The following is a 56,964-nucleotide window of genomic DNA, read 5'->3' as shown; positions in this document are numbered from 1 at the left end:
GTTGCCTGCATTGTTTTCCATCATGTCGCGTTATCCTCCTTCAATGATTCAAATGATCCAGTTTTGTGACGAATGGGTCTTCCGGATCATTCGTCGTCGAAGTCAACATCCACATCGGCGCCGGCATCCTCCGGCGCGTCCTCAAACTCGAAGCCGGACTCCTCGAACTCGGCGTCCTCCGCGACATTGCGGTGCCGGTCATCATCGGCGTCCATCCGGGAGAGGTTAAAGGTATCCAGCGCGTCCTCATCCTCCTTGAGGTCCACCACGTTTCCGTCCTTATCCAGAACCTGAATGTTCAGGCACAGGGACTGCAGCTCCTTGAGCAGCACGCGGAAGGACTCAGGCACACCGGGCGTCGGCACGTTATGGCCCTTGACAATGGACTCATAGGTGCGGACACGGCCGGTAACATCGTCGGACTTCACCGTCAGAATCTCCTGCAGGGTGTAAGCGGCGCCGTAAGCCTCCAGGGCCCAAACTTCCATCTCGCCGAAGCGCTGGCCGCCGAACTGGGCCTTGCCGCCCAGAGGCTGCTGCGTGACGAGGGAGTACGGGCCGGTGGAACGGGCGTGAATCTTATCATCCACCAGATGATGCAGCTTCAGGAAGTACACATAGCCCACCGTGACCTTGTTATCAAAGGGTTCGCCGGTGCGTCCATCGTACAGTACGCTCTTGCCCTCGGGATCAAGGCCGGCCTTCACCAGCTCCGCCTGAATATCATCATAGGTGGCGCCATCGAAAATAGGCGTGGCCACCTTGTAGCCCAGCGCGTGAGCGGCATAGCCCAGATGGACCTCCAACACCTGACCGATGTTCATACGGGAGGGCACGCCCAGCGGGTTCAGCACGATGTCCAGCGGCGTACCGTCGGGCAGGAAGGGCATATCCTCGGTAGGCAGCACACGGGAGACAACGCCCTTGTTGCCGTGGCGGCCTGCCATCTTATCGCCCACCTGAATCTTGCGGCGCTGCGCGATATACACCCGCACCACCTGATTGACGCCGGGCCCAAGCTCGTCGCCGTTTTCACGGGTAAAGACCTTGGTATCCAGCACGATGCCGCTCTCGCCGTGTGGCACCTTCAGGGAGGTGTCGCGGACCTCGCGGGCCTTTTCGCCGAAGATAGCCCGCAGCAGGCGCTCCTCGGCAGTGAGGTCGGTCTCGCCCTTGGGTGTGACCTTACCCACCAGAATATCGCCGGACTTGACCTCGGCGCCCACGCGGATGATGCCGCGCTCGTCCAGATCCTTCAGCGCGTCCTCGCCCACGTTGGGGATATCGCGGGTGATCTCCTCGGGTCCCAGCTTGGTATCCCGGGAATCCAGCTCAAATTCCTCAATATGAATGGAGGTATACAGGTCCTCCCGCACCAGCCGCTCGTTGAGCAGCACGGCGTCCTCGTAGTTATAGCCTTCCCATGTCATGAAGCCCACGAGGATGTTCTGGCCCAGAGCGATTTCGCCCTGGTCGGTAGCGGGACCGTCCGCCAGAACGGTGGGGTCCTCCCACTCTCCCTTTTCGTTGATGCGCTTGCCGTGGACCCGCTCGCCCACGTCCACGATAGGATGCTGGTTGATGCAGGTGGTGTGGTTGGAACGCAGGAACTTAGTGAGCTTATAATCCTTGGTCACGCCGCTGTCATACTTGACAGTGACATGGCGGGCGTCCACAGAGGTGACCACGCCGTCGCCCTCGGCCAGGACCACGATCTCGGAGTCGATGCAGATCTTGTGCTCCATGCCGGTGCCCACGATGGGTGCGTGGGGCTTGAGCAGAGGCACGGCCTGCCGCTGCATGTTTGCGCCCATCAGCGCACGGTTTGCGTCATCGTTAGGCAGGAAGGGGATCATGGCGGTTGCGATGGAGACCATCATACGGGGAGAAACGTCCACGTAATCGATGCGCTCCCGATCCACCTCCACGATCTCATCGCGGTACCGGGCGGTAACACGGGCATTCACCAGACAGCCGTCCTCGCCGATGGGCTCGGTGGCCTGGGCGACGATGAAGTTGTCCTCCTCGTCGGCGGTCATGTAGGTGGCCTCCATGGCCACCTTGCCGGTCTCCTTATCCACAGCGCGGTAGGGCGCCTCAATAAAGCCGTACTCATTGATGCGGGCATAGGTCGCAAGGTAGGAGATCAGGCCGATATTGGGGCCTTCAGGGGTCTCGATGGGGCACATACGGCCGTAGTGGCTGTAGTGCACATCACGGACCTCCATGTTGGCACGCTCACGGCTCAGACCGCCGGGGCCCAGAGCGGACAGACGCCGCTTATGGGTCAGCTCGGCCAGCGGGTTCGTCTGATCCATGAACTGGCTCAGGGGGCTGGAGCCGAAGAACTCCTTGATGGCCGCGGTAACGGGCCGGATATTGATGAGGCTCTGGGGCGTGACCACATCCAGATCCTGAATGGTCATGCGCTCGCGGATCACGCGCTCCATCCGGGAGAAGCCGATGCGGAACTGGTTTTGCAGCAGCTCGCCCACACAGCGCAGGCGGCGGTTGCCCAGATGGTCGATATCGTCCTTCACGGAGATGCCCCGGGCAAGGCCGTTCATGTAGTTGATGGAGCAGAGAATATCGTCAATGATAATGTGCTTGGGAACCAGATCGTCCTTGTGGAGCTTGATCTGCTCCTTCAGTTCCTCGCCGGAATACTGGCCCAGCAGCTCCTGCAGCACATCGAAGCGCACCCGCTCCTTGATGCCGCACTCGGCGGGGTCAAAGTCCACATAGTGGCTGAGATCGCACATCCGGTTGGACTGCACCCGCAGGGGCTGATCCTCCACCATGATAACGACCTCGGCGACGCCCACGGTATCCAGCAGACGAGCGTCCTCCTTGCTCAGCAGATGGCCGTCCTCAAACAGCAGCTCGCCAGTAGCGGGGTCCGCCACGGGCTGGGCCAGCTTGTAGCCGGTAACGCGCTGCCACAGGGACAGCTTCTTGTTGAACTTGTACCGGCCCACCACGGACAGGTCATACCGCCGGGGGTCGAAGAACAGGTTGTTCATCAGGGTCTCGGAGGCCTCCACCGTGGGGGGCTCGCCGGGACGGAGCTTGCGGTAGATCTCCAGCATGGCGTCCTCATACGTCTTGCAGGGGTCCTTCTCCAGCGTGGCCGCAATACGGGGGTCATCGCTGAAGCGCTCCAGAATTTCGGCGTCGGTCTTCAGGCCCAGCGCCCGGATCAGGCAGGTGATAGGCAGCTTGCGGTTCTTGTCGATACGGACCCAGAACACCTCGTTGGTGTCGGTCTCATACTCCAGCCACGCGCCGCGGTAGGGAATCACCGTGGAGGTCAGCAGGGGCAGATCGGTCTTCAGGTCAATGTCCTTGCCGTAGTACACGCCGGGGGAACGGACGATCTGAGAGACCACCACACGCTCGGCGCCGTTGATGACAAAGGTGCCGGAGTGGGTCATCAGGGGGAAATCGCCCATGAAGATCTCCTGCTCCTTGATCTCCTCCGTCTCCTTGTTCCGCAGCCGGACCGTCACCTTCAGGGGGGCGGCATACGTGGCGTCCCGGGCCTTGCACTCCTCCACATCGTACTTGGGAGGCTCGTCCATGCGGAAGTCAATGAACGTCAGCTCCAGATTGCCCTGATAGTCGGAAATCGCGCCAACGTCCTCAAAAACCTCCTTCAGACCCGTTTTCAGAAACTCCTTGTAGGAGGTCTTCTGAATCTCAAGCAGATTGGGCATGGGCATGACTTCTTCGTGCCGGGCAAAATTCTTTCGGAGGGTTTTGCCGTAGTACTTGTCCTTAGCCATCTTCACATTCACCTTTCTTTTGCCCCGCCGCCATGAGGAACGGCCGGGCGGGTATTCTGTCCGATACACTCGGGTGAGTTGTTAAATTTATTTGAATTGCCTATTGTCATCTGTTGGCGAATGTGCTATCCTATGCTTGTGCTAAGGGAAGGCACATTTTTCGTTCAGATTACATAAGCGATTTATTTTACCATGTAATTCCTTGCCTGTCAAGGGATTTTTCTTTTTATTTTGGAGAAAATACCGCTTATGACATAAAAACCGGCGGTACGCAGAGCTGCGTACCGCCGTTTTTCTTTCCCTATTTACTGATAGAGGTCCTCATCTGCGTAATCGCTGCACTCCCGCTTCGCCATGCGGCGCTCGCGGCAGCGCTCGGCAGCCTCGTAAATATCGCTCCAGCTCCCCACCATCAGGCAGACAAAGGCGCAGAACGCAAGGCCCGCAGCCACGGTTTTCAGCACAAAACGAGCAGTCTTTCCCATATCGTATTCCTCCTTGTCGGATTCTATATTAAATTCGGATACCGATATTATACACGGCTCGTCCCCGCTTTACAATCCCTTTTTCGCCCGCAGCGCCGCATTTTTTTCGTTTCACCGCTTTATCACCCGTTTTTGTTCACAAAAAATTTGCTGGACACTTTATATTTTTCGTGTTAGGCTTGTAACAATTTCCAGAAATCCGCAAATTTCCCCCGCTGGGCGTGCGGCCCGCACCGGGGGTGAAGCAAAAGGAGGCCTCTATGATGAATGAGGTCAAATCCCCGAAAAAGCCTCTGATTTTCTACTATCTGGTCGCCATGCTGCTGGTGATGCTGTTCAACTTCATCGCCATGCCGTGGCTGTCTCAGTACCAGATTCAAGAGGTAGACTACAACACCTTCGTTGACATGACGGAAAAGGGTGAGATCGACAAGGTGGAGATTCAAGAGCAGGATAACCGTATTCTGTTCACCGGCAAGGACGGAAAATCCATCTATAAAACCGCCATGATTTCCACAGACAGTCAACTGGTCCAACGCCTGCTGGATGCCGGCGTTTCCACCACCGGTGAAGAGATCGAGCAGACCTCTCTGCTGGTGCAGATTCTCGGTTGGGTGGCACCGATTCTGATTTTCATTGCGCTGGGCCAGTTTATGTCCCGGAAGCTGATAGAAAAAATGGGCGGCAGCAACTCCATGATGTTCAACATGGGCAAATCCAACGCCAAGGTCTATGTGAAGTCCGCTGAGGGCATCAAGTTTGACGATGTGGCCGGTGAGGACGAGGCCAAGGAAAACCTGACCGAGATCGTCAATTACCTCCATAACCCCAAGCAGTATCAGGAGATCGGCGCCTCCATGCCGAAGGGCGTGCTCCTTGTCGGCCCTCCGGGCACCGGCAAGACCATGCTGGCCAAGGCCGTAGCCGGCGAGGCCAATGTGCCCTTCTTCTCCATGTCCGGCTCCGAATTTGTGGAAATGTTTGTAGGCATGGGCGCCAGCAAGGTCCGTGACCTTTTCAAGCAGGCCAAGGAAAAGGCTCCCTGCATCGTGTTCATCGACGAGATCGACGCCATCGGCAAAAAGCGTGATGGTCAGATGGGCGGCAATGATGAGCGGGAGCAGACGCTGAACCAGCTCTTAACGGAGATGGATGGCTTTGATGGCAACACCGGCGTCATCATTCTGGCCGCCACCAACCGTCCCGAGTCCCTTGACCCCGCCCTGACCCGTCCCGGCCGGTTTGACCGCCGGGTGCCGGTGGAGCTGCCGGATTTGAAGGGCCGGGAGGCCATTTTGAAAGTCCACGCCAGGAAAATCAAGGTAGCGGACGATGTGGACTTCAACAAGGTAGCCCGCATGGCCTCCGGCGCCAGCGGCGCAGAGCTTGCCAACATTGTCAATGAGGCGGCGCTGCGGGCCGTTCGGGACGGGCGGAAGTTTGCCACGCAGTCCGACCTCGAGGAAAGCATTGAGGTGGTCATCGCCGGCTATCAGAAGAAGAACGCCATTCTCACCGACAAGGAAAAATGGACGGTAGCCTATCACGAGATCGGCCACGCCCTTGTGGCCGCCAAGCAGACCAATTCCGCCCCGGTGCAGAAGATCACCATCATCCCCCGCACCTCCGGCGCGCTGGGCTACACCATGCAGGTTGAGGAGGGCAACCACTACCTGATGACCAAGGAGGAAATCGAAAACAAGATCGCCACTCTTACCGGCGGCCGCGCCGCCGAGGAGGTCCGCTTCGGCGTGATTTCCACCGGCGCCTCCAATGACATTGAACAGGCCACGAAGCTGGCCCGGGCCATGGTGACCCGGTACGGCATGAGCGAGGATTTTGACATGGTGGCGCTGGAAACCGTTTCCAACCAGTACCTCGGCGGCGATGCCTCCCTTGCCTGCTCTGCCGAGACCCAGACCCAAATCGACCGCAGGGTGGTAGAGTTGGTCAAGACCGCTCACCAGAAGGCGATTCAAATTCTCATGGAAAACCGGGAGAAGCTGGACGAGCTTTCCCAGTACCTCTACCAGAAGGAGACCATCACCGGCGACGAGTTTATGAAAATTCTCAACGGCTGAGCCGATATGTAAAAAGGAACCCCGGCGTCTGCAAAAAGCAGACGCCGGGGTTTGTACTTTTACTCTACTGCGCGAAGTGTGACTATACAGGTGTCTATACACCTTATGCCTCGCTGCGGAAGCGGGCCAGAAAATCCCGGGTCTCCTGCCGCTGGGGATTGCCGAACACATCGGCGGGGCTCCCCTGCTCGCAGATGACACCCTGATGCATGAACACCACCTGAGAGCTGACATCCCGGGCAAAGGCCATTTCGTGGGTCACCACCAGCATCGTCATGCCCTCCCGGGCCAACGCCTGCATAACGGAGAGCACCTCGCCCACCATTTCCGGGTCCAGAGCGGAGGTAGGCTCATCGAACAGCAGCACCTCCGGGTCCATGGCCAGCGCCCGGGCAATGGCTACCCGCTGCTTCTGTCCGCCGGAGATCTGCCGGGGCTTTGCGTTGATGTAAGGGGCCATGCCGACCTTTTCCAGATACTTCATGGCCTGCTGCCGGGCTTCCTCTTTTCCGCGCTTTAAAACCTTCATCTGCCCCACCATGCAGTTCTGAAGCACCGTCATGTTGTTGAACAGGTTGAAGGACTGGAACACCATGCCTACATGGGAGCGGTACTCCGGGGCGTTGACCCCCCGGCCGGCCACATCCCGTCCGTGATAGAGAATCTCGCCGCTGCTGGGCGTTTCCAGCAGATTGATGCACCGCAGCAGCGTGGACTTACCAGAGCCAGAGGCGCCGATAATGGAAATGACATCGCCCTTTTTGACATTGAAATCAATGTCCCGCAGCACCTCATGGGAGCCGAAGGACTTGCCGAGATGGCGAATTTCCAGAATATTCTCACTCATTTCAGCGTCCCCCTCTCGTGCTGCCGTTGCGGTTCTTCAGGCCGATACGGATACGTTCTCTCTGCTCCTCGCCCTCGTACTCCTTATTCACCTCGTCAAAGGGCGTGCCCCGGTCGGGATGGCTGTAGGTCCCGGCAGCCATCACCAGCTGGTCGCCCTGCGCCAGCTCGTAACTGTCGGAGCCGTCCATGATTCTTTCCAGCAGCCGCAGCAAAACGGAGGCCACCAGCGTCAAAATCAGGTAGCCGATCATCTCAATGGCGGCAGAGGGGAAATACATATTGTTGATACCGACAATGTAGCGGTGAGCTGCAAAGAACTCCGTAAAGCTGATGATGAACATCACGGAGGTATCCTTTACATTGATGATATAGTTGTTGCCGATCTGGGGAATGATGTTGCGGATAGCCTGGGGCATAATGACGTTCACCATGGTCTGCACATGGGTCATGCCGATGGCCTTAGCACCCTCGGTCTGGCCGGGGTCAATAGAGATAATGCCGCCCCGGACGGACTCGGCCATATACGCGCCGGTGTTGACGGACACGATGAGAATGGCTGCGGTCCAGATATTGTCGAACCGCAGGGCATTATCCGTGAAATACGGCAGACCGTAGACAATGAACACCGCCTGCAGCACCATGGGCGTGCCCCGGAACACCTCTACATAGACGCGGATAATGACTCGCACCAGCTTCAGCAGAAAGCGCTTGGGCAGTGGGTCATTCTTCGCATAGGGGATGGTATTCAGCACACCGCACAAAAGGCCGATAAAACAGCCGATGGCCGTGGCCGCCAGTGCCAAAATCAGGGTATTCTTGATGCCGTTCAGGTACATGGGGCGGTATTTTCCCCACAGCAGGGCCATATCCTGTCCCAGCTTCACCAGTTTATCCATGGCAAACTCTCCAAATCATACAGATTGCTCCGTGAGCACAGATTTTTTCGCGCTTTGCGCGAAGCCGCTCCGTTGGGTTCCCTGGCAGCGCGGACGCCGCCGGGTGCCGTTTTAAATAGATGGGGGCCCATCGGGCCCCCATCCGAATTTGCTTAGACCTCGGGCTGGATGGAAATGGCCTCGTCCATCAAGGCATTGAAATCGTCCTCCGTCATGGTGGAGAGCACGGAGTTGATAGCCTCGGTCAGTTCAGTGTTGCCCTTCTGGACAGAGATGCCGATGTTCACGTTCTCGGCCCGCTCCTCCTCAGAGGCGAACTGGAAGTCACCGTCTGTGCCGGAGAAGTTCAAAATCTCCAGATTATCGTCCTTGGCAACAGCGGCCATGGCGGTGGGCATATCGGTGCAGACATAGTCCACAGTGCCGGTCTGGAGCTGCATGATCATCGCGGGAGCGCTGTCGGCAGGCGCCAGCAGATTGGTGTTTTCGATCTGGGGCAGGCAGGAGTCATACCAGATGGTACCGAACTGGGATGTGCAGGTACCGCCGGCCAGATCGGCAATAGAGGTGGCATTGGCGTACTGGCTGTCCTTGGTGGTCAGCACCACGATAGTAGCATAGTAGTAGGGACCAGCCATGTCCACCTCGGCCATCCGCTCGGCAGTCATGGACTGACCGGCGATGTTGGCGTCCATGGAACCGGCCTGAATGGCGGGGCACAGGGAATCCCATGCGGAAGAAACGATCTCCAGCTCCCAGCCGTTGGCCTCGGCGATCTTCTTGGCGATCATCACGTCATAGCCGTTGGCATACGCGCCGGGAACGTTGGAAATGGGGACCGCGCCGTTGGAATCGTCCATCTGCGTCCAGTTATAGGGGGCATAGGCGCACTCCATGCCGACGGTGAACACACCGTCCTCGCCCACGCCGCCGGAAGCGGTGGTATCGGCGGGGATCTCCGTCTCAGCGGGGGTGCTGTCGGCAGAATCGGTGCCGGTGCTGCTGTTGCTGCCGCCGCAGGCGGTGAGGGCCAGCGCCATGGTCAGGGCCAGAATCGCGCTCATCCATCTTCTTCTCATAATTGTCTCCTTCTTGTCCGGCGCTTCTGTTCCCCGCCGGCTGGGAAATGTAAAAAAATGAACCGCTTTGTCAAGCGGTCCATGGAATATACGGAAAACCGGCCCTGAAAAACGGGCCTCTCCGAACAGCCAATGATAGCGCTTCACAAAAAACTTGTGACAGTCCGGCAGATGTTCTCTGCCGACCCAGCACCCGGACAACAGGCATCGTCCAAGCACTTCGGCGGTGGCCCCTTTCCCTTCCCCGGCTGCTCTGGCCTTGCGGGAGGTACTGATGAATACCGCGCCTCTATCAAGCGATTCAATTTTGACTGCATTGTAGCGCGGCTTTTTCGTCTTGTCAACTCTTTTTCCGCATTTTGGATAAATTTGCACACATTGGCATAGGCATTCATATTTTTAGCCGCCATTATCGTGCAAATCGGCGGAAATATCTGTGTTTTCTCCCCCATCAACTGCCCCCTTGTCTTTTTTCGCCGGGAACCTTATAATATCAGTAACTCGAACCACCGCCGCGCCCGCGGCGAAAGGAGCATCCCATGAATGTCATCGTCATCGGCGGCGGCGCCTCCGGCCTCATGGCCGCCCTGACCGCCGCCCGAAACGGCCATGCCGTTACGCTGCTGGAGCGGCAGTCCCGGGTGGGACGCAAGCTGCTCTCCACCGGCAACGGCCGCTGCAACCTTACAAATCTCCACGTTGCCCCGGTACATTACCACGGGCTTTCCCCGGACTTCGTCCGCCCCGCGCTGGACGCCTTTGATACGGAGGCCGCGCTGGCGTTCTTTCACGGGCTGGGGCTTCTGACGGTGGCAGAGGACAGCGGCCGGGTCTACCCCTATTCCGATCAGGCCGGCAGTGTGCTGGACGTTCTGCGCTTTGCTGCCGATGCTGCCGGGGTCATTACCCGCACGGGCTTTGAGGTGGAGCAGCTACGCAGAACAAAGCACGGCTTTGCCGTGTCCTCTGCCGAGGAAACGCTGGCAGCGGACCGGGTCATCGTCTGCTGCGGCGGCATGGCCGGGGGCAAGCTGGGCGGCACCCGCAGCGGGTATCTCCTTTTGCAGTCCATGGGCCACAATATGACAAAGCTCTATCCCGCGCTGGTACAGGTCAAGACCGACACCACCTATGTCAAGGCCCTCAAGGGCGTCCGGGCCACCGGAGAGCTGACCCTCTGCCGGGGCCGGGACACCGTGGCCGAGAGCCGGGGCGAGGTGCAGTTCACGGAGTTTGGCGTCAGCGGCCCCGCCGTATTTGACCTTTCCCGCTCTGCCGCTGTGGAAAAGCCGCCCTTAACGCTCCACATTGACCTCCTGCCCCGGCTGTCCGCGGCGGACACGGAGGCGCTGCTGCGGCAGCGGGCCGCGCTCATGCCGGAGCTGACCACGGAAAATCTGCTGGCCGGAATGCTCCACAACCGCCTTGGGCGCACACTGCTGCGCTACGCCGGCTTTGGACTGACGGAGCCGGTCGCCGCTCTCGGTGCAGCGGAGCGGCAGCGCATTGCGGAGGCCATCCACGATTTTGCCCTGCCTGTTACCGGCGTTCTCGGCTTTGACGGGGCGCAGGTCACGGCCGGAGGCGTCCGCACGGACGAATTTGATCCGGAGACGCTGCAAAGCCGCCTGGTCCCCGGTCTCTACGCCGCCGGCGAGGTCCTTGATATTGACGGGGACTGCGGCGGCTACAACCTCCAATGGGCGTGGTCCAGCGGACATCTGGCCGGACAGCTTCGGCCCTGATCACAGAAAATAATTTTCGGAAGAAACCGTAAGGAGCAGCTATGAAACAGGAATTTATCCAGGTGGGCCGCATCGTCAACGCCCACGGCATCCGGGGTGAGGTGCGGGTGCAGCCCCGGCGGGTCTCCCCCGCGCTTCTCACCCGCTGCAAGACCTTTTACATTGACGGACAGGCCGTTGTCCCCACCGCCAATCATGTCCACAAGGACATGGTGCTGCTGAAGCTCCCCGGCGTGGACGATATGAACGCCGCACTGACCTATAAAGGAAAGCCGCTTTCTATCCGCCGCAGTGACATTACCCTGCCCGACGGGGAGTTCTTTGACGATGAGCTGCTGGGGCTGGAGGTATATGACTGCGACACCGGTGCCCTGCTGGGCACTCTGACAGCGGTAGATGAGTACCCCGCCAGCAAGGTCTACACCGTCAAGGGTGAGCGGGAGATCCTGATTCCCGCCGTGAAGGACGCCTTCATCCGCTCGGTGGATTTGGACGCGGGCCGCATGAACGTCAAGGTCTGGGAGGGAATGTAAATGGAAATGCAGATCGACATTCTCACCCTGTTTCCGGAATCCGTGGACGCCATGCTGAACGTCAGCATTCTGGGCCGGGCGCAGGAGCGGGGCTATATCGCCATCCGCACCCACCAGATCCGGGCCTACACCACCAACAAGCAGATGCAGGTGGACGATTATCCCTACGGCGGGGGCCGTGGTGCCGTGATGCAGGCAGACCCTCTGTTCCGCTGCTGGGAGCACGTTGTCAATACCTACGGCCCCGGCCGGACCATCTTCATGTCCCCCTGCGGCCGGACCTTCACCCAGTCCGTTGCCAGAGAACTGAAGGCCCGATATGACCACCTGATTCTGGTCTGCGGCCACTACGAGGGCATCGACCAGCGCTTTATTGACGAGTGTGTGGATGAGGAACTGTCCATGGGCGATTTTGTGCTCACCGGCGGCGAGATTCCCGCCATGGCGGTGGCGGACGCCGTGTGCCGCATGGTGCCCGGTGTTCTGCCGGACGCCGAGTGCTTTGAAGAGGAATCCCACTGGGCCGGTCTGCTGGAATACCCCCAGTATTCCCGGCCCGCCGTATGGCATGACCGGGCCGTACCGGAGATTCTGCTCTCCGGCGACCACGCCAAGGTGGCGGCGTGGCGGAAAAAGGAGAGCTATAAGCGCACCATGACCCGCCGCCCGGATTTGTTCGCGAATTTTGACGAATCGAAGCTCACCACCAAGGCGGAGCGGAAAATTTTACAGCAGGCAAAGGAGGAATTTGCGGCTGAGACTGTCCGCCGGGAGGAGCCTGACACCGAGGAATAAGTATCTGCACAGAGAAAGGAGCCCATGATGAAAAAGCGTGTACTTCTTACCCTTTGCGGCATTGCGGCACTGGCGGCAGCCATTGTCTGCCTGCCGGTTTCCCGTGAGATCAACACAACTGCCGCCGCCACGGAATACCGGCTGGATGACCCGGCCTACGCCGTGGAGCACACGGTCACCATTCAGGGCCGCGATGCCCGAAATCTGCTGGGCTATGGCCATTTTGAAGGTACGTTCGCTGTCAGTGGCTTTGAGAGCGGGCAGCCCGGCTGGATGATCTATACCGTCTTTTCCAATAAAAAGTCGCTTCGCACCACATACAGCAGCAACCCCAGCGGCGAGCCCTGCACCCGGGACCTTTTCTGTCTGTGGGCCAACCGGGACTGGTCGAGCTTTGCGGGACTGATCATGGAGGTCTCCGACAAGGCAGACAATTCCTCCACCGGAAACTTCGACCCTGACACGGGACGGTTTTTGGTCAGCGGTCCCGCCGACCGGGAGGCCGCCGTCGCCAAAGCGGCGGCGCTGTTCCGGAAGGACCCGTATTGGCACAGTCTCTTTCAACCGCCGAAGTCCTGACAGCTTGATAAAAACGATAAACAGGCCGGACGCTTTGCGTCCGGCCTGCTGCTATGTACCGGGTTTCAATTATTTCTGGAGCACTTTTCCGCGTCGATGGCCAACACCAGCATCAGCACCCGGAGGGCGTCGGCGGGGTTCACCACATCAATGACGTAGGTATCCGTCCAGTGGAACAGCTCCTTGGTAACGGTGGCCACCAGCGCGCCGCAGGGCTCCGTCACCTGATAGTCCCACTCCATGAAGCTGCCCTGCACCTGCCAGCCGTTGCAGTCGATATCAAAGCGCGGCGAAAAGAATGTGAACTCCTTCTGGATGCAGCCGATGCATTGGTCATGCTCATACAGCTCGAACTTCGGCAGGAACGTCAGCACCTTCTGCTGCACGGTGCCGATGTGATTCCCGGCAGCATCCAGAATGTGAAGGCAGTGGCCCCACGCCAGCTTGCCCTCCACAGTATAGACGGTGTTCCCCGCCTCGTCATAAATATCGTAGCTGTCAAACCACGAAAAAAATCTTTGCTTGAACAGCAGCTTCATCTTCTACCTCCTTACAGCAGAATGCCTCCGTCACTGTCATAATGGAACGAAGCGGAAAAATAAGCGGTCATAGCCCGAATCAGGTACGCGGTATCCGCCGCCCCCGCCGTTTCGCAAACGCTGTGCATGGCAAGCTGGGGCAGACCGATGTCCACCGTGGGAACGGAGAAGTGCGCTGTGGAGATATTCCCCAATGTGGAGCCGCCGGGCAGGTCCGCCCGGTTGCTGTAGCGCTGCACGGGAACATCCGCCCGTCGGCAGATGCTCTGAAACACAGCGGCGGACACGGTGTCCGTGGTATAGCGCTGGTTGGCGTTGTACTTGATGACAACGCCACCGCTCAGCACCGGAAACTCCCCCTGATCGGCGTACTCCGGGTGGGCGGGATGAATGGCGTGGGCGTTGTCCGCCGACACCATGAAGCTGTTGGCCACAGCGGCCCTCCATTCCTCCCGGCTCAGGCCGCAGCCATCGGCAATGCGCTCCAGCACATCGGTAAGGAAGGTGGAATCCGCTCCCTGACGGGTGTTGCTGCCCACCTCCTCGTTATTGAACACCGTCAGCACCGGCACGCTCTCCCCCGCCTTTGCCGCCAGAAAGCCCTCCATGCAGGCGAATACGCACTGAAGGTCATCCAGCCGGGGCGATACGATAAACTCGCCGTTCAGGCCTGTCTGCACGGCCCGGACACGGGGATAGAGGAACAGCTCTGTGGACAGCAGATGCTCCTCCCGCACACCCGCCGCCTGCGCGATGAGCCGGCGGAACGCGCCGGTCTCCTTGCCGCAGCCCAGCAGCGGCAGCAGGTCCACCGCCGGGTTCAGCGCCGTGCCCTTGTTCACGGTGCGGTCCATGTGAATAGCCACGGAGGGAATCACCAGCAGGTCCCGGTCGATGTTCACCAGCCGGGTCACAAGGCGCTCCCCCTGCCGGACCATTACCCGGCCCGCCACGGACAGCGGACGGTCCAGCCAGCCCCGCCAGATACCGCCGCCATACGGCTCCACGCTGAGGCGCAGCGTATCGCCGGGAGCGCGCACCTCCGCGTTTTCCCGGAGCTTGAACGTAGGCGAATCGTCATGGGCCGCCGCCAACAGAAAGCCCCGCGGCTTCCCCTCCGGCAACCGGAAGGCCATGAGGGCCGAATCGCCCCGAACCACAACATATAGTGTTCCCCGCTCCAGCCGCCACGGCTCTGATTCTCGCAGCTCCAAGGCTCCGGCCGCCTTGAGTGCCGCGCACACATTGGCCGCGGCGTGATAGCAGGTGGGGCTTTCATCCAAAAAACGAAGCAATTTCTGTGTGGTCTCCATTCTAATAAAGCCTCCCATGGGTTGATACCGGTATTATACCCTGTTTTTCTCTTGGGGTAAAGAGGGCCGCCAAACATTTCATGAAAATTCTGGTGAATCTCACAAATCTGAAAAATGTTATCCCGCCCCTCTTGCACCACCATATATTGTGTGCTATGATGCAATAGCTGCTAAATATATTGAGATGTTTTTACTTCACAGAAGCCTCATGCGCTTGACCGGCCTGTCCGCTCCGGAACGCTGTCCGCGCGTGAATTTTTATGTCTCTGCACAATAATACGGAGGAGAATGACCATGAAAGTTATTAAACGGAACGGTTCTGAGGTGTCCTTTGACATTGCGAAGATCATTGCGGCCATCACAAAGGCCAATGAAAGCGTGGACGAGGCCATTCGGATGACCCCTATGCAAATTCAGCGCATTGCGGAAAGCGTGGAGTTTTCCTGCCTGAAAATGAACCGTTCCCCCTCCGTGGAGGAAATACAAGATTTGGTGGAGTATCAGATCATGGCCCACGGCGCCTTTGAGGTGGCCAAGAACTATGTGACCTACCGCTACACCCGCTCTCTGGTCCGCCGCTCTAACACCACCGACGAGAAGATTCTCTCCCTCATTGAGTGCTGCAACGAGGAGGCCAAGCAGGAAAACGCCAACAAGAACCCGGTGGTGAACTCCACCCAGCGGGACTATATGGCCGGTGAGGTCAGCCGGGACATCACAGAGCGCATTCTGCTGCCCCAGGAGATCGTGGACGCTCACCGGGAGGGCATCATCCACTTCCATGACGCGGATTACTTCGCCCAGCACATGCACAACTGCGACCTTGTGAATCTGGAGGATATGCTGCAAAACGGCACCGTCATCACCGGCACGCTCATTGAGCGGCCCCACAGCTTTGCCACCGCCTGCAACATCGCCACGCAGATCGTGGCGCAGGTGGCCTCCAACCAGTACGGCGGCCAGTCTATTTCCCTGACCCACCTCGCCCCCTTCGTAGAGGTGAGCCGCCAGAAGATTCGCCGGATCGTAGAAACCGAAATGGCCTCCATCGGCGCCGACCCCGGCGAGGAGAAAATTTCCGAGCTGGTGGAGACCCGGCTGCGGGAGGAAATTCGCCGGGGCGTACAGACCATCCAGTATCAGGTGGTCACACTGCTGACTACGAATGGACAAGCCCCCTTCATCACCGTCTTCATGTATCTCAACGAGGCCCGGAACGAGCGGGAAAAGCGTGACCTTGCCATGATTGTTGAGGAAATGCTGCTCCAGCGCTATCAGGGTGTGAAAAATGAGGATGGTGTCTGGGTCACTCCCGCTTTCCCCAAGCTCATTTACGTGCTGGAGGATGACAACATCACCGAGGATTCTCCCTACTGGTACCTCACGGAGCTGGCCGCCAAGTGCACCGCCCGCCGCATGGTGCCGGACTACATCTCCGAAAAGAAGATGCGGGAGCTGAAGGGCGATGTGTATACCTGCATGGGCTGCCGCTCCTTCCTGACGCCGGACCGCTTCACCGACGCCGGTGTGGGCAACATCGCCAACGCCAAGAATTATGAGCCGGGAAAGCACAAATACTATGGCCGCTTCAATCAGGGTGTGGTCACAATCAATCTGCCGGATGTGGCGCTGTCCTCCGGCGGCAATATGGAAAAGTTCTGGAATATTTTTGAAGACCGTCTGGAGCTGTGCCACCGGGCTCTCCAGTGCCGCCACGAGCGGCTCAAGGGCACGCTGTCGGACTCCGCGCCGATTCTCTGGCAATACGGCGCGCTGGCGCGGCTGAAGAAGGGCGAGACCATCGACCGCCTGCTCTATGACGGTTACTCCACGATTTCTCTTGGCTATGCCGGCCTTTACGAGTGCGTGAAGTACATGACGGGCAAGAGCCACACCGACCCCTCCGCCACGCCCTTTGCCCTGTCCATCATGCAGAAGATGAATGACAAATGCACCGAATGGAAAAAGGCCGAAAATATCGACTACTCCCTGTACGGCACGCCGCTGGAATCCACCACCTACAAATTTGCCAAGTGCCTCCAGCGCCGCTTTGGCATCATCCCCGGCATCACGGACAAGGGCTACATCACCAACAGCTACCATGTCCATGTCACTGAGAATATCAACGCCTTTGACAAGCTGAAATTCGAGGCCCAGTTCCAGCACCTCTCCCCCGGCGGTGCCATCAGCTATGTAGAGGTGCCGGATATGCAGAACAACATCCCCGCCGTGCTGGAGGTCATGAAATTCATTTATGACAACATCATCTACGCCGAACTGAACACCAAGAGCGATTACTGTCAGGTCTGCGGCTGGGACGGTGAAATTCAGATCGTTGAAGATAACGGCAAGCTCATCTGGCGCTGCCCCAAGTGCGGCAACACCGATCAGGACAAGATGAATGTGGCCCGCCGCACCTGTGGCTACATCGGCACCCAGTTCTGGAATCAGGGCCGGACGCAGGAAATTCGCGACCGCGTCCTCCATCTGTAAGGAGCGGTCATGTACTACGGTGAAATCAAAAACTGCGACATTGCCAACGGCGAGGGCGTCCGGGTAACGCTGTTCGTTTCCGGCTGCACCAATCACTGCAAAAGCTGCTTTCAGCCCCAGACATGGGACTTCTGCTATGGCCAGCCCTTTACAGAGGAATCGGAGCAGGAGATTCTAAAGCTCCTTGCCCCCTCCTATATCAGTGGGCTCACACTTCTGGGCGGCGAGCCCTTTGAGCCGGAGAACCAGCGGGCGCTGCTGCCCTTTGTGCGCCGCGTCCGGGCACGCTATCCGGAGAAAACCATCTGGGCCTTCTCCGGCTTTACCCTTGAGGAGCTGCGGCAGGAGGGGGCACACCCCCACTGTGAGGTGACGGAGGAGCTGCTTAGCCTGCTGGACGTATTGGTGGACGGACGCTTTGTAGAGGAGCTGAAGGACATTTCTCTGCGCTTTCGCGGCTCCCGCAATCAGCGGTTGATCGACATGAAGCAAACTCTGGCGGCGGGCCATATCGTCCTGCTGCCGGACCTGGACCGGCACGCCGGTCAGCAATAAGGAGGCATTTTCCATGGTCACGATGGCACAGCGCATTGAAGAACTCAGAACGAAAAAAGGTATCAGCCGCCCTGCTCTGGCAGCGGCACTGGGACTGCCCCGGCTGTCTGTAGAAAAATTTGAGACCGGGCGGCAGACACCTACGCAGGAGCAGCAGCAAAAATTAGCCGCCGCCTTCGGCGTTTCCCTTTCCTATCTCCGGGGTGAAACGGATGACCCCACCAGCATGGATAACTGGCTCAGCGGTGCCTTGCCGCAGGAGGAGCCTGTCAGCATCCCCAAGGCGGTCCGGCGGGCCACCGCGGCCGTTGTGGCGCAGTCCGGTGACAATGGTAAAAATGATGGCGGCGCCGTATTCGGCGCGCTGCTGAAAAGTGATTCCTTCAAGGCTCTGGTGCGGGAGACTGTACTGGAGGTTCTGAAATCGCCGGAGGGACAAGCCCTTTTGTCCAAGGCCGCGAAAAAGTAAAGGAAACGCGCCTCTGCCAAATAGCAGAGGCGCGTTTTTATGCAAGTACACCTACAATAAGTAGCTCACAAACTTATAAGGATAAGTACACTCGTCTATTAACACCGGTATGCCCAGAGCCAATGGCTCCGCCCTTTTACCCGCCAAATAAGGTCATTCATACGGGAACAATGGACTTTGCCGCTGCATCGAAGACACCTGTTCCATAAAAGTAATTTTTCAGGTCATAGTGCGTCCTACTATGTGTGTTACTATGTGTCTCAAGCAGCCCATTCTATATCTTTCGGGTAAAATCGTCATATTAAGCGCAAAAAAGGACTGCCGCAATGCGGCAGTCCTTTTCATGAGTCAAAATTACTCGTCGATCTCGATAACAACGCCGGAACCAACGGTACGGCCACCCTCACGGATAGCGAAACGCAGGCCCTTCTCGATAGCGATCGGGGTGATCAGCTCGACCTTCATGTCGACGTTATCGCCGGGCATGCACATCTCGGTGCCCTCGGGCAGAGTGATGACGCCGGTCACGTCGGTGGTACGGAAGTAGAACTGAGGACGATAGTTATTGAAGAAAGGAGTGTGACGGCCACCCTCGTCCTTGGTCAGAACGTAAACCTGGCCAACGAACTTGGTGTGGGGGTGAATGGAACCGGGCTTGGACAGAACCTGACCACGCTCAACACCCTGACGGTCGATACCACGCAGCAGAGCGCCGATGTTATCGCCGGCCTCGGCGTAATCCAGCAGCTTGTGGAACATCTCGATACCGGTAACAACGGTCTTCTTCTTCTCGTCGGACAGGCCCACGATCTCGACTTCCTCGGAGAGCTTCAGCTGGCCACGCTCCACACGGCCGGTAGCAACGGTACCACGGCCGGAGATGGTGAAGACGTCCTCAACGGGCATCAGGAAGGGCATATCGGCCTTACGGTCGGGAGTGGGGATATAATCGTCAACAGCGTCCATCAGCTCCTTGATGCAGGCATACTCGGGAGCGTTGGGATCGGTGGACTCGGAAATCAGGGCGTTCAGAGCGGAGCCCTTGATGATGGGGATATCATCGCCGGGGAAGTTGTAGGTGCTCAGCAGCTCGCGGACTTCCATCTCGACCAGCTCCAGCAGCTCCTCATCGTCAACCTGATCGCACTTGTTCAGGAACACGACCATGGCGGGCACGCCGACCTGACGGGCCAGCAGGATGTGCTCACGGGTCTGAGCCATGGGGCCATCGGTAGCAGCGATAACCAGAATAGCACCGTCCATCTGAGCAGCGCCGGTGATCATGTTCTTGATATAGTCGGCGTGGCCCGGGCAGTCAACGTGAGCATAGTGACGCTTCTCGGTCTCATACTCAACGTGAGCGGTGTTGATGGTAATGCCGCGCTCCTTCTCCTCGGGAGCCTTATCGATGCTGTCATAAGCCTCGAACTCGGCCTTGCCCTGCAGGGACAGCCACTTGGTGATAGCGGCGGTCAGAGTGGTCTTGCCGTGGTCAACATGGCCGATGGTGCCGATGTTAACATGGGGCTTGGTTCTTTCAAATTTCTGCTTAGCCATTTGAAAATCCTCCTAATTCATGTTGATAAAATGGTTGTTGTTAGCGGTGCGTTTCATAGCACCGTTTATTTTACAATACTTTGCAAGGAAAAGCAAGACCTGAATTATTCAGCCTTCTTGCCGCGCTCCTCAACGATCTTGTCGCGAATGCTCTTGGGAATTTCAGCATAGCTGTGAGGCTCCATGGTGTACTGACCACGGCCCTGCGTGTTGGAACGCAGATCGGTGGCGTAACCGAACATATTGGCCAGAGGCACCAGAGCGTCCACCTGCTGTGCGCCGGGACGAGCCTCCTGACCCTGAATCTGGCCGCGGCGAGAGGTCAGATCGCCGATAACGGTGCCCAAATACTCATCGGGCACAATGACGGAGACCTTCATGATGGGCTCCAGCAGAACGGGATCCGCCTTGCGCATAGCCTCCTTGAAGGCCATGGAACCGGCGATCTTAAACGCCATTTCAGAGGAGTCGACCTCGTGATAGGAGCCATCGTACAGCGTGACCTTGACATCCACCACGGGGAAGCCTGCCACCACGCCGGACTGCAGGGCACCCTGAATACCAGCATCGACAGCGGGAATGAACTCCTTGGGGATGGCACCGCCGACAACGGCATTGACAAACTCGTAGCCCTTGCCGGACTCGTTGGGCTCCACAGTGATCTTGACATGGCCGTACTGACCGGAACCACCGCTCTGGCGCTTGTACTTGGTATCCTGATCCACCTTCTTGCGGACAGTCTCCTTGTAAGCGACCTGCGGTGCGCCGACATTGGCCTCCACCTTGAACTCGCGCAGCAGACGGTCAACGATGATCTCCAGATGCAGCTCGCCCATGCCGGCGATGATTGTCTGTCCCGTCTCCTCATCGGTGTAGGTCTTGAACGTGGGGTCCTCCTCAGCCAGCTTCACCAGCGCAAGGCCCATCTTCTCCTGACCGGCCTTGGTCTTGGGCTCGATGGCAACGCGGATAACGGGCTCGGGGAAGTCCATGGACTCCAGAATCACAGGAGCCTTCTCATCGCACAGCGTATCGCCGGTGGTGGTATTCTTCAGGCCCACGGCAGCGGCGATATCGCCGGCCCAGACCTCTTCGATGTCCTCACGGTGATTGGCGTGCATCTGCAGAATACGGCCCATGCGCTCCTTCTGGTTCTTCACGCTGTTGAGCACGGAGGAACCGGTGGTCAGGTGACCGGAGTACACACGGAAGAAGCTCAGACGGCCCACATAGGGGTCAGTCATGATCTTGAAGGCCAGAGCGGAGAACGGCTCATCATCGCTGGGATGACGGTCCTCCTCCTCATCGGTCTTGGGGTTGACGCCCTTGATAGCGGGAACGTCATTGGGTGCGGGCATATAGTCCACGATAGCGTCCAGCAGCTTCTGAACGCCCTTGTTGCGGTAGGAGGTACCGCAGGTGATGGGCACCATCTCGTTGGCGATGGTCGCCTGACGGATGGCCTTGCGGATGCGGTCCTGCGCGATCTCCTTGCCCTCCAGATAGTCCTCCATAATGGAGTCATCGAACATGGAGACAGCGTCCAGGAGCTTTTCGCGGTACTCGTTGGCCAGATCCACCATATCGGCGGGAATGGCCTCAACGCGCATATCCTTGCCCATCTCATCATAATAGATGTCGGCGTCCATCTCCACCAGGTCGATGATACCCTTGAAGGTATCCTCAGCGCCGATAGGCAGCTGGATGGGGACAGCGTTGCACTTGAGACGGTCATGAATCATGTGCAGAACGTTGTAGAAGTCCGCGCCCATGATATCCATCTTGTTGACGTAAATCATGCGGGGGACCTTGTACTCGTCAGCCTGACGCCACACGGTCTCAGACTGGGGCTCCACGCCGCCCTTGGCGCACAGAACGGTCACAGAACCGTCCAGCACGCGCAGGGAACGCTGGACCTCAACGGTGAAGTCCACGTGGCCCGGGGTGTCGATGATGTTGATACGGGTGGAAGGGAACTGATTCTTGGAACCCTTCCAGAAGCAGGTGGTAGCAGCGGACGTAATGGTGATGCCGCGCTCCTGCTCCTGCGCCATCCAGTCCATGGTGGCGGTACCGTCATGGGTCTCACCGATCTTGTAGTTCACGCCGGTGTAGTACAGAATACGCTCGGTCGTGGTGGTCTTACCGGCATCGATGTGTGCCATGATACCGATATTGCGAACGTCTTTCAGCGGTGTTTTTCTCGGCATACTCTACTCCTTGCCTTACCAGCGGAAGTGGGCGAACGCCTTGTTGGCTTCAGCCTGCTTGTGCATTTCCTCGCGCTTCTTCACAGATGCGCCGGTGTTGTTGGCGGCGTCCATCAGCTCACCGGCCAGACGCTCGGCCATGGTACGCTCGCTGCGGGCGCGGGAATACGCGGTCAGCCAGCGCAGAGCCAGAGTCTGCCGACGGGCGGGACGGACCTCCATAGGCACCTGATAGTTGGCGCCGCCGACACGGCGGGCCTTGACCTCCAAGCTGGGCATGACATTCTCCATAGCCTGCTGGAACACCTCAACGGGGTCCTTCTCGGTCTTCTCCTTGATCTGATCGAAAGCAGCGTAAACCACCTTCTGAGCCACGCCCTTCTTGCCGTCCAGCATGACGCTGTTGACGAGCTTCGTCACCAGCACACTGCCGTACATAGGATCGGGCAGAACTTCTCTCTTGGGAACATTACCTCTTCTGGGCACTTTGCTTCCCTCCTTCTTATTATAATAGAAATCATAGGTACTCAGCGGTTTCATAAGCCGCTGTACGGCCTGCCAAAGAGGTAGTTATATATAAAACCTTTTCGGCAAAGCTCAATTTAATGGCAGAACTTACTTCTGCTTGGGACGCTTGGCACCGTACTTGGAACGGCTCTGCATACGGCCCTGAACACCCTGTGCATCCAGAGTACCACGGATAATGTGATAACGAACGCCGGGGAGGTCCTTGACACGGCCGCCGCGGATCATAACAACGGAGTGCTCCTGCAGGGAGTGGCCGACGCCGGGAATGTAAGCGGTGACCTCGTAGCCGTTGGTCAGACGCACACGGGCGATCTTACGCAGTGCGGAGTTCGGCTTCTTGGGGGTCGCAGTTCTCACGGCGGTGCAGACGCCTCTCTTCTGGGGAGAAGGGAGATCGGTGGTCTTGGTCTTCAGCGTGTTCAGACCAAACTGCAGAGCGGGAGAAGTGGACTTGGAAGTCACCTGCTCTCTGCCCTTACGGACCAGCTGGTTAAAAGTAGGCATGGATAGTTCTCCTTTCTTTGAAAATGCGGCCGCTGACAATCGGCAGCCTTTATTTTTTGCGGAACGGCCAAAGCCTATTCCGAAAAAACCGTTATTTTTTCAGTAGGGTCACAACGGACGCGCCCACCGCGATGCCGCACAGACGCCCGAGCTGCGCCATGGTATAGGTCTCGTTGACCGGCAGCGCGCCGCAGCATTGGCGAATGCGGTCCGTCACCGCCGTATCGGCATCGCAGGCTAAGAATATTTCCTCTGCCCGCCCGTCCCGGATCGCTCTGGCGGACTGCTTCACGCCGACTACCCTTTCCCGGGACGCAAGTGCTGTCAACACAGGGGAGACCTCCTGAAAATACATGGCAAAATTCGTGGAATCATAATCCACGCAGTTTGAAATTATAGCATGGGTGTCCAAGCTCGTCAAGCATTTTTCAAAAATAATCTTTGCTTTTTGTGCCTTTCTTCACTTTTCGCAAGTTTCCGGCGTTTTTTCGTCTGTTTTCCGTCATTTTTTCGGAAACCGTCTGTCTCTGTCACTCCTACGCCGTGTTGAAAGCTCTCCCACCCGAAAGCCGCCCGCTTTCTGTGCCCAAGAAAAAGCGGCATGGCAAATGCCATGCCGCTTGAGACTGCCGTAAAAACGGCGCCGCCGCCATTGCGAAATCAGCCCGGAGGCCAAGTCATATCCCGGCCGGACAGCACATGGAAGTGCAGGTGGAACACGCTCTGTCCCGCCTGCTCCCCGATGTTGGACACCACGCGGTAGCTCTCCAGACCCAGCTCCTTCGCCAGCTTGGCAATGACCTCAAAAATGTGGGCCACTACGGCGCTGTTTTCCGCCGTGACAGCGGAAACAGAGGCAATGTGGGCCTTGGGAATCACCAGAAAGTGTACAGGGGCCTGGGGTGCGATGTCATAAAAGGCATAGCACAGATCGTCCTCATAGACCTTGTTGCTGGGAATTTCCCCGGCGCTGATCTTACAAAACAGGCAATCGCTCATATCATTCACTCCTTTCGCAGTTCGTTCTTATTTCGTATGCTCCGGCACCACGGCAAAGGTCACCAGATCCTCCGTCCCATCGTTGATGAGCGTGTGGCTGGAGCCTCTGGGGCAGTAATGACAGGTGCCGGGCGTTACCCGCTCCCACACTCCGTCACAGAGCACCTTGCCCGTGCCGGAGAGGAAATACATGATCTCGCTGCTGGTCTCATGGGTGTGCAGGCCGATGGAAGCCCCCGGTGTCAGGACGCTTCGCATGATTTTATTGTCCGCGTCGGCCACGGACTGTAATTGGGCCTCGCCCTCGCCGCCCTTCATGTGGGGCACAACGGTGCGCGCAAGCTCGTCAAAACGAATCAGCATACGCGCTCCTCTTACAGCTTACCGGCCACGAAATCGTCCACGGCCGCCAGCGCATCGTCCACCTTGCTGGGCTCCGTGCCGCCGCCCATGGCGGAGTCTGGCTTGCCGCCGCCCTTGCCGCCGCAGATGGGCGCAATGGCCTTGATGATATCGCCGGCCTTAATGCCCCGGGCCACGGCGTCCTTGCCGCAGACCGCCAGCAGCGTTACCTTGCCCTCGTTGACAGAGGCCAGAACGCCTACCACACCGGGCTCCTTGTCCCGGAGGAAATCGCCCTGCTTCCGCATGGCGGCAGCGTCCATACCATCCCGCTGAGCGGTGATGACCTTCAGGCCGTCCACATCCTTGGCGGACATCAGGAAGCTCCGGGCCTCGCCCAGAGACGCCTCCTCCTTGAACTTCTCCAGCGCGTGGCGCAGCTCCTTCATTTCATTCATCTGCTGCTCCAGACGGCTCTCCAGCTCGCCGGGGTTCGTCTTGAACATCTGGGCGATGTGGAACAGCACCTGCTGGTTGCGGTTCACGGTGTCCAGCGTCAGCTGGCCCACGGTAGCCTCGATCCGGCGGACGCCGGAGGCAACGGACGCCTCGCTCTTGATGCGGAAGGGACCCACCTTAGCGGTGTTATCCACATGGGTGCCGCCGCAGAATTCCATGGACACGCCGCCCATTTCCACCACGCGGACCACGTCGCTATACTTCTCGCCGAACATGGCCACAGCGCCCTTCTTCTTGGCCTCCTCAATGGGAAGGACCTCCGTCACCACGGGGATGCCCTCCAGAATGGCATCGTTGACGATCTGATCCACCTGCGCAAGCTGCTCCGGGGTAATGGCTTCAAAGTGGGTGAAGTCAAACCGCAGCCGGTCGGGCTCCACCAGAGAGCCGGCCTGATGCACATGGTCGCCCAGCACCTTCTTCAGCGCAGCGTCCAACAGGTGCGTGGCGCTGTGGGCACGACGGACGCCCTTGCGGCGTTCGGTATCGATGGAGGCCGTTACAGTCTCCCCCACCTTGAACTCGCCGGAGACCACCTTGCCGTAGTGCATGAACTTGCCGCCCTTGTTCTTCTGGACGTTATTGACCTCAAATCTGGCATTGCCGCAGGTGATGACGCCGTGGTCGGCCACCTGACCGCCCATTTCAGCGTAGAACGGCGTCTTGTCCAGCACCACAATGCCCTCCACGCCGCTCATCAGCTCCTCGGCCTGCTCGTTTTCCACTACCAGCGCAACGATTTTAGCATCGTCTACGGTATCATGGTCATAGCCCACAAACTCCGTGGAGGGAATGTCCTTGCCGAACTCCACACCGGCCCAGCCCAGATCGCCCAGAGCTTTCCGGGCCTCACGGGCGCGGGTCTTCTGTTCCTGCATCTCCCGGTCGAAAGCGGCGCGGTCCAGCGTCATGCCCTCGTCCTCCACCATCTCCACCGTCAGGTCAATGGGGAAGCCGTAGGTATCGTACAGCTTGAAAGCGTCCGCGCCGGAGAAGGTGGTCTCCCCCTTTTCCTTGTGCTCAGCCAGCAGCTGATCGAAGATTCTCATGCCGCCGTCAATGGTCTTGGCGAAGTTCTCCTCCTCCACCCGGATGACCTTGGTGATATAGGCCTGACGCTCCCGCAGTTCGGGATAGTGGCCCTCGTTTTCGTGAACAACGGTGTCCACCACCTCATACAGGAAGGGCTTGTTGACGCCCAGCAGCTTGCCGTGGCGGGCGGCCCGGCGCAGCAGGCGGCGCAGCACGTAGCCCCGGCCCTCGTTGGAGGGCAGCACACCGTCGCAGATCATGAAGCTGGCGGAACGGATATGGTCGGTGATGACCCGGAGGGATACGTCCTTCTCCTGGCTCTGGCCGTAGCTGGCACCGGTGATCTCCGTAACCTTATTGGTAATGTTCATCACGGTGTCCACATCGAACAGAGAGTTCACATTCTGGCAGACAACAGCCAGACGCTCAAGGCCCATACCGGTATCGATGTTCTTCTGCTTCAGCACAGTGTAGTGGTCATGACCATCGTTGTCAAACTGAGAGAACACCAGATTCCAAACTTCCATATAGCGGTCGCAGTCGCAACCCACAGTGCAGCCGGGCTTGCCGCAGCCGTACTTCTCACCGCGGTCATAGTATATCTCAGAGCAGGGACCGCAGGGGCCGGAGCCATGCTCCCAGAAGTTGTCCTCCTTGCCGAATTTGAAGATACGGTCTTCGGGAATGCCAATATCCTCGTGCCAGATGCGGAAAGCCTCTTCATCAACAGGTGTTGTCTCATTACCTGCAAATACAGAGGGATACAGGCGATTGGGATCCAGTCCCACCCACTCGGGAGAGGTCAGAAATTCCCAAGCCCACCGAATGGCCTCTTTCTTAAAGTAATCTCCAAAGGAGAAGTTGCCCAGCATCTCAAAATAGGTGCCGTGGCGGGCCGTGTGGCCGATGTTTTCAATATCGCCGGTGCGGATGCACTTCTGGCAGGTAGTGACCCGGTGCCGGGGCGGCTCCTGCTCGCCGGTGAAATAGGGCTTCATAGGCGCCATACCGGAGTTGATGAGCAGCAGGCTGGCATCACTCTGGGGAATCAGGGAAAAGCTGGGCAGGCGCAGATGGCCCTTGGTCTCGAAAAAGTGCAGGAACATCTCCCGCAGTTCGTTGAGGCCATAGTACTTGGGTTCAGACATATTCATTTCCTCCATTTTTATGTAAATTTCTTGATTTTTGACTGTAAACCGGATTTCCGGCCGGAATGGAACCGTTGGCAACGTTCCACGGCGGCTTTCTTACCGAAAAATAAAATGCTCCGCCCCGGACATAGGGGCGAAGCATTGCTTCACGGTACCACCCTAATTATCCCCCATCCTTGGGGACATCTTAGCCACCGGTAACGGCGTGACCCGTCCCGCTCACCGCGGGCCGCTCCGAAGCGGCTGCTTCCCGGCGTAGGTAAGGGACTTGCACCAAATCTCCCTCTCGCTGATCCGGTTTCGGAAAGCTGACTTCATCCAAGCGTTTTTAAAGATTGAATACAGAAGTCATTATACCGTTTTTCCGACTGTTGTCAAGGTTTTTCCCCATGTCCTGTCCCGGATTTTGAAGGGGCGGCAGCCCATCCCCGGATTTTCAATCATCTTGAAGCATCCGGAGAAATCTGGTATCCTTTATTATACAGGATAGAATCAACAAAAATCGGAACTGACAGAGGTGTGATAACCATGACCCTATCCACTGTGACTGCGCTGGCAAAGCTGTTCGGGCAATACCTGCTCCAGCCGATCCCCTTCACGCTGACCTTCCTGCTCCCGCTCCTGTTCCGCTTGATCGCCCGCAAATACATCTGGCTCACTCTCCCGTTGATCGCACTGGCGGAGGTACTCCTGAATTGGGACAGCTTTTGCTATTACGAGGCCCGCAGCCTCGCCCTCCTATTCACACTGACGCAGCTTGCGGTCATGGCGGTTTTCGTGTGGATCTTACAGGCCGCCGCCAAAAGCTCCCGGTAAACGCCCCGTTTCTCACAGAGGATAGGGTGAGCCGGTCCACAACAGCCGCACGCCCACCCACGGCAGGAGCGTTTGCAGCGCCGACACACCGGGCATGGGAAATTCCTGCGGCTCCAGCACGCCGCCGCAGGCCAGCGGCAGCGCCCGCTGGACGCACAGCACCGGCTCCGTCAGGCTGGAAAGGGTAATGCTGTCCCGGGGCGAGAGGCCGTAGGTCACCACCGTCCCCGCCGAAAAGCCCGCAAGAGAACAGTCCCCCGGTGCCAGCAGCAATTCGGCCTCCACCCGCTCCCCCGCTAAAATGCGGCAGCCGGTGGGAGTCAGTCCCAGTAAGCGCCAGCGGTGGACGCAGACCGCCCCCATGTCCCGCAGATGCGCCACGCCCTCCGGCAACAGAAATTCCCACCCATCCGGGCAGGCGAAAATGCCTCCATCCATCATACCACCTCACGGATAGTTTGGACCGCGGGAAAAATTTCATGCAGGCACTCGTTTTTTCCGCCGGAATATGCTATCATAGTTCCATTCTGTTCCCGAGGTGAAGCGTGTGCATTTCTGGCAGCATTTGAAAACCGTTCAGCATCACCGGCGTCTGGTGCGGCAATACTGCTTTCGGCTGGGGCTGTACTGGCAGGGCCTGACCCATGACCTGTCCAAATTTTCCCCGGTGGAGTTCTGGGCCGGGGTCAAATATTTTCAGGGCGACCGCAGCCCCAATGACGCTCAGCGCCGGGACATCGGCTACAGTGCCTCGTGGCTGCACCACAAGGGCCGCAACCGCCACCACTTTGAATACTGGACGGATTACGGCATGAACGGCGAGGGAATCGTCGGCGTGGAAATGCCAAAAAAATACGTGGCGGAGATGTTCTGCGACCGGCTGGCCGCAAGCAAGGTCTACCGGGGCAAGGACTTCCGGCAGGGAGACCCCTATGACTTTTTCCTGTACGGCAAGCAGAAGCGGCTGCTTATGCACCCCGCCACCTCGGCGCTGCTGGAAAAAATTCTCCTTGTTCTCCGGGACGAGGGGGAGGACGCCGCCTTTGACTATGTGCGGCGGGAGGTCCTCGGGAAGTGGGTACATTTTTAGTTTCAAAGTTATGTAAATTCCATTGATGTGCGGCTCCGCATATTCCATTTTCATTGATACTACAAGTGAAATTAAAGGATGAAAAGCACCGGCGCTCCCTGCGGAGTGTCGGTGCTTTATGTAAATCGCTTTCGTTTTGCGCGGACATTTTCGGAAATACTGCCGCTCCGGGGCGGCCCGCGTCTGCTGAAAGCGCTGCGGCGCAAGGGCTGGGGCGCGTTTCCCGCAATTCGGCAGCTCTCACCGGCCCAGATAAAACAGATTCCCGTCGGAGATGAAATTTGCCGTGCTGTAAAGCACTGCGGCAGTTTTGATGCTGTGCTGCGCCATATATTCCGCCACAGAAGCGTGGTAGTACCGCAGGTCGATGAGGTGCACCTGCGCGAACCGCTGGGCCAGAAACGGCGCCAAGGAGTCGGAATAGGAATCCCGAATCAGCAAAATCTTGCTTCCATCCCGGATATCCGGGTTTTCAATGACACACAGGGGCTGGTTTCCGCCCAAAAACGAGCTGTATTGATCCTTGTGCTCTAAATAGCTGCGGTCATACAGCTCCCCCGGCTCCGCCCTGCCGGATTTCCATGTGGTGACATTCAGGTAATAGTCCGGCACCCAATATTCTATGGTATCCGGCATCAGCCAATGGATGCCGGAGGTGGAGTACAGCGTACCGTTGAAATCCGTGCTGGCAGTCTCCGGGCGAAAGCTGCTCTCCTCCAACGGGTCTCTCCCCAAGGCTTCCAGCAGGGCATTGGCCCCATAAAAGGCCCCCCGGGTGGTCCAGTGGTGGTCCGTGCGGTAATAGATAGGTTCCGCCGCGTGCTCCGACAGCGCCCCCAGCATATCCACCGTTGGAAGTCCCGTTTCCTCCGCCGCCCTTTGGAGCAGCACCGGCTGGTCAAGGCTGGGCGCGCCTGCCGGCAGCTTGTCCCGCCAAACCTCCGCCGCCGTGGGAATCAGTCCCAGCAGCACCTGACCGCCTGTCAATTCGGCGAATTTTTTTACCGCCGCCAGATTTTGCTCCACCTGCGCCGCCTCCGGCTCCTCCACCTTAGCGATGAGCGTATCGCCGCAGAGATAGACACCGTTAAATTCTCGCTTCCCCAGCAGCAGCTCACACCGGGCCTTCAGTCCCGTCCAGTCGTCCCGCAGGGGGAACTGGTCGGCAAAATACGTTTCCATATCCGCAGTGAAGCTGCCATTGAGCAGCGTTTCCCGGGAAAGGGACGGACGCTGCGCCAGCGTCCGGTTCTCCGTTTCGGACCGTGCCCGGTCCGGCAGGGCGATGTGCCATACCAGCAGTCCCGCTAAAAAGCCGCAGAACAGGACGGTCATGATCCGGCCCTTATGCGCCATGCCGCTTCCCTCCCCTTCAAAATCTGAAATATAAAAACGGATTGTAGCTGCCATCTACCAGATAGGCCGTGCAGAGCACCAGTCCCGCAAGCATCAGCACAGGGGCCAGCGCCTCCCGCGCCCGCTCCGGCAGGCGCTCCCACACGGCCTTTACCGTATTGGCAGAGCCTACCGTCAGCAGCACCAGCAAAACGGCATATGTTCTGAGATAGTAACCGTCGACGGCGCTCCACAGCGCCCCGCCGCCGAAGCACACGCGGAAATACCCGCCGCAGACGGACAGATCCTCCATGGCGAAGATTCCCCACCCGGCAAACACCACCAGCAGCGTATAGGCATGGCGCAGCCAGCGGGGCAGCCTTTGGAGAAAATCCTTCAGCAGATATTTTTCCAGCATGAGCCACAGGAAAAAGTGCAGCCCCCAGAGAATAAAGTTCCAGCTTGCCCCGTGCCAGAAGCCGGTGCACAGCCAGACGATGAAAATATTCCGCACCGTCCGGGCCGTTCCCCGCCGGCTGCCGCCCAGCGGAATATAGAGGTATTCCCGGAACCATGTAGTCAGGGAAATATGCCACCGCCGCCAAAATTCCGTTACGGAGGCGGCGGTATAGGGACGAGCAAAGTTTTCCGGGAAATGGAAGCCCAGCATCCGGCCCATGCCGATAGCCATATCGGAGTAGCCGGAAAAATCAAAGTAAATTTGAAATCCATAGGCCGCGATACCCAGCCAGCCGCCGAAAGCTGTCAGCATCCCGGCGGACTGCGCCGCCAGCTCCGCGTCCCACAGGGCACCGATGCTGTTGGCCAGCAGGACCTTTTTCGCAAGGCCTACCGTAAAGCGGCCCGCACCGGCGGCAAAGTCCGCCGTGGCGTTCACCCGCTCCTTCAGCTCCGCCGCCACCTCCCGATAGCGGACGATAGGCCCCGCCACCAGCTGAGGGAACATGGTGACGTAAGCCCCGAAGGCCACAATATCCCGCTGGGCCGGGGCGTCCCGGCGGTAAACGTCAATGGTGTAGCTCATAGTCTGGAACGTGAAAAAGGAAATGCCGATGGGCAGCGGCAGTCCCAGCGCCGGAAGCGTGATTCCCGGCAGACGTGAGAGGTTTTCCGCAAAGAAATCCCAGTATTTGAAAAAGCCCAGCAGGCCCAGATTCAAAATCACGCTCTCTGCCACGAACCACCGGGCCAGCTTATCCCGGCTGCGGTATCTCTCCACCAGCAGGCCATGGGTATAGTCGATGAGGATGGACAGCACCATGATGCCGAGATAGATCGGCTCCCCCCAGCCGTAAAATACCAGGCTGGTCAGCAGCAGGGCCAGATTCCGCCACCGGAGGGGAACGGCAAAGTAGATCGCCAGCGTGATGGGCAAAAAGCCGAATAAAAAGGGTAAGCTGCTGAAGCGCACGGGCTGTTCACCTCCTTTTCCCTATAAAGTGATTCTGCTTGAATAGCGTTGAAATATAACAGTTTTTCGTTTTTACATGGCAAACCAGCCGTGGTGTCACGGCTGGTCGTTCCGCGTCAGGCTGTTACGCGCCGAACTGGGCGTTCCAAGCGTCCTCGATCTCCGTCTGGTGCTCGCCGGAGGCGATCATTGCCACATAGGCGCCGTTTTGCAGCACCTTGGCAGCCTTCCACTGGTCAATGGTCTCAGGATAGAAGGCATCCCCGTCCGCCTGACTGTCGATCCGGGTCTGGAGGATCTTCGCCGCCTGCGCGGCGTCCTGCTCACTGTCGGCTTGCAGGAACACATACTCACTCACGGCGTAGGACATCACCGGAGCCTTGGCCAGAAGCTGCTTGGCCGCAATATCGCCCAAACCGGGATAGTACATCTCCAGCATTTCGCCGTCCAGGTCCATCATATCGTCGCCCCAGCCGTATTTTTCCGCCAGAGCGTTGTAAAATCCAGTCAGATCCACGTCATTGGCAGTCTCCGTTTTGCTGCCGCAGGCGGTCAGCAGGCCGCACAGGGTCAGGGCCACAGCCGCCAGCGCAAACAATTTCTTCATAGTACCTCCTTATAAACGTCCCTCAAGGGCGTTCATTTTCTTTCTATTGTGTTCTCTGCTTGCTAATATACACGATTTGCGTTATAATAGTCAAGAAACAAGCGGTAACAATCCGATTACAGAAAAGAGGTTTTTTTCATGTACAGCTTCCGCAACGATTACAGCGAGGGCGCACATCCCAGGGTCCTGCAGGCGCTGGTGGACACCAATCTCACCCAGACCTGCGGCTACGGCGTTGATCCCATCTGCGACGAAGCCCGGGCACTGATTCGCACCCTCTGCGCTGCCCCCGACGCCGCCGTTCATTTTCTGGTGGGCGGCACCCAGACCAACCTGACGGTCATCACCGCGCTGCTGGCCTCCTATGAGGCTGTGATCGCCGCCCACACCGGCCATGTCAACTGCCATGAGACCGGCGCCATCGAGGCCACCGGCCACAAGGTCTGCACCGCCTACTCCCCGGACGGAAAGGTGACGCCGGAAATGGTGGAGAGCGTGCTGGCCATCCATGCCGACGGCGAGGAGCACATGGTCGCGCCGAAGCTGGTCTACATTTCCGACACCACGGAGATCGGCACGGTCTACACCAAGGCCGAGCTGACTGCCCTGCGGCAGTGCTGCGACGCTCACGATCTGCTGCTGTTTCTGGACGGTGCGCGGCTTGGCTCCGCCCTCACCTCTCCGGAAAACGATTTGACGCTGTCCGACCTTGCCGCCCTGACGGACGTATTCACCATCGGCGGCACGAAAAACGGCGCGCTGTTCGGCGAGGCGGTCATCATGACCGTCCCCTGTGACCACTTCCGCTGGCACATCAAGCAGCGGGGCGGTATGCTGGCCAAGGGCCGCCTGCTGGGCGTCCAGTTCAAGGCGCTGCTGACGGATAATCTCTATTTCGACATCGCCCGCCACGCCAACGAAATGGCGCTCCGCCTGCGGGACGGTTTTCTCGCCCAGGGCTACGAGTTCCCGGTGCCCTCCCCTTCTAATCAGCAGTTCCCGGTCATGACAATCAAGGCCGCGGAAAAGCTGGCTGCCATGGGCTTTGAGTTCCAGATGGATCACCCGCTGGACGGTGAACGCTGCGTTTACCGCTTTGTGACGAGCTGGGCCACGCCGGAGCACGCCGTAGACGAGCTTTTAGCCGCTCTGGCACAGTGCAAGTAAAGTTTTTCCGCATTATAGTACTTCATCAAAAAAGAGCTGCCGCTCAAGCAGGAGCGGCAGCTCTTTTTTTAATTTTTTCCGCGTTTTCTCTTGACACGAACGTTTGTTCGATGTATTATAGCAGCATAAAGAACATTTGTTCGATTGGAGGAATTCATCATGACAGGCTGGACTCTCTTTTTCACGCTTTTCGGTGCCGCTGCTGTAACCGCACAGGTATTCCGGGTGGTGGACTATCTGGAGCGTCCGGCCCGTCGTCCCCGCCAGGCCGCTGCCCGGTAAGGCATGGATGTTTTAGAAAAGCTGGAGATTTTAACGGACGCCGCCAAGTATGATGCAGCCTGCACCTCCAGCGGCAGCCGCCGGGGCTTCCGGGCGGGCTATATCGGCAACACCTCGTCCTGTCCCACTGGCTGCTGCCATACCTTTTCCGCCGACGGGCGCTGCGTGACGCTGCTGAAGGTGCTGATGAGCAACCGCTGTGTCTATGACTGCGCCTATTGCGTCAATCGCCGGAGCAACGAGACCCGGCGGGCCTCCTTCACCCCGGAGGAGCTGGCGGACCTGACCATCAACTTTTTTCGACGGAATTATATTGAGGGGCTGTTCCTCTCCTCCGGCGTTCTGAGGAACCCGGACTACACCATGGAGCAAATGATTCGCGCCATTCGGATTCTGCGGGAAACGTACCGCTTCAACGGCTATATCCATGCCAAGGCCATTCCCGGCGCTGCGCCGGAGCTGGTGGAACAGCTGGGACTGCTGGCGGACCGGCTGAGCTGCAACATCGAGCTGCCCTCCGAGGCAGGATTGCGGACGCTGGCCCCCGAAAAAACGAAAACTGCCATTCTGGCCCCCATGCGGCAGATTCAGGTGCGGGCAGCCCAAAACCGGGAGGAGCTGGTCAAATACCGCCACACGCCGAGGTTCGCGCCGGCGGGCCAAAGCACCCAGATGATCGTGGGGGCCACGCCGGACAGCGACCTGCACATCCTGCGGCTGACTCAAGGACTCTATGACCGCTACCGCCTCAAGCGGGTCTTCTTTTCGGCGTATGTACCTGTGGTGGAAAGCGCGCTGCTGCCCTCCCGGGAGACAAAACCGCCCATTCTGCGGGAGCACCGGCTCTATCAGGCGGATTGGCTGCTGCGGTTTTACGGCTTTCGGGCAGAGGAGCTTTTGGACGAGCAAACGCCCTCCTTTGATGACCGGCTGGACCCCAAATGCTGCTGGGCGCTGCGGCACCCGGAGTTTTTCCCGGTAGAGGTAAACCATGCGGACTACGAGGCGCTGCTGCGGATTCCCGGCGTGGGTGTGGTCTCCGCCCGCCGTATCCTTGCCGCCCGTCGGGTGGGCCCGCTGCGAATCGAGCAGCTCCCGAAGCTGGGCGTGGTCATGAAGCGGGCGCAGTATTTCCTGACCGCCTCCGGCCGCCTGCCCGATGGGCTTCGGTTCACGCAGGACAGCCTGCTGCGAAGTCTCATTTCTCTGGAGCAATCCCGGCTCCCGGAGGCGGCACCGGAACAGCTCTCTTTATTTGACAACGCCGTTTCATAGGGAGGTCGCGCCGCTGTGAATGAGATGATCTATCTTTACGATGGCAGCTTTCACGGCTTTCTCTGCTGCATTTTTGAAAGCTACGCAAAAAAAGAAAGCCCCACCGCCATTGCCTGCGATGAGGCGCTTTCCTTTACGCTGTTTCCGACACGAAATATCGCAACGGATTCCGGCCACGCCCTGCGGGTACTGCGGAAGGTGCGGACGATCTCTCCCTACGCCGCCAAGCTTTTGCAGCGGGGCTTTCTCACCTGCCTTGCGGAAAAGGAGCTTTGCCTCTACCGCTTGACGGTCAAGCTGCTGCGGGAGGGCCCCGGTTTTTTGCGAAATTCTTCCGACGAAACGCTGCATCCGGTCTTTTCCGCCGTGCGGCACCTCAACGGTGAGGCCCATCTGCTGAAGGGCTTTGTCCGCTTTTCCGAGCTGGGCGGCGTTTTGGGCGGGGAAATCGAGCCGAAGAACCGGGTACTACCTCTGCTGCGGAGCCATTTCTGCGCCCGATACCAAAATGAAAAATTTTTCATCTATGACCGCACCCATCACGAGGCGCTTTTCTATGCTGCCGGCCGGGCGGTAATTCGCCCGCTGGCGGATTTTCAGATGGCGCCGCCCGATGAAACCGAGGCGCATTACCGTCTGCTGTGGAAGCGGTTTTATGATACCATTGCCATCCGGGAACGGGAGAATCCCCAGCTGCGGATGACCCACATGCCAAAGCGCTATTGGGGCACCATGACGGAATTTCAGCCGCCAGAGCACTTCAGGGCACAAAGCTCTTTCGCAGACGTTCCAGCCCCCGGCGTTCCAGACGGGACACCTGCACCTGCGACACCCCCAGCACCCGGGCTGTCCGCTCCTGTGTCAGCCCCTTGAAATAGCGGAGCAAAATCGTAAGGCGTTCCTTTTCCGGCAGGCGGTCAATGGTCTCCCGCAGGGCGATGCGCTCCACCAGCGCGTCTTCCGGGGCCTCGGTCCCCACAACGCCCTCCAGCGCAAGGCCCTCCGCCGTTTCCCGCTGGAGAGAGTCTGGCGGCTCCGTTGCAAGGTCGATAGCGGCGATCTCCTCCGGCGTCCAGCCCGTCTGCGCTGCCAGCTCAGATACCCCCGGCTCCCGGCCAAGCTCCTGCCGCAGCCGCTCCCGAACACTGTAAAGTGTCAACGCCTGCTCCCGGATGCTTCTGCCCACCTTCACAGCACCGTCATCCCGCAGAAAGCGTCGAATCTCCCCGGCGATTTTCGGCACAGCATACGTGGAAAAGCAAGTGCCGTATGCAAAGTCAAAGCCCTTGACAGCCTTTAAAAAGCCGAGGCAGCCCAACTGATAGAGGTCATCCGGCTCCACGCCCCGGCCATAGTAGCGCCGGACCACGCTCCAGATCAGGCCGTTGTTTTCCAACACCGCCTGTTCGCAGGCGTCCCGGTCCCCCTCCTGCGCGGCCCGCAGTACCTCCAGCGCGGCGCTCATCGCTTGGCGCGCGGTGCGATTTTCTTCTTCATGACCACCGTCGTCCCCCGACCGACAACGGAGCGTACCAGAACGCTGTCCATGAAACTCTCCATGATGGTGAAGCCCATGCCGCTGCGTTCCTCGCCGCCGGTGGTGTACATAGGCTGTCTGGCCCGCTCGATGTCCGGGATACCCCGGCCGTAATCCCGCACCGTGATCTCCAGCAGGTTCCCGGCGCACTGTCTGACCTTCACCACCACCCTACCGATGCTGTCGGGGTAGGCATGGACGATGGCGTTGGTCGCTGCCTCAGAAACGGCTGTTTTGATATCCTCCAGCTCGTTGAGCGTCGGGTCCATCTGGGCGGCAAAGCAGGCCACCACCGAACGGAGGAAGCCCTCGTTGCTGCTGCGGCTGGGAACCTGCAGTGTGACCTCATTTTCCGCTTTTGTTTTCATTATGTAAACCTCCCGTTTATTGAATGGATATGAGCCGCCCGATTCCCGCCGCATCCAGCACCCGCTTGGCCTGACGCGGCACATTACGGACGATGATGCTGCCCTCCAAAAGCTGCATCCGCTGCTGCGAGCGAATCAGCAGGGCGATGCCGGAGCTGTCCATGAACGTGACGCCGGAAAAATCCAGAATCAAGGTCTGCGGCAGCGCCGCGTCAATGGCCATTTCCACCTCCTTCAGCGCGTTTCTGGCACCGTGATGATCCATTTCACCGCTGAATTCCAGCAGCAGCTCCCGGTTGATATCCCTTGCCCGTATTTCCATAATATTCCCTCTTTTGTCGAATTTCAGTCCTTTTTCCAGTCATTCTTTCTTTTGAGTGTACTGTTACGGTGATGGTAACATATCCCATAGTCCGCAATCTGTCGAAGTCCGATGCCTTCTCCAGTTTTTTATGTAAAGTACGGTAAACCAAGCAGTGCGGCGCATTTTATTTGAAGTTTTCACCTCTATTCTCAAAAATTGACCGGGAGCGCTTGCAGGGCGGGCGCTTTTATTGTAGGATGGAAAAAATACGAAGTGGGAGCGATAACGCAGTGTATTTCAATTACGGTGAAACGGAAACTGCATATTTGAGCCGTGCGGATTCCCGGATGCAGGCGGTGATCGATCGGGTTGGTCATATCAACCGCCCTGTAGACACCGATCTTTTTTCCTCGGTCATCCACCACATCATTGGCCAGCAGATCTCCACAAAGGCGCAGGCCACCATCTGGCAGCGGATGCAGGAGCGGCTCGGGACGGTGGACCCGGATCATATTCTTGAAGCGGGGATTCCTGAGCTGCAGACGCTGGGGATGACATTCCGCAAGGCGGAGTACATCACCGATTTTGCGGAGCGGGTCCACAGCGGGACCTTTGACCCAGAGGCTATCCGGTACAGCTCCGATGCGGAGGCCATTGCGGCGCTGAGCGCCCTGAAGGGCATCGGCATCTGGACTGCGGAGATGATTTTGCTGTTTTGTATGCAGCGGCCTGACATTTTCAGCTATGACGATCTGGCGATTCAGCGGGGGCTGCGGATGGTCTACCGCCACCGGCGCATCGACCGCAAGCTGTTTGAAAAATATCGGCGGCGCTTCAGTCCCTATTGCAGCGTGGCCAGTCTGTACCTCTGGGCCGTGGCCGGCGGTGCGCTGCCGGAGCTGACCGATCCTGCACCGAAAAAGAAAAAAACAAGTCCGCCGCAGAAATGATTTTTCCGCGGCGGCGCAAAAAACAGGACGCTTTCTTTTGAAAGCGTCCTGTTAATTTCAACAATATCCGGCCCGTTTACTGTTTACAAAAAAGACAGCATCAGAAAAGGCCCGTGATGCGTCCGTTTTCGTCCACGTCGATTTTTTCCGCCGCCGGGGTCTTCGGCAGGCCCGGCATGGTCATGATGTCGCCGGTGAGCGCCACGATAAAGCCCGCCCCCGCGCTGACGCGCAAGCTCCGCACCGTAACCGTGAAGCCCTCCGGGGCGCCCAGCAGAGTGGGATCGTCAGACAGGGAATACTGCGTTTTTGCCATGCATACCGGCAGATCGCCGAAGCCCAAATCAAAGAGCTGCTTGGCCTGCTTCTGTGCGGCGGGGGTCAGGATGGCCTGTGCGCCGCCGTAGACCCGGTTCACAATGGCGTTGAGCTTATAGATGAGAGAGGTGTTGTCGGGATAGGCGAAGGTAAATTCCTCCGGGTTCGGCTGCTCCGGGCAGGGCTCCTCGCACAGGCGCACCACCTCCTCGGCCAGCGTGACACCGCCGGTGCCGCCTTTGGCCCAGACCTCCGACAAAACGGCGCGGACGCCCAGCTCCCGACACTTTTCCTCCACCAGCCGCAGCTCTGCGGCGGTGTCGGTGGGGAAGGCATTGATGGCCACCACACAGGGCAGATGGAACGTATTTTTGATGGTGTCCACATGGTGGAGCAGATTGGGCAGACCCCGCTCCAGCGCCGCCAGATTTTCCGTATCCAGCTCCGTCTTGGAAACGCCGCCGTGGAGTTTCAGCGCCCGCACAGTGGCCACCAGCACAACAGCGTTTGGCTTCAAACCCGCCAAGCGGCACTTGATGTCCAAGAACTTTTCCGCACCGAGGTCCGCGCCGAAGCCCGCCTCCGTCACAGCGTAGTCTCCCAGCCGCATAGCCATCCGGGTGGCGGTGACGGAATTGCAGCCATGGGCGATATTGGCGAAGGGGCCGCCGTGGACAAACACGGGCGTTCCCTCAAGGGTCTGCACCAGATTCGGCTTCAGGGCGTCCTTCAGCAGCGCCGCCATGGCGCCCTCGGCCTTGAGGTCATGGGCCGTGACCGGCGCGCCGTCATAGGTATAGGCCACTATCATCCGGCCAAGGCGCGCCTTCAGGTCGGGGATATCCCGGGCAAGGCACAGCACCGCCATGACCTCGCTGGCCACGGTGATGTCAAAGCCATCCTCCCGGGGAACGCCCTGCATCCGGCCGCCCAGACCGTCCACGATATTGCGGAGCTGGCGGTCATTCATATCCACGCAGCGCTTCCAGACGATGCGCTTGACATCGATTCCCAAGCGGTTGCCCTGCTGAATGTGGTTATCCAGCATGGCCGCCAGCAGATTGTTGGCCGCGCCGATGGCATGAAAATCGCCGGTAAAATGCAGATTGATGTCCTCCATGGGGACCACCTGCGCGTAGCCGCCGCCGGCCGCGCCGCCCTTGACGCCGAATACCGGTCCGAGGGAGGGCTCCCGCAGGGCGGCGATGGCGTTTTTCCCGATGCGCCGCAGAGCATCCGTCAAGCCGACAGTGGTAGTGGTCTTGCCCTCCCCCGCCGGGGTGGGATTGATGGCGGTGACAAGAATCAGCTTCCCTTCCGGGCGCTTGTTCTCCCGCAGAAGCGCATAATCCACCTTGGCTTTATAGTGGCCGTAGCACTCCAGATAGCGCTCCTCCACTCCGGCCAGCGCCGCGATCTCCGTAATGGGCCGCATCCGGCACTGCTGCGCGATCTCAATATCCGATAAATACGCCATGGGCAGTTACCCCCTGTTCAGATTTTTTTAAAGTACCGCACGGCAGAGTCAAAGAGCTTCATGTCATAGCGGTCAGGAATGTTGCGATAAAGATTTTTGCCGATGCGCTCGCTGTGGCCCATTTTGCCGAGGACCCGCCCATCCGGGGAGGTAATACCCTCCACCGCGCAGACGGAGCCGTTGGGCGCAAAGGCCGTGTCCATAGTGGGTACACCCGCAAGGTCCACATACTGCGTTGCGATCTGGCCGTTGTCCGCAAGGCGGCGCACCACGGCCTCGGAGGCAAGGAAGCGTCCCTCCCCGTGGGAGACCGGCACCGCGTAGACCTCGCCCACCTCCGTGCCCGCCAGCCACGGCGACTTGTTGGAGCACACCCGCGTCCGAACGATTTTGGACTGGTGGCGGCCGATGGTGTTGTAGGTCAGTGTGGGGCAGCTGGCGTCCGTGTCCACGATCCTGCCGAAGGGCACCAGCCCCAGCTTAATGAGCGCCTGAAATCCGTTGCAGATACCCAGCATCAATCCGTCCCGCCGCTCCAGCAGCTCCGTGACCTGCTCCCGCACCGCCGGGTTACGGAAGAATGCAGTGATGAATTTAGCGGAACCGTCCGGCTCGTCGCCGCCGGAGAAGCCGCCGGGCAGCGCGACGATCTGTGCCGCCTTCAGCCGCATTGCAAACTGCTCCACGCTCTCAGCCACATCGGCGGCAGTCAGATTGCGGAGCACAAAGGTCTCCGCCTCCGCGCCGGCCTCCAGAAACGCCCGCTGCGTGTCATACTCGCAGTTCGTACCGGGAAACACGGGAATCAGCACCCGGGGTCTGGCAACGGCCACCGCCGGAGCTTTCCGCTCCGTTGTCCGGTAGGTCAGTGTTTCCACAGGGCCGCTGTCAGCGGTCCGAGTGGGATAGACGCTTTCAAGAACGCCCTCGTTCAGCGCCAGCAGCTCGTCAATAGAAGCCGTATCCTCGCCCAGCGTCACCGCTCCGTCCGCCGTTGTAACGCCCAAGCGCAGGGCAGTTCCCTGCGGGAGCGGCTCCGACAGCTCCGCGATGATCGCGCCGGGCAGAGCATCGGAATACCAGATCTCCCCGGCTCCCTCGGACCGGAAGCCGATGCGGTTGCCAAAGGACATTTTCATGACGCCCTCTGCCATGCTGTTCTCTACAGCCCATGCGGCCCTGACCTTTCCCGCGCGGCACAGCGCATGGAAGCGCTCCCACACCGCACGCTGATCCGCCGCCGTACCGTCGCAGAGGAACAGGTACACCGGGTCTCCGGCGGACTTAAATTCCGGTGTCAGCACCTCTCCGCTCTGTACTGGAGCAATAGCAAAGGAGATCAGCGTCGGCGGAACATCCCAGTCCATGAAGGAGCCGGACATGGAGTCCTTGCCGCCGATGGCGGCGGCGCCCAAATCCATCTGCGCCTCCAGCGCTCCCAGCAGCGCGGCAAAGGGCTTTCCCCAGCGAAGGGGTTCGTCTCTTAGTTTCTCAAAAAATTCCTGAAATGTCAAATAGGCTTTTCGGTAATCCGCCCCAGCAGCCACCAGCTTGGCAGCGGAGACAATGACAGAATGATACGCCCCCACAAAGGGGTCTACTGTCATCTGGTCGGCGTCAAAGCCGTAGGCCATCACGCTGGCCTGCTCCGTTTTCTGTCCCGGCAGCACCGGCAGCAGCGCCGCCATGGACTGCGCCGGGGTAGTCTGCGTTCTGCCGCCGAAGGGGACGGTAACGCTCCCTGCTCCAACCGTGCTGTCAAAGCGCTCCACCAATCCCCGGCGGCTGGCGCTTTTCAGGCTGGCCGCCACCTCCCGGAGATTTTTCAGTCCGGTCTTTCCAAGTGCGGCGCGGTCTGCCGCCGCCACGAAAACCGCCGTGTGCTTCGCGGCGCCGTTGGTATCCAGAAACGCCCGGGAAATATCCGCAATGGTCTGCCCCTTCCAGCGCATGACCATCCGGGGACTTTCCGTAATGACCGCTACCCGGTACGCCTCTAAGTTTTCCTCACCGGCAGCGGCGATGAACCGCTCCGCGTCTTCCGGGGACACCACCACGGCCATCCGCTCCTGCGACTCAGAAATAGCAAGCTCTGTCCCGTCCAGCCCGTCATATTTCCGCCGCACCGCGTCAAGGTCAATACTGACACCCTCCGCCAGCTCGCCGATGGCTACGGAAACGCCGCCGGCACCAAAGTCATTGCAGCGCTTGATCATACGGGTCACATCGCCCCGCCGAAACAGCCGCTGCAGCTTCCGCTCCTCCGGGGCGTTGCCCTTTTGCACCTCGCTTGCCATGGCGGCAAGGGAGTTCAGGTCATGGCTCTTGGAGGAGCCGGTGGCGCCGCCGATTCCGTCCCGGCCGGTCCGTCCGCCCAGCAAAATCACCACATCGCCGGGCTGGGGCCGCTCCCGGACTACATTTTCCGTCAGGACCGCCGCCACCACCGCGCCGCATTCCAGCCGCTTGGCTACATAGCCCTCGTGGTAAATTTCCGCCACGTGTCCCGTGGCAAGGCCGATCTGGTTGCCGTAGGAGGAATAGCCCGCCGCCGCGGTCTGGGCCAGCTTGCGCTGGGGCAGCTTGCCAGCCAGCGTATCCACCAACGGCTTGCGGGGGTCCCCGCCGCCGGTGACCCGCATGGCCTGATGGACATACGCCCGCCCGGAAAGCGGGTCCCGGATGCAGCCGCCGATGCAGGTGGCCGCGCCGCCAAAGGGCTCGATCTCCGTGGGGTGGTTGTGGGTCTCGTTTTTGAACATCAACAGCCAGTCCTGCTCCTCACCGTCCACCACGGCGGGAACGTGGATGGAACAGGCGTTGATCTCCTCGCTCTCGTCCAGCTCCGGCAGCAAGCCCCGCTTCTTCAGGACCTTTGCCCCCAGCGTGGCAATATCCATCAAGGTCTGCGGGCGCTTTTTCGCCGCCTCCGGGCCGTAAACCTCCTCCCGGAGCGCCAGATAATGCTCGTAGGCGGCCTGCACGGCGTCATCCCGGATGTCCACGCGGTCAATATGGGTCGAAAAGGTGGTATGGCGGCAGTGGTCGGACCAATAGGTATCCACCACCCGCAGCTCCGTAATGGTGGGATCCCGGTGTTCTTCATCCCGGAAGTAGCTTTGCAACAGCTTCAGGTCCTCCAAATCCATGGCAAGTCCCAGCCGCTCCAGCAGCGCGGAAAGCCCGGCTTCCTCCAAAGCGATGAAGCCTGTTTCCGTTTCTACGGTATCCGGCTGCTCATGCCGGACTGTTAGTGTTTCCGGCAGCTCCAGGGACGCCTCCCGGCTTTCCACCCGGTTGATGACGTAGCGCTTGACCGCCTCCACATTTTCGACGCTCAACGTGCCATAGAGGACATAGACCTTGGCGGAGCGAATCAGGGGGCGCTCCCCCCGGCTGAGCATCTGGATGCACTGGGCCGCCGAATCCGCCCGCTGGTCAAACTGTCCCGGCAGCGGCTCCACGGCAAACACCGCCGCGGCACCGTCAAATGCCGGCCGGTCGGAGACCTCATCGAGCTGCGGCTCTGAGAACACCGTGCGCCGCGCATAGTCAAAAAGGGCGGCATCTATATTTTCCGCGTCATAGCGGTTCCAAATTCTGATGCGCTCCAGTCCCGTCAGACCCAGAAACGCGCGGCAGTCCGCCAGCAGCGAGGTCTCCTCCGGGGCAAGGCCCGGCTTCTTTGCAACATATACCCGATCAACCATTCAGCTCCTCCCCTCCAAGGCTGCCAACGCTTTTGCGCCGATATCCCGGCGGAAAAAGCGGTTTTCAAATTGAACACCATCCATCAGACGGTACGCCTCCTTTACGGCTTCCGGCAGTGTGTCCGCCACGGCGGTGACGCCTAAAACCCGCCCACCGGAGGTCACGAGTTGTCCCTCCTGCAGCCGCGCTCCCGCCACATAAGCGTGAGCGGCGCTTTCCGCAGTCATGGTGATGGGAAAGCCCTTTTCATAGGCTGCGGGGTAGCCCTGCGACGCGGCAATGACGCAGCAGGCCGCACCGTCGGCAAGCTCCACTGGCGTCTGCGCCAACGTACCATTTGTTGTTGCCTGCATGACTGTCAACAGGTCGCTTTTCAAAAGGGGCAGAACCACCTGCGTTTCCGGGTCGCCGAAACGGCAGTTATACTCAATGACCTTAGGCCCGTCCGCAGTCAGCATCAACCCGAAATAAAGACAGCCCTTGAACGGCCGCCCCTCCGCCGCCATGGCCCGAATCGTGGGCAGAAAAATGGTATCCATACAGACCTTGGCGATCTCCGGCGTGTAAAAGGGATTGGGCGCAACGGTTCCCATGCCGCCGGTATTCAGGCCGGTATCCCCCTCCCCCGCCCGCTTATGGTCCATAGAGGACACCATAGGCACAACGGTCTTTCCGTCAGTAAAGCTGAGGACTGAGACCTCCGGGCCGGTGAGAAACTCCTCGATCACAATGCGGCTGCCGGAGGCGCCGAACACCTTGTCCTCCATCATGGCGTGTACGGCTTCCTTTGCCTCCTGCCGGGTCTGCGCGATGATCACGCCCTTGCCAAGCGCCAGACCATCCGCTTTTACCACCACCGGGACCGGGTGGTCATCAAGGTAGGCACAGGCAGCAGCCGGGTCGGAAAAGACTGCGTAGCGCGCAGTCGGGATATTGTATTTGTGCATCAGCTCCTTGGAAAACGCCTTGCTGGCCTCAATGACCGCCGCCTTTGCGTCCGGGCCGAAGCAGGGCACGCCTGCGGCGGTCAGGGCGTCCACCGCCCCCAGCGCCAGCGGGTCATCCGGCGCCACTACGGCATAATCGATGCCATGGGCCTTTGCAAATGCCGCCTGCGCGGCGATGTCCTTCGCGCCGATCTCCGGCACGCAAACGGCATCGGCGGCTATGCCGCCGTTTCCCGGCAGGCAGTAGATCACCTCTACCGCTGGGTTCTCCCGGAGCTTTTTGACAATGGCGTGCTCACGCCCGCCGCCGCCAATAACCAAGAGCTTCATAGCAATTCTCCTCAAATGAAGTGATAGATGAATGAGAGCAGCAAGAGGCGGAGAAGCCTCTCCGCCTCTTGAACGCACCGTTAATGATGGAACAGCCGCATTCCGGTAAACGCCATGACCATGCCGTAACGGTCCGCTGCGGCGATCACATGGTCATCGCGAATGGAGCCGCCCGGCTCCGCGATATATGCTGCGCCGGACTTTCTGGCCCGCTCCACATTGTCCCCAAAGGGGAAAAACGCATCGGAGCCCACCGTAACGCCGGTCTGCGTGGCGATCCATGCCTTCTTTTCCTCCGCGGTCAGCGGCTCCGGGCAAACCTTGAAGGTATTCTGCCACACACCGTCCGCCAGAATGTCCTCGTATTCGTCAGAGGTATAGATGTCAATGGCGTTGTCCCGGTCCGGGCGGCGGATGCCATCAACAAATTGCAGCGCCAGCACCTTCGGGTGCTGCCGCAGATACCAGTTATCCGCCTTCTGCCCCGCAAGACGGGTGCAGTGGATGCGGCTCTGCTGACCGGCGCCGACGCCGATGGTCTGCCCGTCCTTCACGTAGCAGACGGAGTTGGACTGGGTGTATTTCAGGGTAATGAGCGCCACCAGCATATCGCGCTTGGCCTGCTCCGGCAGCGTCTTATTTTTCGTGACGATGTTGGTCAGCAGGCTCTCGTCAATTTTGAAATTGTTGCGGCCCTGCTCAAAGGTCACGCCGAAAACGTCCTTTTGCTCCACGGCAGCGGGAATATAGGCCGGGTCAATCTCAATGACGTTATAGTTTCCCTTTTTCTTGCTTTTCAAGATATCCAGCGCCTCCGCCGTATAGCCCGGGGCGATAATTCCGTCGGACACCTCGGCCTTCAGGTAGCGGGCGGTATCGGCATCGCACACCTCGGACAGCGCTGCCCAGTCGCCGTAGGAGCACAGACGGTCGGCGCCTCTGGCCCGGATGTACGCGCAGGCAATGGGGGAAAGCGCTTCGCTTTCCTCTGCAAAGTAAATGCGCCGCTCCAACTCATTCAGCGGCAGGCCCACCGCCGCCCCGGCAGGGGAAACGTGCTTGAAGCTGGCGGCAGAGGGCAGGCCGGTGGCCTCCTTCAACTCCTTGACCAGCTGCCATGAGTTAAAGGCATCCAGCAGATTGATGTAGCCGGGACGTCCGTTCAGGACATGAATGGGAAGCTCATCCCCCTGCTTCATGAAAATGCGCGCCGGCTTTTGATTAGGATTGCAGCCGTATTTGAGTTCCAGTTCCTTCATGCTTTAGTCCCCCAGATTTTTATTGAACAGTCTCACCTCTCCGCCCACGTTGGCGTACAGGGAAACCTTGTTTTCCATATTCAGCGCCGCCCAGAGCGCCTCCGGCTCCGGCAGCTCCACCTCCTTCGGCTCCCCGGCAAAGGTAGGCAGCGGGCTTCCGTCCCCCTGATAGGTGCTGATGAAGAAGCCCCTACCGGCGTCACAGCCTTCATAGCAGAAAAATTCCCGCAGGCAGCGGCCCTGACAACGCTTGAGAATGGACAGTTCCATAGCCCCGTCCCCATAGCGGATAGCAGAGATACGGGGCGTCCAGTTCGGCTCGTCCGGCTCATAGCTCCGGGTCATCAGACCCCTTCGGAAATCGCCGCAGCGGCAGATGGTGTCCGTCTGGTCGCCGTTGGTGATAACCAGCGCATCGCCCATGGTGCGGACTGGGTGGTAGATGATGAGGCTGGGGTCAGTCAGCTTGGCGGGGTCATGGGCCTCAGTGCGGATTCCATCCTCCGTGGGGACGAATACGCGGTTGCGGCTGTTCTCGCTGCGGCCCATGATGAAATAGTACGCCCGGTCGCTCCCTATCACAATGCCGCGCCCGGGATAGGAGGTCTCCTTCAAAAATGCCAGCAGGTCCATATCACTTCTCCCTTTCCTTGATGATCTGTGCCGCGACCATTTCGGCGGCTTGGGGCAAAAGCTGCCATTCCGCCTGCTCCATGACCCGGCGCTGGAGGGTCTGCGGCGTATCGTCCGGGCGAATTTCCACCGCTTTTTGCAGCAAAATTTCGCCGCCGTCCGGAATTTCATTGACAAAGTGTACCGTGGCTCCCGTGACCTTCACGCCTCTTGCCAGCGCCGCCTCGTGAACCCGCAGGCCGTACATTCCCTTTCCGCAGAAGGAGGGGATGAGGGACGGATGGACGTTCAGAATCCGGCGCGGCCACTGGGCGGTAAACGCCGCGCTGAGAATGCTCATAAAGCCCGCCAGGATAATAAGGTCAATGTCATACTGCGTTAGCAGCGCGGAAATACCGTCCTCAAAGGTCTGCTGAGAACCGCACTCCCGGCGGGAGACCACATAGCCGGGCACACCCGCCGCCTCTCCACGCCGGAGGGCGTATGCCTCCGCCCGGGAGGAGATGACCACGCAGATCTCACCGTGAGGCAGCGCCCCGGCCCGCTGTGCGTCCAGCAGCGCCTGCAGATTTGTGCCGCCGCCGGAGACCAGCACCGCGATTCGTGCCCGGTTCAGCATAGCGCCACCTTTTCGTCGCCCCGGACGATCTCACCCAGCACATAGGCCGCCGTACCGCTGTCCCGCAGCGTCTCCAGCGCCCGGTCCGCCGTGCCGCGGCTGACAACTATCGTCATGCCGACGCCCATATTGAACGTATTGAATAGATCGTGCTCACTGATGTTTCCCTCCGCTTGCAGCAAGCGGAAAATGGCAGGCGTCCGCACAGCGGCTTTTTCGATTTTCGCGCACAGTCCGTCCGGGACGGAACGGGGGATATTTTCAAAGAAACCGCCGCCGGTGATATGGCTGATACCCCGGATATCGGCAGCGTCCAGCGCCGCAAGCACCGGCTTGACGTAAATTTCCGTCGGCGTCAGCAGGGCGTCCCCCAGCGTCTGGCCCAGCTCCGGGACCGTCCGGCCAAGGTCGGTATGCTCCACATCGAATACCCTGCGGACCAGTGAATAGCCGTTGGAGTGCAGGCCGCTGGAGGGCAACGCCAGCAGAACATCCCCTGCCTCCATACGGCTGTGGTCAATGACCCGCTCTCTGTCCACGATGCCGACAGAGAAACCGGCAAGATCATAGTCCTCCGGCGCCATCGTGCCGGGATGCTCCGCCGTTTCGCCGCCGATCAGGGCGCAGCCTGCCCGGACGCAGCCCTCCGCCACGCCGGAGACCAGCGATGCCACCTTTTCCGGCTCGTTTTTTCCGATGGCAATATAATCAAGGAAAAACAGCGGCCGCGCGCCGCAGCAGATGATGTCATTGACGCACATGGCCACGCAGTCGATCCCCACGGTATCGTGGCGGTCCATGAGCTGCGCGATGCGCTGCTTCGTGCCGACACCGTCCGTACCGGAAACCAGCACCGGCTCCTTCATGCCGGAAAGATTCGGCGCAAACAGGCCGCCGAAGCCGCCAAGATCCGAGACCACGCCGGGAATCACCGTGCGCGCCACATGGTGCTGCATCAGCTTGACCCCTTTGTAGCCCGCTTCAATATCCACACCGGCTGCCCGGTAGCTCTCAGAAAAGCTACGCATGGTCCTCTCCCTCCTTTTCACTAATTCTGCACTCAAAGCGGTCCTTGCCGCCCTCCTGAGGAATGGCTGTGGGATAGCCGCCGCCGAAGCAGGCCGTGCAGAAGCCGCCTTTTGTATTATCCGCCAGCTTCACCACGTCCTCGATGCTGAGATAGCCCAGCGAATCCACGCCGATGATCTTTGCGATCTCCTCCACGGAATGATGATTGGCGATGAGCTTGTTTTTATCGTCGATGTCCGTGCCGTAATAGCATTCGGACACAAAGGGCGGCGCGCTGACCCGCATATGAATCTCCTTGGCGCCGGCCCGCCGCAGAAGGTCGATGGTCCGGCGGCAAGTCGTACCACGGACGATGGAATCGTCGATCAGCACCACCCGCTTGCCCTCCACCACGGAGCGGATGGGGTTCAGCTTGATATTCACCTCATTTTCCCGCATGGTCTGCGTGGGGGAAATGAAGGTGCGGCCAATGTACTTATTCTTGATAAAGCCCATGCCGTATGGAATCCCGGACTGCCGGGCATAGCCCATGGCGGCATCCAACCCCGAATCCGGGACGCCGATGACGATATCCGCCTGAACAGGGTGCTCCAGCGCCAAAAACGCACCCGCCCGCTGCCGGGCAATGTGAACACTGGACCCGTCAATAACGGAATCGGGCCGTGCAAAATAGATAAATTCAAACACGCACAGCCGCTTTTCCGCCTTTCCACAGTGCGTGGTGTCAGAGCGGATACCGTCCTGATCCGCCACCACGATCTCGCCGGGGCGGATGTCCCGCTCAAACGCGGCGCCAATGGCGTCCAGTGCGCAGGTCTCCGAGGCAAAGACCACGGCCCCGTCCTTCAGCCGCCCCATGCACAGTGGGCGGAAGCCATGGGGGTCCCGCACAGCGATGAGCTTTGTCGGCGAGGACAGCACCAGAGAATACGCGCCCTCGATGCGGTTCATGGCGGCGGAGACCGCCGCCTCGATAGAGCCGCATTTGAGCCGCTCCTGCACAATCAGGTAGGCGATGACCTCGCTGTCCGTTGTTGTCTGGAAAATAGAGCCGCGGCTCTCCAGCTCCCGCCGCAGCTCTTGGGAATTGGTAAGATTTCCGTTATGGGCCAGCGCCATGCGGCCCTTGAAATGGTTCACCAAAATTGGCTGGACGTTCCGCTTGTTGTCGCTGCCGGTGGTGCCGTAGCGCACATGGCCCACGGCGATGGTGCCGGTCCCCAGCTCCGTCAAGCGCTGCCGGGGAAACACCTCGTTCACCAATCCCACATCCCGGTAGGAGGTAAACACGCCATCGTCATTGACAACAATTCCGGCGCTCTCCTGTCCCCGGTGCTGCAGGGCGTACAGCGCGTAATAGGCATAGGACGCCACATCGGCGGTCTGCGGCGTTCGAATGCCGAACACGCCGCATTCTTCATGGATATGGCGCTCCCCGCGCCCGCCCTCAGTCCGCGTCATGGCTCAGCAGCCGCTTCATGATCTCGGCATAGGCGTCCTCGACGCCGCCCATATCCCGGCGGAAGCGGTCCTTGTCCAGCTTCTCGTGGGTCTTTGAGTCCCACAGGCGGCAGGTATCAGGGCTGATCTCGTCTGCCAGGACGATCTGACCCTCGACAGTTTTGCCGAATTCCAGCTTGAAGTCCACCAGCGTCACGCCGCACTCAGCCCAGAAGGACTTCAGCGCGTCATTCACGGCAAAGGCGTACTTTTTGATAAGCTCGATCTCCTCCCATGTGGCCAGCTTCAGCGCCACAGCATGATAGGCGTTCAGGAGGGGGTCATGCAGGTCATCATTCTTATAAGAAAACTCAATCGTGGGCTGGTCGAACACAATGCCCTCCTCCACGCCATAGCGGGAGGCAAAGTGACCGGCGGAAATATTGCGGACAATGACCTCCAGCGGCACGATGGAGACCTTTTTCACCAAAGTATCCCGCTCGGAAAGCTCCTTGACAAAATGCGTGGGGATTCCGGCCTTCTCCATTTTTGCCATCAGACGGTTCGTCATCCGGTTGTTGATAATGCCCTTGCCCACGATCGTTCCCTTTTTCAGTCCGTCCAGCGCGGTGGCGTCATCCTTATAGGATACGATCACCAGATTGGGGTCCTCGGTGGCATAAACCTTTTTTGCCTTGCCCTCGTACAGCTGCTCTTTCTTTTCCATGTTCCGTTTCTCCTATCATAAATAAATTTGTGTCAAAAATCAAGCGTCCGCGTGAAAACGCCGGCGCATATCTGCATCCGCCTGCAAAACAGCCTCGGTCTCCCGCCTGCGGCTCTCCGCCAGCTTGGCGGCCAGTGTCTCATCGGTCACGGCCAGAATCTCGATTGCCAGCAGGGCGGCATTCTTCGCGCCGTTCACCGCAACCGTCGCTACCGGGATGCCGCCCGGCATCTGCACCGTGGAGAGTAATGCGTCCATCCCGTCAAAATTGGCGCCGCTGCACGGAATGCCAATGACCGGCAGGGTTGTATTCGCCGCCAGCGCCCCGGCCAGATGCGCCGCCATTCCGGCGGCGGCAATCAAAACAGAAAATCCGCTCTCCCGCGCCGAAGCTGCAAATTCTCTTGCTTCATTCGGACACCGATGAGCGGACAGCACACGCACCTCAAAGGGCACCTGATACTCCTCTAAAATATGAATCGCCTTTTCCACCACCGGCAGATCGCTGGTGCTTCCCATTACAACGCCGATCTTGCTCACAATACCGCCTCCCCAAATACGGTCCATGGTTCATGGTCCCGCGCCTCAAATTGGTATTACCTTTTTGTCCTTATCAGTATAGCACAGAGGTCACAGGAAGAAAATACCGCAATACAGAGAAATGAGCGCGTTATTCAGTAATATAATTTACAACTATGACAATAACATTATTTTTACTAATGTCTTGTAGAACTCTTAATGGGTCTTCAGCGCAATACGCAGGGCCCTGTTTTCCTGCAACGGGACAAGAATATCTCTTTCCATCCTTTTGACCCGGCAGACATTCTCTATCCGCCCATTTTCGTCAAAAACTTGCCCGTTGCAGTCCGCGTAAAAATATGGTATACTGCAATATCAGAAACGAGGTGATCCCCACGGAGAAAAAGGGAATCAAAATTGCGGCCCAGAACCGCAAGGCCTACCACGATTACTTCGTGGAGGACAAGTATGAGGCGGGCATTGAGCTGTGCGGCACGGAGGTCAAGTCCATTCGCGGCGGCTCTATGAACCTGAAGGACTCCTACTGCACCGTAAAGGACGGTGAGCTGTTTGTCCACAGTATGCACATCTCCCCCTATGAAAAGGGCAATATTTTTAACCGGGACCCGGACCGGGACCGGCGGCTTTTGATGCACAAGCGGGAGATTCGCAAGCTCCACGCCCTCATCAAGCAGGATGGCTATACACTGGTGCCTCTGAGTGTTTATTTTAAAAACGCCAAGGTGAAGGTGGAGGTCGGTTTGTGTCGGGGCAAAAAGAACTATGACAAGCGGGATGCCATCGCCAAGCGGGACGCCGGCCGCGAAATGGACCGGGCCATGAAGGCCCGCAGATAACACTTTCAGAAAGGAACGAATGAATATGAGCAATCCTATTGTAACGATCACCATGGAGGATGGCCGCGTGATGCGGGGCGAGCTGTATCCCGAAAAGGCCCCTAACACCGTCAACAACTTTATCTCTCTGGCTAACAAGGGCTTCTATGACGGCCTGACCTTCCACCGGGTCATCCCCGGCTTTATGATCCAGGGCGGCTGCCCCAACGGAAACGGCATGGGCGGCCCCGGCTATGAGATCAACGGCGAGTTCGCCGCCAACGGCTTCCACCAGAACGATCTGCTCCATGAGACCGGCGTGCTGTCCATGGCCCGCACCATGGCCCCCAACTCCGCCGGCAGCCAGTTCTTTGTCATGGTGGCCCCCGCCCCCCATCTGGACGGTCAGTACGCTGCCTTCGGCAAAATCACCGAGGGGCAGGACGTTGCCATCGACATCTCCCGGGTCCAGCGGAACATGATGAACGATATGCCGAAAAAGCCGGTGGTCATGGCCTCTGTCCGGGTGGACACGCAGGGCGTTGATTACCCCGCCCCCGAGACCCACTAAACGGCTCCGAAAGGAGAAGCGCCTATGAAAACCGCAGTCGTTACCGGTGCATCCTCCGGGCTTGGGCTGGAATTTGCCCGCCAAGTCCATCAGGTGTTTCCGGAGATCGAGCGGGTCTGGCTCATTGCCCGCCGCGCCCAGCGGCTTGAGGAGTTGGCCGCGCAGCTTACAGACGAGGGGCTCAGCGTCCTGACGCTGCCTTTGGACCTGTGTGACACTATGAGCTTTACCGCCTATCACGAGCATCTGGTGGAGGAACAGCCTGAGATTTCCCTGCTCATCAACAACGCCGGGTGCGGCTATCTCGGCAAAATCGGCGAGGTAGACACCGTGTCCCAGACTCGGATGATCGACCTGAACCTCCGGGCTCTCACAGCCATCACCAATCTGTCCGTTCCCTATATGGAGGCCGGGAGCCGCATTCTGAATGTCAGCTCCATCGCCGCTTTCTGCCCCACCCCCCGGATGACGGTCTATTCCGCCACAAAGGCGTATGTCTCTGCCTATACCATCGGCGCGGCGGAGGAACTGAAGGCCAAGGGCATCACGGTCACAGCAGTCTGCCCCGGCCCCATGGCCACGGAATTTCTGGAGACCGGGCATATCCACAACTCCCCTGCCTTTGAGCTGCTGCCCTACTGCGATCAGGTGCGGGTAGCCGGCGGCGCCCTGCGGGCGGCAAAAGCGGGACAAACCATTTATACACCCCGGCTGTTCTATAAGTTTTACCGGCTGCTGGCCAAGCTCACCCCGGCCAAGCTGATGGTAAAGCTGACCAAAACCTAAAACTGTCACGGAATTGTAACACATTCCGATATGGGAATGTGTTACAATTCCAAATAGCAAATTCTGCTTTCCTATTTTACAAACCAGCAGAGCGTTTATGGAACGAAAGAGGAGGAGCAATGGAACGGATGAAGTTTTCGCCGGAAGGCGGAAACGGAATGAGTGACATTTGCTCAAAAGCGCAACTCACGTCCAACTCGTTTCACAAACCAGCAGAGCGTTTATGGAACGAAAGAGGAGCAATGGAACGGATGAAGTTTTTGCCGGAAGGCGGAAACGGAATGCGTGACATTTGCTCAAAAGCGCAACTCACGTCCAACTCGTTTCACAAACCAGCGAAGCGTTTGTGGAACGAAAGAGGAGGAGCAATGGAACGGATGAAGTTTTTGCCGGAAGGCGGAAACGGAATGAGTGACATTTGCTCCGACGACGGGGCCGTAAAGGTTTCGACGGGGATGGAGAAGCGGGACAAGCGGGCGGCGGCGCCTGACCGCCATAAAACGGGCAATTTTATAAATTAAATAACAACAATACTGTTGCTATTGCTGCTTAATTAAAGCAGCCGTCTGAACCGGAGAGGCCACAGGCCGGGGAAGGCGTCGTTGATGTGGCGTCCGTGAGGCGGGAAAGAGTTGACCTGCCCACGCATCATGACTCTACCAAACCGCAAAGTCTGTCAGGTGTCTTTGCGGGGCGGGAATTCTGAAACCTGACTGCGCCCGGAGAAAGTCCCGTGGAACTGTTTTCGGACAGGGGTTCGACTCCCCTCGGCTCCACCACAAAAGTACCGATTTTTATCCTTTTTGGTTAAAAGTCGGTACTTTTTGCATTTTTTGACACTGTTGTTCTAACAAAATTCTAACAAATGTCATTCTTGCCCGTCACCATTACAAGGATTAAGGAAAAGAGGCAAGTACTATGTATATTGATTTGTACGATTTTAATTCCCCGTGGTGTGAGTATCGGGAACAAGATAGCGGTATTTTAATATCACTCCGCAGGCAAATATAGTTGGACATTAAATATCTCGTGTCCAACCGTATTCCTTGGTTTCTTTCATAATTCTTTTTGTTGGTCCTCCAATCGCCAACAGCCTCGCGCACATTTTCAATCTTGCCGCTGATACCAAAGCCGTTTTTCTCTGCGTTATACGGCATCAAAATCGCATGAATTGTTTATCGTCATATACTCAAGATACTCACCATAGGTAATCTGCTTATTTATGTCCGTTCCGTTTAGAAGATACTCCGAACTGTCGGTCCAGCCGTAGCGATAGAACTTTGCAGCAAAGGCATACTCCCTTTGCCGCATACTGAAGCGGTTTTACAAATATTGTAGCCCAAGCCGCATTTTCTTTCCAAAAACGAATCATATTGATTGATATTCAACGTTATTTATAATAAAAGTATGAAGGACTGAGAACATTCCCCGCATAATAAACGTGAGCATTATGCCATGATTATAAAAGGACTCCCCACCGCCGAAGCACATTCGGTAATAGGGAGTTTTATTGATTATGCAGCCGCTTTAAACGGCTATTTTTTATAATCACGCAAGCACCAGCTTGATCCAGTTCCCGTCACTGATGGGAACGCCCCATGTGTTTGAAGCGCTGTTTTTCCAGATGGAAAGGCTCCCATCCGGGTTCTCGAGAATATCGCCGTAGTTGACGGTCACTGTCAGCTTTCCGTCTGTAATTTTATCCGATGAAATGACGGTGCCCGATAGCTTTACGCCAAGCCATTCATATCCGCTTTCGGTCGGGAGATGGGGAGGATAATATTTATTGTATGACTGGTCGGAGGCTGCAATGAATATCGTACCATCCGGCAGCTTGTATGCTTTCCCTGTTTTGATACTCCCCAAATTTTCCTCCGTCGGCCAAGTACCGGCCGACTGCTCCACTTTCCCGATAACCGTATCGCTTCCCGTTCCAGAATCACCGCCGGAGCCGTCGGTATTGCCTCCCGTGTTCCCGCCGGTGGAACTACCGCCCTCATAATGAAGAAGCGCGCATTCTCTTTGGGCGTCATATTCCACCCACGCAATGCCGCCCCGATTGGGGCCGTTCCCGACAATGCGGTCCGGACCAAACAGGCTGTTCAGATTATTCGCAAGCTCTGTGAGCTGCCAGCCGTTTTGGGTCTGCTTCAGCTCCACCGCCGCGTATTTTTCGTGGTTCGCGTTGACAGAACCTCCGCTTGTAATGCCGTCCGTCATTACCTCGGCATACTGTGACCTGATATTCGCGGCATCCGTTGCCTCTCTGCTCTTTTCCAAATGCTTCGCAAAGGTTGGAAGCGCAACTGCCACCAGTACCGCAATAATCGCCACAACAACCAAAAGCTCAGCAAGGGTAAAGCCTTTATTTCTTCTATTGCCATTCATACTTGTCAATTTCTGTTCTTCTCTATGATAAATCAGTGTTCTAATGGCCAAAATCCGATAAAATATGGGTCTTTCGTTTCCATCCTCCCGGAAAACCGGCTAACTGCCGCCCGACACCTAACCTTCCTCTTTTGAAAGCAAGACTACCGTCTCCACATGGCACGATACCTTCTGATTGATGTCAGGTTTTGTGCCCGTTCGCGGAAACATAGCACTCTCACATTGTCAAACTTTAGTCTTCCTGTCAATTGTATTCCACTAATTCATGAACCTCTGCTAATCAATTATATACATACCTTAAAATCGTTTTTATAACTTCATCAATCACAATCGGCTTTGACAAATGTGCGTTCATTCCTGCATCCAGTGATGCCTGAATATCTTCTGCAAATGAATTAGCTGTCATTGCTATAATAGGAATGTTTTTTCCATCCGGTCTGTCATTCATTGCCCTGATTGCTTTTGCCGCTTCATAACCATTCATTTCAGGCATCATGACATCCATCAGGATTACATCAAATGTGCCTTTCGGATGATTTCTGAAAATCTCAACAGCATTCTTTCCATCCACAGCTCTTTCTACATTCATCCCGAACTCTTCCAACTGCACGGCAGCAATCTCTGCATTCAGTTCATTATCCTCCGCAAGAAGGACCTTCACACCTGTAAGATTTACCTTTTCAGAAAAACCTGTGTCTGACTTATTACATTCCTGATCTGTAATTTCCAAAGGAATATCCACAGTAAATGTGGTTCCCTCATGCTTTTTACTCTGCACGGAAATGGTTCCGTCCATCATATCCACATACTTCTTTACGATAGCCATCCCCAGTCCAACTCCGTGGTACTGCGTTCTCACATCGGAATCTTCCTGTGCAAATTCCTCAAAAACTTCTTTTGTAAATTCCTCACTCATGCCAATACCAGTATCCGAAATGCGGTAACGCATATTTATATATCCATCCCCGCCCTTTTCCTGACACCGGGCTTCAAATGTAATCGTCCCTCCATCCGGAGTGTATTTTACGGCATTGCTCAGAATATTGACCAGCACATCGCGCAGGCGTGCAGGGTCCGCAAGTACATTTGGAATCTTTGCATCTTCACGCTGAATCTTAAAGTTGATATCCCTGTTCGTAAGAAAGCCTGTTATAATATCCAATGCAGAATCTG

The 56,964-nt window shown here is 58.3% G+C and carries 53 protein-coding genes, 1 other RNA gene and 1 riboswitch (2 of these 55 running past the window's edge); of the genes, 19 read left to right on the top strand and 35 right to left on the bottom strand.

What is annotated here, in order from left to right:
* The 3 genes from rpoC to PY311_RS08670 all read right to left on the bottom strand — a co-directional run.
* Positions 1–21, bottom strand: the beginning of a protein-coding gene (rpoC, locus tag PY311_RS08680) for a DNA-directed RNA polymerase subunit beta' (RefSeq protein ID WP_350309724.1). 3,756 nt of this gene lie to the left of the window's left edge; only the first 21 of its 3,777 coding nucleotides appear in the window; it begins with the start codon at positions 19–21; its stop codon lies off the left edge, out of view.
* 65 nt (positions 22–86) lie between these two features.
* Positions 87–3,785 carry a DNA-directed RNA polymerase subunit beta gene (gene rpoB, locus PY311_RS08675; protein ID WP_286148282.1) on the bottom strand — a complete coding sequence of 1,233 codons (3,699 nt, stop codon included), beginning with the start codon at positions 3,783–3,785 and terminating at the stop codon, positions 87–89.
* 305 nt (positions 3,786–4,090) lie between these two features.
* Positions 4,091–4,270, bottom strand: coding sequence for a hypothetical protein (locus tag PY311_RS08670; protein WP_286148281.1), 180 nt, complete (start codon positions 4,268–4,270; stop codon positions 4,091–4,093).
* A gap of 263 nt (positions 4,271–4,533) precedes the next feature.
* Here PY311_RS08670 and ftsH point away from each other — a divergent pair, with 263 nt between their 5' ends.
* Positions 4,534–6,351, top strand: coding sequence for an ATP-dependent zinc metalloprotease FtsH (gene ftsH / locus PY311_RS08665; RefSeq protein ID WP_286148355.1), 1,818 nt, complete (start codon positions 4,534–4,536; stop codon positions 6,349–6,351).
* A gap of 103 nt (positions 6,352–6,454) precedes the next feature.
* On the opposite strand, the gene PY311_RS08660 is transcribed toward ftsH, so the two are convergent.
* From PY311_RS08660 to PY311_RS08650, 3 genes are all read right to left on the bottom strand, one after another.
* Complete coding sequence (locus PY311_RS08660) at positions 6,455–7,198, bottom strand: amino acid ABC transporter ATP-binding protein (RefSeq protein WP_286148279.1); 744 nt, start codon at positions 7,196–7,198, stop codon at positions 6,455–6,457.
* A 1-nt stretch (position 7,199) separates the two neighbouring features.
* A complete protein-coding gene (locus PY311_RS08655; RefSeq protein WP_286148278.1) occupies positions 7,200–8,096 on the bottom strand; it encodes an amino acid ABC transporter permease in 897 nt (298 codons plus the stop codon).
* A gap of 152 nt (positions 8,097–8,248) precedes the next feature.
* Complete coding sequence (locus PY311_RS08650; protein WP_286148277.1) at positions 8,249–9,175, bottom strand: transporter substrate-binding domain-containing protein; 927 nt, start codon at positions 9,173–9,175, stop codon at positions 8,249–8,251.
* 128 nt (positions 9,176–9,303) lie between these two features.
* Positions 9,304–9,475, bottom strand: a riboswitch (Lysine riboswitch).
* A gap of 239 nt (positions 9,476–9,714) precedes the next feature.
* On the opposite strand from PY311_RS08650, the gene PY311_RS08645 reads away from it, so the two are divergent.
* From PY311_RS08645 to PY311_RS08630, 4 genes are read left to right on the top strand one after another with little or no spacing between them, the layout of a single operon-like run.
* Positions 9,715–10,920, top strand: coding sequence for a BaiN/RdsA family NAD(P)/FAD-dependent oxidoreductase (locus tag PY311_RS08645; protein ID WP_286148276.1), 1,206 nt, complete (start codon positions 9,715–9,717; stop codon positions 10,918–10,920).
* Positions 10,921–10,961: 41 nt separating this feature from the next.
* Positions 10,962–11,453: a ribosome maturation factor RimM gene (rimM, locus tag PY311_RS08640; RefSeq protein WP_286148275.1), complete on the top strand. Its 492-nt coding sequence runs from the start codon at positions 10,962–10,964 to the stop codon at positions 11,451–11,453.
* Positions 11,454–11,459: 6 nt separating this feature from the next.
* Positions 11,460–12,248: a tRNA (guanosine(37)-N1)-methyltransferase TrmD gene (trmD, locus tag PY311_RS08635; protein WP_286148354.1), complete on the top strand. Its 789-nt coding sequence runs from the start codon at positions 11,460–11,462 to the stop codon at positions 12,246–12,248.
* Between the two features lie 27 nt (positions 12,249–12,275).
* On the top strand, positions 12,276–12,827 hold the full coding sequence (locus PY311_RS08630; RefSeq protein ID WP_286148274.1) for a hypothetical protein: 552 nt from the start codon (positions 12,276–12,278) through the stop codon (positions 12,825–12,827).
* 65 nt (positions 12,828–12,892) lie between these two features.
* Here the strand turns inward: PY311_RS08630 and PY311_RS08625 are convergent, their stop codons facing one another.
* Positions 12,893–13,366, bottom strand: a complete 474-nt coding sequence (locus tag PY311_RS08625; RefSeq protein WP_286148273.1) for an LURP-one-related/scramblase family protein — start codon at positions 13,364–13,366, stop codon at positions 12,893–12,895.
* 11 nt (positions 13,367–13,377) lie between these two features.
* Positions 13,378–14,679 (bottom strand): M18 family aminopeptidase, encoded by a 1,302-nt coding sequence (locus PY311_RS08620; protein ID WP_286148272.1) that lies wholly within the window; start codon positions 14,677–14,679, stop codon positions 13,378–13,380.
* Positions 14,680–14,973: 294 nt separating this feature from the next.
* Here PY311_RS08620 and nrdD point away from each other — a divergent pair, with 294 nt between their 5' ends.
* The 3 genes from nrdD to PY311_RS08605 are packed head-to-tail and all read left to right on the top strand — an operon-like array spanning position 14,974 to position 18,196.
* Positions 14,974–17,172, top strand: coding sequence for an anaerobic ribonucleoside-triphosphate reductase (gene nrdD / locus PY311_RS08615; RefSeq protein WP_286148271.1), 2,199 nt, complete (start codon positions 14,974–14,976; stop codon positions 17,170–17,172).
* Positions 17,173–17,181: 9 nt separating this feature from the next.
* The gene (nrdG, locus tag PY311_RS08610; protein WP_286148270.1) at positions 17,182–17,727 is read left to right on the top strand and encodes an anaerobic ribonucleoside-triphosphate reductase activating protein; all 546 of its coding nucleotides are present in this window, start codon (positions 17,182–17,184) and stop codon (positions 17,725–17,727) included.
* 13 nt (positions 17,728–17,740) lie between these two features.
* Entirely contained in the window at positions 17,741–18,196 is a 456-nt protein-coding gene (locus tag PY311_RS08605; protein ID WP_286148269.1) for a helix-turn-helix domain-containing protein, read from the top strand.
* A 354-nt stretch (positions 18,197–18,550) separates the two neighbouring features.
* Here the strand turns inward: PY311_RS08605 and tuf are convergent, their stop codons facing one another.
* From tuf to alaS, 8 genes are all read right to left on the bottom strand, one after another.
* A complete protein-coding gene (gene tuf / locus PY311_RS08600; RefSeq protein WP_286148268.1) occupies positions 18,551–19,753 on the bottom strand; it encodes an elongation factor Tu in 1,203 nt (400 codons plus the stop codon).
* Positions 19,754–19,857: 104 nt separating this feature from the next.
* Positions 19,858–21,963: an elongation factor G gene (fusA, locus tag PY311_RS08595; protein ID WP_286148267.1), complete on the bottom strand. Its 2,106-nt coding sequence runs from the start codon at positions 21,961–21,963 to the stop codon at positions 19,858–19,860.
* Between the two features lie 15 nt (positions 21,964–21,978).
* Positions 21,979–22,449, bottom strand: a complete 471-nt coding sequence (gene rpsG, locus PY311_RS08590; protein WP_286148266.1) for a 30S ribosomal protein S7 — start codon at positions 22,447–22,449, stop codon at positions 21,979–21,981.
* A gap of 129 nt (positions 22,450–22,578) precedes the next feature.
* Positions 22,579–22,995 (bottom strand): 30S ribosomal protein S12, encoded by a 417-nt coding sequence (gene rpsL, locus PY311_RS08585; RefSeq protein WP_286148265.1) that lies wholly within the window; start codon positions 22,993–22,995, stop codon positions 22,579–22,581.
* Between the two features lie 91 nt (positions 22,996–23,086).
* Positions 23,087–23,326: a ribosomal L7Ae/L30e/S12e/Gadd45 family protein gene (locus tag PY311_RS08580; RefSeq protein ID WP_286148264.1), complete on the bottom strand. Its 240-nt coding sequence runs from the start codon at positions 23,324–23,326 to the stop codon at positions 23,087–23,089.
* Between the two features lie 329 nt (positions 23,327–23,655).
* Positions 23,656–23,994, bottom strand: coding sequence for a histidine triad nucleotide-binding protein (locus PY311_RS08575; RefSeq protein WP_286148263.1), 339 nt, complete (start codon positions 23,992–23,994; stop codon positions 23,656–23,658).
* A 27-nt stretch (positions 23,995–24,021) separates the two neighbouring features.
* Positions 24,022–24,357, bottom strand: coding sequence for a cupin domain-containing protein (locus PY311_RS08570; RefSeq protein ID WP_286148262.1), 336 nt, complete (start codon positions 24,355–24,357; stop codon positions 24,022–24,024).
* 11 nt (positions 24,358–24,368) lie between these two features.
* Positions 24,369–27,035, bottom strand: a complete 2,667-nt coding sequence (gene alaS / locus PY311_RS08565) for an alanine--tRNA ligase (protein ID WP_286148261.1) — start codon at positions 27,033–27,035, stop codon at positions 24,369–24,371.
* 531 nt (positions 27,036–27,566) lie between these two features.
* Here alaS and PY311_RS08560 point away from each other — a divergent pair.
* Positions 27,567–27,854, top strand: a complete 288-nt coding sequence (locus PY311_RS08560; RefSeq protein WP_286148260.1) for a hypothetical protein — start codon at positions 27,567–27,569, stop codon at positions 27,852–27,854.
* A gap of 12 nt (positions 27,855–27,866) precedes the next feature.
* Here PY311_RS08560 and PY311_RS08555 read toward each other — a convergent pair whose 3' ends face one another.
* Positions 27,867–28,295, bottom strand: a complete 429-nt coding sequence (locus PY311_RS08555) for a hypothetical protein (protein ID WP_286148259.1) — start codon at positions 28,293–28,295, stop codon at positions 27,867–27,869.
* Between the two features lie 106 nt (positions 28,296–28,401).
* On the opposite strand from PY311_RS08555, the gene PY311_RS08550 reads away from it, so the two are divergent.
* Positions 28,402–28,944: a DUF5662 family protein gene (locus tag PY311_RS08550; RefSeq protein ID WP_286148258.1), complete on the top strand. Its 543-nt coding sequence runs from the start codon at positions 28,402–28,404 to the stop codon at positions 28,942–28,944.
* Positions 28,945–29,184: 240 nt separating this feature from the next.
* Here PY311_RS08550 and PY311_RS08545 read toward each other — a convergent pair whose 3' ends face one another.
* From PY311_RS08545 to PY311_RS08535, 3 genes are all read right to left on the bottom strand, one after another.
* The gene (locus PY311_RS08545; RefSeq protein WP_286148257.1) at positions 29,185–30,300 is read right to left on the bottom strand and encodes a DHHW family protein; all 1,116 of its coding nucleotides are present in this window, start codon (positions 30,298–30,300) and stop codon (positions 29,185–29,187) included.
* Between the two features lie 16 nt (positions 30,301–30,316).
* Positions 30,317–31,711, bottom strand: coding sequence for an MBOAT family O-acyltransferase (locus tag PY311_RS08540; protein WP_286148256.1), 1,395 nt, complete (start codon positions 31,709–31,711; stop codon positions 30,317–30,319).
* Positions 31,712–31,835: 124 nt separating this feature from the next.
* Entirely contained in the window at positions 31,836–32,318 is a 483-nt protein-coding gene (locus PY311_RS08535) for a DUF4358 domain-containing protein (protein WP_286148255.1), read from the bottom strand.
* Positions 32,319–32,456: 138 nt separating this feature from the next.
* Here PY311_RS08535 and PY311_RS08530 point away from each other — a divergent pair, with 138 nt between their 5' ends.
* The 4 genes from PY311_RS08530 (at position 32,457) to PY311_RS08515 (ending at position 35,915) form a co-directional block, all read left to right on the top strand.
* Positions 32,457–33,485 (top strand): threonine aldolase family protein, encoded by a 1,029-nt coding sequence (locus tag PY311_RS08530; RefSeq protein ID WP_286148254.1) that lies wholly within the window; start codon positions 32,457–32,459, stop codon positions 33,483–33,485.
* 159 nt (positions 33,486–33,644) lie between these two features.
* Positions 33,645–33,767 carry a hypothetical protein gene (locus PY311_RS08525; protein ID WP_286148253.1) on the top strand — a complete coding sequence of 41 codons (123 nt, stop codon included), beginning with the start codon at positions 33,645–33,647 and terminating at the stop codon, positions 33,765–33,767.
* Positions 33,768–33,770: 3 nt separating this feature from the next.
* Complete coding sequence (locus tag PY311_RS08520; protein ID WP_286148252.1) at positions 33,771–35,042, top strand: putative DNA modification/repair radical SAM protein; 1,272 nt, start codon at positions 33,771–33,773, stop codon at positions 35,040–35,042.
* A 24-nt stretch (positions 35,043–35,066) separates the two neighbouring features.
* Positions 35,067–35,915, top strand: coding sequence for a TIGR03915 family putative DNA repair protein (locus tag PY311_RS08515; protein WP_286148353.1), 849 nt, complete (start codon positions 35,067–35,069; stop codon positions 35,913–35,915).
* Here PY311_RS08515 and PY311_RS08510 read toward each other — a convergent pair.
* Genes PY311_RS08510 through PY311_RS08500 form a run of 3 tightly spaced genes read right to left on the bottom strand, consistent with a single transcriptional unit; the run spans position 35,803 to position 37,269 of the window.
* Positions 35,803–36,507: a sigma-70 family RNA polymerase sigma factor gene (locus tag PY311_RS08510; RefSeq protein WP_286148251.1), complete on the bottom strand. Its 705-nt coding sequence runs from the start codon at positions 36,505–36,507 to the stop codon at positions 35,803–35,805. The genes PY311_RS08515 and PY311_RS08510 overlap by 113 nt on opposite strands.
* Entirely contained in the window at positions 36,504–36,947 is a 444-nt protein-coding gene (gene spoIIAB / locus PY311_RS08505; protein WP_286148250.1) for an anti-sigma F factor, read from the bottom strand. The genes PY311_RS08510 and spoIIAB overlap by 4 nt, the downstream gene beginning before the upstream one ends.
* A gap of 16 nt (positions 36,948–36,963) precedes the next feature.
* Positions 36,964–37,269 (bottom strand): STAS domain-containing protein, encoded by a 306-nt coding sequence (locus tag PY311_RS08500; protein ID WP_286148249.1) that lies wholly within the window; start codon positions 37,267–37,269, stop codon positions 36,964–36,966.
* A 272-nt stretch (positions 37,270–37,541) separates the two neighbouring features.
* On the opposite strand from PY311_RS08500, the gene PY311_RS08495 reads away from it, so the two are divergent.
* Positions 37,542–38,201, top strand: coding sequence for a DNA-3-methyladenine glycosylase family protein (locus PY311_RS08495; RefSeq protein WP_286148248.1), 660 nt, complete (start codon positions 37,542–37,544; stop codon positions 38,199–38,201).
* A 100-nt stretch (positions 38,202–38,301) separates the two neighbouring features.
* Here PY311_RS08495 and PY311_RS08490 read toward each other — a convergent pair whose 3' ends face one another.
* The 10 genes from PY311_RS08490 to purE all read right to left on the bottom strand — a co-directional run bounded on the left by PY311_RS08490 (position 38,302) and on the right by purE (position 51,231).
* Complete coding sequence (locus PY311_RS08490; protein ID WP_286148247.1) at positions 38,302–39,996, bottom strand: formate--tetrahydrofolate ligase; 1,695 nt, start codon at positions 39,994–39,996, stop codon at positions 38,302–38,304.
* A gap of 17 nt (positions 39,997–40,013) precedes the next feature.
* Positions 40,014–43,706 (bottom strand): phosphoribosylformylglycinamidine synthase, encoded by a 3,693-nt coding sequence (locus tag PY311_RS08485; protein WP_286148246.1) that lies wholly within the window; start codon positions 43,704–43,706, stop codon positions 40,014–40,016.
* Positions 43,707–44,984 (bottom strand): phosphoribosylamine--glycine ligase, encoded by a 1,278-nt coding sequence (gene purD, locus PY311_RS08480; RefSeq protein WP_286148245.1) that lies wholly within the window; start codon positions 44,982–44,984, stop codon positions 43,707–43,709.
* 80 nt (positions 44,985–45,064) lie between these two features.
* Positions 45,065–46,243 (bottom strand): phosphoribosylaminoimidazolecarboxamide formyltransferase, encoded by a 1,179-nt coding sequence (locus tag PY311_RS08475; RefSeq protein WP_286148244.1) that lies wholly within the window; start codon positions 46,241–46,243, stop codon positions 45,065–45,067.
* A gap of 3 nt (positions 46,244–46,246) precedes the next feature.
* Complete coding sequence (locus tag PY311_RS08470; protein ID WP_286148243.1) at positions 46,247–46,876, bottom strand: IMP cyclohydrolase; 630 nt, start codon at positions 46,874–46,876, stop codon at positions 46,247–46,249.
* A gap of 1 nt (position 46,877) precedes the next feature.
* Positions 46,878–47,495, bottom strand: a complete 618-nt coding sequence (gene purN, locus PY311_RS08465) for a phosphoribosylglycinamide formyltransferase (RefSeq protein WP_286148242.1) — start codon at positions 47,493–47,495, stop codon at positions 46,878–46,880.
* Entirely contained in the window at positions 47,489–48,523 is a 1,035-nt protein-coding gene (gene purM / locus PY311_RS08460) for a phosphoribosylformylglycinamidine cyclo-ligase (protein WP_286148241.1), read from the bottom strand. The genes purN and purM overlap by 7 nt, the downstream gene beginning before the upstream one ends.
* Complete coding sequence (purF, locus tag PY311_RS08455; protein ID WP_286148240.1) at positions 48,516–49,985, bottom strand: amidophosphoribosyltransferase; 1,470 nt, start codon at positions 49,983–49,985, stop codon at positions 48,516–48,518. The genes purM and purF overlap by 8 nt, the downstream gene beginning before the upstream one ends.
* Positions 49,972–50,691 carry a phosphoribosylaminoimidazolesuccinocarboxamide synthase gene (gene purC, locus PY311_RS08450; protein ID WP_286148239.1) on the bottom strand — a complete coding sequence of 240 codons (720 nt, stop codon included), beginning with the start codon at positions 50,689–50,691 and terminating at the stop codon, positions 49,972–49,974. The genes purF and purC overlap by 14 nt, the downstream gene beginning before the upstream one ends.
* Positions 50,692–50,730: 39 nt before the next feature.
* Positions 50,731–51,231: a 5-(carboxyamino)imidazole ribonucleotide mutase gene (purE, locus tag PY311_RS08445; protein WP_286148238.1), complete on the bottom strand. Its 501-nt coding sequence runs from the start codon at positions 51,229–51,231 to the stop codon at positions 50,731–50,733.
* 338 nt (positions 51,232–51,569) lie between these two features.
* Here purE and smpB point away from each other — a divergent pair, with 338 nt between their 5' ends.
* The 4 genes from smpB to ssrA all read left to right on the top strand — a co-directional run bounded on the left by smpB (position 51,570) and on the right by ssrA (position 54,182).
* Positions 51,570–52,067: an SsrA-binding protein SmpB gene (smpB, locus tag PY311_RS08440; RefSeq protein ID WP_286148237.1), complete on the top strand. Its 498-nt coding sequence runs from the start codon at positions 51,570–51,572 to the stop codon at positions 52,065–52,067.
* Positions 52,068–52,092: 25 nt separating this feature from the next.
* Complete coding sequence (locus tag PY311_RS08435; RefSeq protein ID WP_286148236.1) at positions 52,093–52,617, top strand: peptidylprolyl isomerase; 525 nt, start codon at positions 52,093–52,095, stop codon at positions 52,615–52,617.
* Positions 52,618–52,641: 24 nt separating this feature from the next.
* The gene (locus tag PY311_RS08430; protein ID WP_286148235.1) at positions 52,642–53,403 is read left to right on the top strand and encodes an SDR family NAD(P)-dependent oxidoreductase; all 762 of its coding nucleotides are present in this window, start codon (positions 52,642–52,644) and stop codon (positions 53,401–53,403) included.
* 431 nt (positions 53,404–53,834) lie between these two features.
* Positions 53,835–54,182: a transfer-messenger RNA gene (gene ssrA, locus PY311_RS08425) on the top strand.
* A gap of 769 nt (positions 54,183–54,951) precedes the next feature.
* Here ssrA and PY311_RS08420 read toward each other — a convergent pair.
* Positions 54,952–55,791 carry a prepilin-type N-terminal cleavage/methylation domain-containing protein gene (locus PY311_RS08420; protein WP_286148352.1) on the bottom strand — a complete coding sequence of 280 codons (840 nt, stop codon included), beginning with the start codon at positions 55,789–55,791 and terminating at the stop codon, positions 54,952–54,954.
* Between the two features lie 280 nt (positions 55,792–56,071).
* Positions 56,072–56,964, bottom strand: the 3' portion of a protein-coding gene (locus PY311_RS08415) for a transporter substrate-binding domain-containing protein (protein WP_286148234.1). 1,936 nt of this gene lie beyond the right edge of the window; only the last 893 of its 2,829 coding nucleotides appear in the window; the start codon falls outside the window, past its right edge; the stop codon is at positions 56,072–56,074.

It is taken from the genome of Neopoerus faecalis (assembly GCF_029218125.1).
Classification (GTDB): domain Bacteria; phylum Bacillota; class Clostridia; order Oscillospirales; family Oscillospiraceae; genus Oscillibacter; species Oscillibacter faecalis_A.
Note: the sequence above shows the minus strand (reverse complement) of the source record. Positions and strands in the feature narration are given on the sequence as shown.

What these genes read in the sequence shown, in the direction of transcription:
- rpoB (WP_286148282.1), bottom strand. Translation starts at nt 3,785, where the DNA reads ATGGCTAAGGACAAGTACTACGGCAAAACCCTCCGAAAGAATTTTGCC.
- PY311_RS08670 (WP_286148281.1), bottom strand. Translation starts at nt 4,270, where the DNA reads ATGGGAAAGACTGCTCGTTTTGTGCTGAAAACCGTGGCTGCGGGCCTT.
- ftsH (WP_286148355.1), top strand. Translation starts at nt 4,534, where the DNA reads ATGAATGAGGTCAAATCCCCGAAAAAGCCTCTGATTTTCTACTATCTG.
- PY311_RS08660 (WP_286148279.1), bottom strand. Translation starts at nt 7,198, where the DNA reads ATGAGTGAGAATATTCTGGAAATTCGCCATCTCGGCAAGTCCTTCGGC.
- PY311_RS08655 (WP_286148278.1), bottom strand. Translation starts at nt 8,096, where the DNA reads ATGGATAAACTGGTGAAGCTGGGACAGGATATGGCCCTGCTGTGGGGA.
- PY311_RS08650 (WP_286148277.1), bottom strand. Translation starts at nt 9,175, where the DNA reads ATGAGAAGAAGATGGATGAGCGCGATTCTGGCCCTGACCATGGCGCTG.
- PY311_RS08645 (WP_286148276.1), top strand. Translation starts at nt 9,715, where the DNA reads ATGAATGTCATCGTCATCGGCGGCGGCGCCTCCGGCCTCATGGCCGCC.
- rimM (WP_286148275.1), top strand. Translation starts at nt 10,962, where the DNA reads ATGAAACAGGAATTTATCCAGGTGGGCCGCATCGTCAACGCCCACGGC.
- trmD (WP_286148354.1), top strand. Translation starts at nt 11,460, where the DNA reads ATGCAGATCGACATTCTCACCCTGTTTCCGGAATCCGTGGACGCCATG.
- PY311_RS08630 (WP_286148274.1), top strand. Translation starts at nt 12,276, where the DNA reads ATGAAAAAGCGTGTACTTCTTACCCTTTGCGGCATTGCGGCACTGGCG.
- PY311_RS08625 (WP_286148273.1), bottom strand. Translation starts at nt 13,366, where the DNA reads ATGAAGCTGCTGTTCAAGCAAAGATTTTTTTCGTGGTTTGACAGCTAC.
- PY311_RS08620 (WP_286148272.1), bottom strand. Translation starts at nt 14,679, where the DNA reads ATGGAGACCACACAGAAATTGCTTCGTTTTTTGGATGAAAGCCCCACC.
- nrdD (WP_286148271.1), top strand. Translation starts at nt 14,974, where the DNA reads ATGAAAGTTATTAAACGGAACGGTTCTGAGGTGTCCTTTGACATTGCG.
- nrdG (WP_286148270.1), top strand. Translation starts at nt 17,182, where the DNA reads ATGTACTACGGTGAAATCAAAAACTGCGACATTGCCAACGGCGAGGGC.
- PY311_RS08605 (WP_286148269.1), top strand. Translation starts at nt 17,741, where the DNA reads ATGGTCACGATGGCACAGCGCATTGAAGAACTCAGAACGAAAAAAGGT.
- tuf (WP_286148268.1), bottom strand. Translation starts at nt 19,753, where the DNA reads ATGGCTAAGCAGAAATTTGAAAGAACCAAGCCCCATGTTAACATCGGC.
- fusA (WP_286148267.1), bottom strand. Translation starts at nt 21,963, where the DNA reads ATGCCGAGAAAAACACCGCTGAAAGACGTTCGCAATATCGGTATCATG.
- rpsL (WP_286148265.1), bottom strand. Translation starts at nt 22,995, where the DNA reads ATGCCTACTTTTAACCAGCTGGTCCGTAAGGGCAGAGAGCAGGTGACT.
- PY311_RS08575 (WP_286148263.1), bottom strand. Translation starts at nt 23,994, where the DNA reads ATGAGCGATTGCCTGTTTTGTAAGATCAGCGCCGGGGAAATTCCCAGC.
- PY311_RS08570 (WP_286148262.1), bottom strand. Translation starts at nt 24,357, where the DNA reads ATGCTGATTCGTTTTGACGAGCTTGCGCGCACCGTTGTGCCCCACATG.
- alaS (WP_286148261.1), bottom strand. Translation starts at nt 27,035, where the DNA reads ATGTCTGAACCCAAGTACTATGGCCTCAACGAACTGCGGGAGATGTTC.
- PY311_RS08560 (WP_286148260.1), top strand. Translation starts at nt 27,567, where the DNA reads ATGACCCTATCCACTGTGACTGCGCTGGCAAAGCTGTTCGGGCAATAC.
- PY311_RS08555 (WP_286148259.1), bottom strand. Translation starts at nt 28,295, where the DNA reads ATGATGGATGGAGGCATTTTCGCCTGCCCGGATGGGTGGGAATTTCTG.
- PY311_RS08545 (WP_286148257.1), bottom strand. Translation starts at nt 30,300, where the DNA reads ATGGCGCATAAGGGCCGGATCATGACCGTCCTGTTCTGCGGCTTTTTA.
- PY311_RS08535 (WP_286148255.1), bottom strand. Translation starts at nt 32,318, where the DNA reads ATGAAGAAATTGTTTGCGCTGGCGGCTGTGGCCCTGACCCTGTGCGGC.
- PY311_RS08530 (WP_286148254.1), top strand. Translation starts at nt 32,457, where the DNA reads ATGTACAGCTTCCGCAACGATTACAGCGAGGGCGCACATCCCAGGGTC.
- PY311_RS08525 (WP_286148253.1), top strand. Translation starts at nt 33,645, where the DNA reads ATGACAGGCTGGACTCTCTTTTTCACGCTTTTCGGTGCCGCTGCTGTA.
- PY311_RS08520 (WP_286148252.1), top strand. Translation starts at nt 33,771, where the DNA reads ATGGATGTTTTAGAAAAGCTGGAGATTTTAACGGACGCCGCCAAGTAT.
- PY311_RS08515 (WP_286148353.1), top strand. Translation starts at nt 35,067, where the DNA reads ATGATCTATCTTTACGATGGCAGCTTTCACGGCTTTCTCTGCTGCATT.
- PY311_RS08510 (WP_286148251.1), bottom strand. Translation starts at nt 36,507, where the DNA reads ATGAGCGCCGCGCTGGAGGTACTGCGGGCCGCGCAGGAGGGGGACCGG.
- spoIIAB (WP_286148250.1), bottom strand. Translation starts at nt 36,947, where the DNA reads ATGAAAACAAAAGCGGAAAATGAGGTCACACTGCAGGTTCCCAGCCGC.
- PY311_RS08500 (WP_286148249.1), bottom strand. Translation starts at nt 37,269, where the DNA reads ATGGAAATACGGGCAAGGGATATCAACCGGGAGCTGCTGCTGGAATTC.
- PY311_RS08490 (WP_286148247.1), bottom strand. Translation starts at nt 39,996, where the DNA reads ATGGCGTATTTATCGGATATTGAGATCGCGCAGCAGTGCCGGATGCGG.
- PY311_RS08485 (WP_286148246.1), bottom strand. Translation starts at nt 43,706, where the DNA reads ATGGTTGATCGGGTATATGTTGCAAAGAAGCCGGGCCTTGCCCCGGAG.
- purD (WP_286148245.1), bottom strand. Translation starts at nt 44,984, where the DNA reads ATGAAGCTCTTGGTTATTGGCGGCGGCGGGCGTGAGCACGCCATTGTC.
- PY311_RS08475 (WP_286148244.1), bottom strand. Translation starts at nt 46,243, where the DNA reads ATGAAGGAACTGGAACTCAAATACGGCTGCAATCCTAATCAAAAGCCG.
- PY311_RS08470 (WP_286148243.1), bottom strand. Translation starts at nt 46,876, where the DNA reads ATGGACCTGCTGGCATTTTTGAAGGAGACCTCCTATCCCGGGCGCGGC.
- purN (WP_286148242.1), bottom strand. Translation starts at nt 47,495, where the DNA reads ATGCTGAACCGGGCACGAATCGCGGTGCTGGTCTCCGGCGGCGGCACA.
- purM (WP_286148241.1), bottom strand. Translation starts at nt 48,523, where the DNA reads ATGCGTAGCTTTTCTGAGAGCTACCGGGCAGCCGGTGTGGATATTGAA.
- purF (WP_286148240.1), bottom strand. Translation starts at nt 49,985, where the DNA reads ATGACGCGGACTGAGGGCGGGCGCGGGGAGCGCCATATCCATGAAGAA.
- purC (WP_286148239.1), bottom strand. Translation starts at nt 50,691, where the DNA reads ATGGAAAAGAAAGAGCAGCTGTACGAGGGCAAGGCAAAAAAGGTTTAT.
- smpB (WP_286148237.1), top strand. Translation starts at nt 51,570, where the DNA reads ATGGTATACTGCAATATCAGAAACGAGGTGATCCCCACGGAGAAAAAG.
- PY311_RS08435 (WP_286148236.1), top strand. Translation starts at nt 52,093, where the DNA reads ATGAGCAATCCTATTGTAACGATCACCATGGAGGATGGCCGCGTGATG.
- PY311_RS08430 (WP_286148235.1), top strand. Translation starts at nt 52,642, where the DNA reads ATGAAAACCGCAGTCGTTACCGGTGCATCCTCCGGGCTTGGGCTGGAA.
- PY311_RS08420 (WP_286148352.1), bottom strand. Translation starts at nt 55,791, where the DNA reads ATGAATGGCAATAGAAGAAATAAAGGCTTTACCCTTGCTGAGCTTTTG.